This window comes from Nonomuraea sp. NPDC049378 (assembly GCF_055586745.1).
On record NZ_JBVJHP010000010.1, the window covers coordinates 1 to 57,671 of the forward strand.

General features: G+C 70.9%; 41 protein-coding genes (1 of these 41 running past the window's edge). 13 read left to right on the top strand and 28 right to left on the bottom strand.

Annotation, left to right across the window (positions count from 1 at the left end; translation table 11 throughout):
• Both ACZ6SA_RS22145 and ACZ6SA_RS22150 read left to right on the top strand, forming a co-directional pair.
• Nucleotides 1–199: hypothetical protein (locus tag ACZ6SA_RS22145; RefSeq protein ID WP_465830009.1), on the top strand; the 199-nt coding region annotated here is incomplete at its 5' end.
• A 72-nt stretch (nt 200–271) separates the two neighbouring features.
• The gene (locus ACZ6SA_RS22150) at nt 272–1,534 is read left to right on the top strand and encodes a cytochrome P450 (RefSeq protein ID WP_465830011.1); all 1,263 of its coding nucleotides are present in this window, start codon (nt 272–274) and stop codon (nt 1,532–1,534) included.
• Between the two features lie 188 nt (nt 1,535–1,722).
• Here ACZ6SA_RS22150 and ACZ6SA_RS22155 read toward each other — a convergent pair whose 3' ends face one another.
• The 4 genes from ACZ6SA_RS22155 to ACZ6SA_RS22170 form a co-directional block, all read right to left on the bottom strand.
• On the bottom strand, nt 1,723–2,499 hold the full coding sequence (locus ACZ6SA_RS22155) for an IclR family transcriptional regulator (RefSeq protein ID WP_443153884.1): 777 nt from the start codon (nt 2,497–2,499) through the stop codon (nt 1,723–1,725).
• A gap of 142 nt (nt 2,500–2,641) precedes the next feature.
• Nucleotides 2,642–3,592, bottom strand: coding sequence for a carbohydrate ABC transporter permease (locus tag ACZ6SA_RS22160; RefSeq protein ID WP_465830013.1), 951 nt, complete (start codon nt 3,590–3,592; stop codon nt 2,642–2,644).
• Nucleotides 3,582–4,334 (bottom strand): carbohydrate ABC transporter permease, encoded by a 753-nt coding sequence (locus tag ACZ6SA_RS22165; protein ID WP_443153952.1) that lies wholly within the window; start codon nt 4,332–4,334, stop codon nt 3,582–3,584. Before ACZ6SA_RS22165 ends, ACZ6SA_RS22160 begins: the two co-directional genes overlap by 11 nt.
• A 197-nt stretch (nt 4,335–4,531) precedes the next feature.
• Nucleotides 4,532–5,845: an ABC transporter substrate-binding protein gene (locus ACZ6SA_RS22170; protein WP_465830015.1), complete on the bottom strand. Its 1,314-nt coding sequence runs from the start codon at nt 5,843–5,845 to the stop codon at nt 4,532–4,534.
• 194 nt (nt 5,846–6,039) lie between these two features.
• Here ACZ6SA_RS22170 and ACZ6SA_RS22175 point away from each other — a divergent pair, with 194 nt between their 5' ends.
• The 6 genes from ACZ6SA_RS22175 to ACZ6SA_RS22200 all read left to right on the top strand — a co-directional run bounded on the left by ACZ6SA_RS22175 (nt 6,040) and on the right by ACZ6SA_RS22200 (nt 14,181).
• On the top strand, nt 6,040–7,008 hold the full coding sequence (locus ACZ6SA_RS22175; protein WP_465830362.1) for an SDR family NAD(P)-dependent oxidoreductase: 969 nt from the start codon (nt 6,040–6,042) through the stop codon (nt 7,006–7,008).
• Nucleotides 7,009–7,052: 44 nt separating this feature from the next.
• Nucleotides 7,053–8,153, top strand: a complete 1,101-nt coding sequence (locus ACZ6SA_RS22180; RefSeq protein ID WP_465830017.1) for a mandelate racemase/muconate lactonizing enzyme family protein — start codon at nt 7,053–7,055, stop codon at nt 8,151–8,153.
• Complete coding sequence (locus ACZ6SA_RS22185; RefSeq protein ID WP_465830019.1) at nt 8,150–9,025, top strand: RidA family protein; 876 nt, start codon at nt 8,150–8,152, stop codon at nt 9,023–9,025. The genes ACZ6SA_RS22180 and ACZ6SA_RS22185 overlap by 4 nt, the downstream gene beginning before the upstream one ends.
• A gap of 10 nt (nt 9,026–9,035) precedes the next feature.
• Nucleotides 9,036–9,794: a creatininase family protein gene (locus tag ACZ6SA_RS22190; protein WP_465830021.1), complete on the top strand. Its 759-nt coding sequence runs from the start codon at nt 9,036–9,038 to the stop codon at nt 9,792–9,794.
• Nucleotides 9,795–9,847: 53 nt separating this feature from the next.
• Nucleotides 9,848–10,708: an HAD-IIA family hydrolase gene (locus ACZ6SA_RS22195; RefSeq protein WP_347643570.1), complete on the top strand. Its 861-nt coding sequence runs from the start codon at nt 9,848–9,850 to the stop codon at nt 10,706–10,708.
• Between the two features lie 569 nt (nt 10,709–11,277).
• The gene (locus ACZ6SA_RS22200) at nt 11,278–14,181 is read left to right on the top strand and encodes an AfsR/SARP family transcriptional regulator (RefSeq protein WP_465830024.1); all 2,904 of its coding nucleotides are present in this window, start codon (nt 11,278–11,280) and stop codon (nt 14,179–14,181) included.
• Between the two features lie 95 nt (nt 14,182–14,276).
• On the opposite strand, the gene ACZ6SA_RS22205 is transcribed toward ACZ6SA_RS22200, so the two are convergent.
• The 5 genes from ACZ6SA_RS22205 to ACZ6SA_RS22225 form a co-directional block, all read right to left on the bottom strand.
• Nucleotides 14,277–14,444 (bottom strand): hypothetical protein, encoded by a 168-nt coding sequence (locus ACZ6SA_RS22205; RefSeq protein WP_465830026.1) that lies wholly within the window; start codon nt 14,442–14,444, stop codon nt 14,277–14,279.
• A gap of 160 nt (nt 14,445–14,604) precedes the next feature.
• The gene (purU, locus tag ACZ6SA_RS22210) at nt 14,605–15,450 is read right to left on the bottom strand and encodes a formyltetrahydrofolate deformylase (RefSeq protein ID WP_347643568.1); all 846 of its coding nucleotides are present in this window, start codon (nt 15,448–15,450) and stop codon (nt 14,605–14,607) included.
• A gap of 14 nt (nt 15,451–15,464) precedes the next feature.
• Nucleotides 15,465–15,860, bottom strand: coding sequence for a nuclear transport factor 2 family protein (locus ACZ6SA_RS22215; protein WP_347643567.1), 396 nt, complete (start codon nt 15,858–15,860; stop codon nt 15,465–15,467).
• Nucleotides 15,861–15,904: 44 nt separating this feature from the next.
• Nucleotides 15,905–16,078 (bottom strand): hypothetical protein, encoded by a 174-nt coding sequence (locus ACZ6SA_RS22220; protein WP_347643566.1) that lies wholly within the window; start codon nt 16,076–16,078, stop codon nt 15,905–15,907.
• 18 nt (nt 16,079–16,096) lie between these two features.
• Nucleotides 16,097–16,855, bottom strand: a complete 759-nt coding sequence (locus ACZ6SA_RS22225) for a thioesterase II family protein (RefSeq protein ID WP_347643565.1) — start codon at nt 16,853–16,855, stop codon at nt 16,097–16,099.
• Between the two features lie 174 nt (nt 16,856–17,029).
• On the opposite strand from ACZ6SA_RS22225, the gene asnB reads away from it, so the two are divergent.
• A complete protein-coding gene (asnB, locus tag ACZ6SA_RS22230) occupies nt 17,030–18,853 on the top strand; it encodes an asparagine synthase (glutamine-hydrolyzing) (protein ID WP_347643564.1) in 1,824 nt (607 codons plus the stop codon).
• A gap of 200 nt (nt 18,854–19,053) precedes the next feature.
• On the opposite strand, the gene ACZ6SA_RS22235 is transcribed toward asnB, so the two are convergent.
• The 12 genes from ACZ6SA_RS22235 to ACZ6SA_RS22290 all read right to left on the bottom strand — a co-directional run bounded on the left by ACZ6SA_RS22235 (nt 19,054) and on the right by ACZ6SA_RS22290 (nt 48,072).
• The gene (locus ACZ6SA_RS22235) at nt 19,054–20,244 is read right to left on the bottom strand and encodes a GntG family PLP-dependent aldolase (protein ID WP_347643563.1); all 1,191 of its coding nucleotides are present in this window, start codon (nt 20,242–20,244) and stop codon (nt 19,054–19,056) included.
• Between the two features lie 75 nt (nt 20,245–20,319).
• Nucleotides 20,320–20,520: an MbtH family protein gene (locus ACZ6SA_RS22240; RefSeq protein WP_347643562.1), complete on the bottom strand. Its 201-nt coding sequence runs from the start codon at nt 20,518–20,520 to the stop codon at nt 20,320–20,322.
• Between the two features lie 10 nt (nt 20,521–20,530).
• Entirely contained in the window at nt 20,531–22,054 is a 1,524-nt protein-coding gene (locus ACZ6SA_RS22245) for an argininosuccinate lyase (RefSeq protein WP_347643561.1), read from the bottom strand.
• On the bottom strand, nt 22,051–23,283 hold the full coding sequence (locus ACZ6SA_RS22250; RefSeq protein ID WP_465830031.1) for an ATP-grasp domain-containing protein: 1,233 nt from the start codon (nt 23,281–23,283) through the stop codon (nt 22,051–22,053). Before ACZ6SA_RS22250 ends, ACZ6SA_RS22245 begins: the two co-directional genes overlap by 4 nt.
• Nucleotides 23,280–24,314, bottom strand: a complete 1,035-nt coding sequence (locus ACZ6SA_RS22255) for a pyridoxal-phosphate dependent enzyme (protein WP_465830033.1) — start codon at nt 24,312–24,314, stop codon at nt 23,280–23,282. The genes ACZ6SA_RS22250 and ACZ6SA_RS22255 overlap by 4 nt, the downstream gene beginning before the upstream one ends.
• A gap of 6 nt (nt 24,315–24,320) precedes the next feature.
• A complete protein-coding gene (locus tag ACZ6SA_RS22260; RefSeq protein ID WP_465830035.1) occupies nt 24,321–25,253 on the bottom strand; it encodes a GHMP family kinase ATP-binding protein in 933 nt (310 codons plus the stop codon).
• The gene (locus ACZ6SA_RS22265; RefSeq protein WP_465830037.1) at nt 25,250–29,272 is read right to left on the bottom strand and encodes a non-ribosomal peptide synthetase; all 4,023 of its coding nucleotides are present in this window, start codon (nt 29,270–29,272) and stop codon (nt 25,250–25,252) included. Before ACZ6SA_RS22265 ends, ACZ6SA_RS22260 begins: the two co-directional genes overlap by 4 nt.
• Entirely contained in the window at nt 29,269–34,158 is a 4,890-nt protein-coding gene (locus ACZ6SA_RS22270; RefSeq protein ID WP_465830040.1) for an amino acid adenylation domain-containing protein, read from the bottom strand. Before ACZ6SA_RS22270 ends, ACZ6SA_RS22265 begins: the two co-directional genes overlap by 4 nt.
• Nucleotides 34,155–43,547 (bottom strand): non-ribosomal peptide synthetase, encoded by a 9,393-nt coding sequence (locus tag ACZ6SA_RS22275; RefSeq protein ID WP_465830042.1) that lies wholly within the window; start codon nt 43,545–43,547, stop codon nt 34,155–34,157. The genes ACZ6SA_RS22270 and ACZ6SA_RS22275 overlap by 4 nt, the downstream gene beginning before the upstream one ends.
• 5 nt (nt 43,548–43,552) lie before the next feature.
• Nucleotides 43,553–44,821 (bottom strand): methylaspartate mutase, encoded by a 1,269-nt coding sequence (locus tag ACZ6SA_RS22280; protein WP_465830044.1) that lies wholly within the window; start codon nt 44,819–44,821, stop codon nt 43,553–43,555.
• A complete protein-coding gene (locus ACZ6SA_RS22285; RefSeq protein WP_347643553.1) occupies nt 44,821–45,315 on the bottom strand; it encodes a cobalamin B12-binding domain-containing protein in 495 nt (164 codons plus the stop codon). Before ACZ6SA_RS22285 ends, ACZ6SA_RS22280 begins: the two co-directional genes overlap by 1 nt.
• A gap of 57 nt (nt 45,316–45,372) precedes the next feature.
• On the bottom strand, nt 45,373–48,072 hold the full coding sequence (locus ACZ6SA_RS22290) for a LuxR C-terminal-related transcriptional regulator (RefSeq protein ID WP_465830047.1): 2,700 nt from the start codon (nt 48,070–48,072) through the stop codon (nt 45,373–45,375).
• A gap of 215 nt (nt 48,073–48,287) precedes the next feature.
• On the opposite strand from ACZ6SA_RS22290, the gene ACZ6SA_RS22295 reads away from it, so the two are divergent.
• Both ACZ6SA_RS22295 and ACZ6SA_RS22300 read left to right on the top strand, forming a co-directional pair.
• Entirely contained in the window at nt 48,288–48,488 is a 201-nt protein-coding gene (locus ACZ6SA_RS22295) for a hypothetical protein (protein ID WP_347643551.1), read from the top strand.
• Nucleotides 48,489–48,600: 112 nt separating this feature from the next.
• The gene (locus ACZ6SA_RS22300; protein ID WP_347643550.1) at nt 48,601–49,941 is read left to right on the top strand and encodes an MFS transporter; all 1,341 of its coding nucleotides are present in this window, start codon (nt 48,601–48,603) and stop codon (nt 49,939–49,941) included.
• Between the two features lie 169 nt (nt 49,942–50,110).
• On the opposite strand, the gene ACZ6SA_RS22305 is transcribed toward ACZ6SA_RS22300, so the two are convergent.
• On the bottom strand, nt 50,111–50,983 hold the full coding sequence (locus ACZ6SA_RS22305; RefSeq protein WP_465830050.1) for a LysR family transcriptional regulator: 873 nt from the start codon (nt 50,981–50,983) through the stop codon (nt 50,111–50,113).
• Between the two features lie 133 nt (nt 50,984–51,116).
• Here ACZ6SA_RS22305 and ACZ6SA_RS22310 point away from each other — a divergent pair, with 133 nt between their 5' ends.
• On the top strand, nt 51,117–51,995 hold the full coding sequence (locus ACZ6SA_RS22310; protein WP_347643548.1) for an aldo/keto reductase family oxidoreductase: 879 nt from the start codon (nt 51,117–51,119) through the stop codon (nt 51,993–51,995).
• A gap of 34 nt (nt 51,996–52,029) precedes the next feature.
• Here ACZ6SA_RS22310 and ACZ6SA_RS22315 read toward each other — a convergent pair whose 3' ends face one another.
• From ACZ6SA_RS22315 to ACZ6SA_RS22335, 5 genes are all read right to left on the bottom strand, one after another.
• Entirely contained in the window at nt 52,030–53,142 is a 1,113-nt protein-coding gene (locus ACZ6SA_RS22315) for a winged helix DNA-binding domain-containing protein (protein WP_347643547.1), read from the bottom strand.
• A 204-nt stretch (nt 53,143–53,346) separates the two neighbouring features.
• Nucleotides 53,347–53,793, bottom strand: a complete 447-nt coding sequence (locus tag ACZ6SA_RS22320; RefSeq protein WP_347643546.1) for a ComF family protein — start codon at nt 53,791–53,793, stop codon at nt 53,347–53,349.
• A 311-nt stretch (nt 53,794–54,104) separates the two neighbouring features.
• Nucleotides 54,105–55,082 carry a DNA-processing protein DprA gene (dprA, locus tag ACZ6SA_RS22325; protein WP_347643545.1) on the bottom strand — a complete coding sequence of 326 codons (978 nt, stop codon included), beginning with the start codon at nt 55,080–55,082 and terminating at the stop codon, nt 54,105–54,107.
• A 221-nt stretch (nt 55,083–55,303) separates the two neighbouring features.
• A complete protein-coding gene (locus ACZ6SA_RS22330) occupies nt 55,304–55,633 on the bottom strand; it encodes a hypothetical protein (RefSeq protein ID WP_465830053.1) in 330 nt (109 codons plus the stop codon).
• Entirely contained in the window at nt 55,630–55,809 is a 180-nt protein-coding gene (locus tag ACZ6SA_RS22335) for a hypothetical protein (protein ID WP_347643543.1), read from the bottom strand. The genes ACZ6SA_RS22330 and ACZ6SA_RS22335 overlap by 4 nt, the downstream gene beginning before the upstream one ends.
• A 235-nt stretch (nt 55,810–56,044) precedes the next feature.
• Here ACZ6SA_RS22335 and ACZ6SA_RS22340 point away from each other — a divergent pair, with 235 nt between their 5' ends.
• Nucleotides 56,045–57,283, top strand: a complete 1,239-nt coding sequence (locus ACZ6SA_RS22340) for a helix-turn-helix transcriptional regulator (protein WP_465830055.1) — start codon at nt 56,045–56,047, stop codon at nt 57,281–57,283.
• A 142-nt stretch (nt 57,284–57,425) separates the two neighbouring features.
• On the opposite strand, the gene ACZ6SA_RS22345 is transcribed toward ACZ6SA_RS22340, so the two are convergent.
• A protein-coding gene (locus ACZ6SA_RS22345; protein WP_347643540.1) for a DUF4287 domain-containing protein crosses the window boundary here: on the bottom strand, nt 57,426–57,671 show its 3' portion. 42 nt of this gene lie beyond the right edge of the window; 246 of the gene's 288 nt are visible here — the last part of the coding sequence; the start codon falls outside the window, past its right edge; the stop codon is at nt 57,426–57,428.

Genomic DNA, 57,671 nt, shown 5'->3' on the forward strand with positions numbered 1-57,671 from the left:
GACAACCCTTCTACCAGGGGCTCTTCTACTTGTCGATCAAGCTCTTCCGCGCAGCATGCCCGCGACCTGCGGCTTCAGGTTGGAAAACACTCATTGGACGATCTGCGAGTTCCTACGCAACGAGTTGGGGCTTTCGCTGGACGAAATCAATCAGATCGGCAGGAACTCAGCGCGTTCTATCGCCGCTGAAGTGTCGTGATCCTGCATCAGTAATCCAGTGCGTTTCGTATAGCCGTCTGAGTCGATCGGTCACCGCCAAGGAGCCTTGACCATGGAACAAGCGGTCGGCCGGTCCGGCTCGGTGCTGAACGGGTGTCCGGTCGCAGGCATGCCCGCACCGGCCCTCCTGCCGACGGAGTTTGAGCACCCACTCCACCCGCCGCGAAGGCTGGCCACACTCAATCGCGAATTTCCGGTGAGTCGGTTGCTGTATCCAAGCGGCGAGGTGGGTTGGCTGGTCACACGGCATACCGACGTTCGTGCGGTGCTCGCGGACACGCGGACCTTCAGCTCGAAGAACCGCGCCAGGTTCTTCAATCCGACGAGTTCGAGGCCATCGGAGCACGCCGATCGAGTGTCGCCGGCGGGGGCGTTCATAAGTGAGGACCCTCCGGCCCATGGGTTCTATCGGGGCAGGTTGGCCGGGTACTTCACCATGCGACAGATGACGGCTCTCCAACCACGTATCCAGGAGATCGTCGATCAGCAGTTGCACGAAATGGTGCGTGGCCCGCGACCGGCTGATCTGGTTCAGGCGTTCGCGGCTCCGGTACCCTCGCTCGTGATCTGCGAGTTGATCGGCGTCGCTCCCACCGATCAAGCACTGTTCCAGCGGGTCGCGGCCACGGTGTTCAGTTTGACAGCGAATCCGGATGAGGCCGAGGCGGCGACCGACGAGCTTCGTGAGTTCATGCTTGAGCTGGTGCGGCACAAGCGAGCGAATCCTGATGGGGCGCTTCTGTCCAGGCTGGTCGCCGACGAGTCCGGCGCCCGGCCACTCACCGAACAGGAACTGGTCAATATTTGCCTGCTGCTCCTTGTCGCCGGTTATGAGTCCATGGTGAATACGCTGGCTCTGGGTGTGCTGACCCTCCTATGCAACCCGCTACAGCTCCGGCGGCTACACGCCGACATGTCCCTGGTTGACAATATGGTGGAGGAGCTTCTGCGGTTTCTGCCGATCACGCGGATCGGTCTCGTACGCGTCACGACCCGGGACACCACGCTGGGGGGACAGGAGATGAAAGCCGGAGAACCAGTGGTGGCCGCCATCGTGGCCGCCAACCGTGACCCGAATGTCTTTACCGACCCCGACTTCCTGGACATCACGCGCGACACCCGCCATCATGTCTCCTTCGGTCATGGCCCGCATTTGTGTATCGGTCAGCAACTGGCTCGAACCCAGCTACGCATATCTTTCCGTGCGCTGTTGGAGCGATTTCCGAATCTCGAACTCGCAGTACCGCTGGAACGGATTCGGTTCCGCATCGATCGAGAAATCTACGGCGTCCATGAACTGCCGGTCACCTGGTGAGCCGCCCGGTGACCCGGGAGGAGTCTCACCTCTGGGCCACACGGCGCCGGCGCACGAATTACGCGGAACATCGGCTGGTGAGGGTCCGCTCGCGGTGACCGTCGCGCTGGGTGGTGCGCTCTGGCCGCGCCGATCACGCTTTCCTGGCCGACGGGCCGGCCGGGCTGCGGTGGCGGTCGTTCGTCGGGCTATGGCAGCTTGCCAGAGCTCGGCAGGGAGTTCGTGTATCCCATCGATGAGGAGATTGCTCTGGCCGCGTCCATCAGAGGGCCGGTCGCGTCCTTCATGCGGCTTTCGTCGAACCAGGTCGACGGCCCGGAGACGCTCAGTGCTGCTACCTCCGACATGGAGATGGGAATGGGTGCGGCGACCGTGTGGACCCCTCGCATGGTTTCTTCGAACGCCCAGGCGTACCCGCGCCGGCGTGTTTCCTCGATTTGAGCGAGAAGCCCGTTCAACGTCGGAGGGGTTACGTGGGTGAATGCCGCGTCTCCCACGTCGAGCGTGAACTGGATGAGTTCTTCGCGTGACAGGCTTGCCAGTAAGACCCGGCCTGCCGCACCGGCCCACAGCGGGTACGGTCTGCCGACCTCGGCCTTCGCCTTGAGCCCGGACCGCGACTCGACCTGCTCCACGTAGACCCGCGAATGCCCTACGCGCACCGCGAGAGCTATGGTCTCGTCAAGGTCGTCCCGCAGCCGCATCATGTGCGGTAGCGCCTGGGAGCGGACGTCGATTCGGTCCAGGTACGACATGCCCAGGGTCAGGGTCTTCGGGCCGAGGCCATATCTGCGTGAGGCGGAATCCTGCCGGACGAGGCCGCTCTGCTCCAGCGCCTGCAGCAGTCGCTGGACGGTGCTCTTCGGCAGGTCAAGGAGAACGCCGATTTCGCGGGCGCTGGCGTCACGGCCGACCTCGGCGAGGGCGGACAGGATATCCGCAGCTTTGCGGACGGATTCGTTCATGTTACTCCCTCGCAGCAGGCTGCTGTGATTATGGCACCTCAGGCTTTGCGGGAGGCCACCGGCGTCGTACCGGTAGAGATCGGGGCGACCGCCGGCTTCACGCGGGCTTGCGGCCGTTCTCGGCGTCGTTCCGGTGCCTCGATCACTTCCCCGCCCCGAGGGTGATGCCCTCGATGATTCGGCGCCACAACCACAGGTAAAGAGCCAGCATGGGCAGGACGAGAATGCATACGCCGGCGAACAGCCCGCCGTAGTCGGCGCCCGAGAACTGCATGCTCGACAAGAAGTTGAGCAGCGCCAGGGAGACCGTGTACTTGTCCACGGTCTGCAGAAAGACAATGCCGAGCAGCGTCTCGTTCCACATCGAGATGATGTTCAGGATCAGGACGGTTATAAGGCCCGAGCGGGCCAGGGGCAACATGACCTGCCAGAATGACCTGAACGGGGAGGCCCCGTCGATCGCGGCAGCCTCCTCGATCTCACGCGGCAGAGTGCGCATGAATCCGGTCAGCAGGAACACGGTGAATGGCACGTGCGTCGCGGTGTAGATGATGAAGAGACCCAGGAGGCTGTTGACCAGGCCGACTTTCGACATCATCTCGAACAGCGGGATGACGGTCACCTGCGCCGGGATGCCGAGCCCGAGCGCGAAGAACACGCTGAGCGGCCCGGCGGAGCGGGTGCGGATGCGGCTGAGCACGTATGCGGCGGGGGCGGAGACCGCCAGGGTACAGAAAGAAGCTCCTAGCGCGAGCCCGGCCGTGTTGAGCGTGGCGCGGGCGAAGCCGCTCTCGTTCCACGCGTTCTTCCAGTTTTCCAGGTGGAGCGAGCTCGGAATCCCCCAGGGCGCCCTGAAGATGTCAGTGGTGTTCTTGACCGATGACAGGATCAAGAACGCGAAAACCAGCAGGTTGAAGGCGACGAAGGCCCAGACCAGAACGCGGCCGAGGGCGCGGAGCGGGTCGCCCCCCGCCGTTCTGACGAGCGGGGATCTTCCACGGGACGGGCGTCGGTCACGGCCCTCGCGTACAACGGCGGGATCGCTGCGCGGCTGCAACACCCCGGCCTGCGCACCCGGGTTCTCAAAATTCAATGGGATCCCTCCGGAGCAGGCGCCTCAGGACGACGATCAGGACGGTGAACAGCACCAGCATGAGAATGGCTGACGCTGATGCGTAACCGAAGAGGTACGACGGGCTCCTCCCGCCGAACGACTCGCCGTAGACGAAGAGCGCCGAATTCCACACGGCCGGCGGTGGCAGATCATTGGTCGTTCCGCCGAAGGCGTAGATGAATTCGAAGATCTTCAGCGAACTGATCGTCCAGAAGATGGCGGCAACCGATATCACGTCCCACGACAGCGGCAACGTGACGAATCGTAGCCGCTGATATGCGTTCGCCCCGGCCAGCAGCGCGTCCTCGTAGAAGTACCGCGGAATACGGTCAACGGCGGCCAGGATGATCGTGACGTAGAGACCGGTGGAGATCCAGACCGTGCCGATGAGGATCATCAAGAAGAGATTGTCGGCGTTCAGCCAGGGGATCGGTTCCGTCCCGAACACCTTGGACAGGATGGTGTTGACCGTACCGTTGTGCTCGAAGATGAACCCCCACACGATCGACAGGACGATGGCGGACACGATGTGGGGAAAGAAGAGCACCGAACGGATGAACGACCGCCCACGCATCTCGCGGACGATCATGGTCAGGACGAAGCTGACGGCGAAGATGGCGGCGCCGGCTCCGACCAGGATGATGAGGGTGTTGACCAGCGCGGTGCGGAAGGTGGGGTCGCCGAAAAGCGCGAAATAGTTGTCAAGGCCGTTCCACCGCATCTCGCTCACGCCGTCCCACCGGTGGAAGCTGATCCACAGCGCGGCGAGGGTCGGCCCGATGACGAAGGCCAGGTACAACACGAGCGCGGGAACGACGAAGGGCAGGTACAACCGTCGGCGCGACCGGTCGAAGGCCCCCGTGCTCCGGGGTGAGCCACGCCAGAGGCGCGGCCCACCCGCAGGAGGTGTCGCGAGCGTCATGAGTGGTGTCCCGCCCAGAAGTCGCGCTGACCGGTGGTGATCTGGGCGATGAACTCGTCCGGTGTGACTTTGCCGGTCATGAGCTTGAGATTCAGCGGCTGGAAGACCTTCTTGTCGAAGTCCGAGAAGTCTCCGAGAACTCCGTCAGTGATCTTGCTCAGGTTCTTCTCCTGCAGGAGGGCGTTGACGTCCGCCAGCTGCTTGGGCACCTCGACATCCGATCGGGGGGTGAGGTTGTTCGCCTCGCTGGAGATCTTGGACAGCCGCTCCTTGTGGAGGAAGTGGGCGATGAACTTCTGGGCCTCCTCGGCGTGGCCCGCCGCCTTCGGGACAGCGAATCCGATGACGCTCGCCGGCAATGAGTCGTCATTTCCGAGCGTCGGGAAGTTGAACGACCGGTACTCGAAACCGGGTGCCGCCAGCGTCTCGGTCTCGGTCGGAGCCCAGCTGCCCATGTAGAGGAAGTCCGCCTGGTTCTGCGCCCACTTCGTCTGGATGGCGGGGAACTTGCTGCTGTCGTACCCCGGTATGAAGTAACCCTGCTTCGCGAGGTCGGCGATGGCGGTGAGCGCGTTGCGGACGTCGGCGTTGTTCCAGCCGCTTGCCTGCTTGTCCGACACGAGCTTGTAGAAGCCACCTGTGCCGAGCGTTCGGGCCAGTGCCGTCGCCGTCCAGAACTCCGCGTACCCGGCGATGTCCCCGTCGAGGGCGATCGGGTTGCGGCCGGACGCCTTCGACTTGGCCAGGACGTCCGTGAATTCCTGCCACGTCTTCGGCGGGTTGCTCGCGACGTCGGGCAACGTCTTGGCGTTGTACCAGATCGAGTATCCGATCACCTCGTACGGGATCAGGAACTGGGCGCCGTTGGCCGCGGTCGTGAACTGGTCGTATTTTTTCGGGATCACCTGGCGGACGGTCTTGCCTTCGCCAGGTATCTCCATGTCGTGTACATCGCTCAGGTCCTTGAACTGATCATTTTTGACGATCGCGTTGCTGACCGTGAAGTACTGCTGATCGATGAGGTCGGGGACGTTGTCGGTGCGCAGCGCCGCCAGGAGTTTCGTGACATTGTCGCGCCCCTGCCACTCCACCTTCACCTTGATGCCGGACTCTTTCTCGAAGTCCGCGAGCGCCTTCGCCAGAACTTCGGCCTGCGGCTCTTTCTCCTGCCACATCGACCAGTAGGTGAATTCCTGAGCCGAGTCGTCCCCCGAGCCGTCGGCGGAACAGGCCGAACCGAACAGTCCTAGTGTGACGGCGAGCATGAGGGCGGCTGCTCTCTTGCGGCGGCGCCGGTGTCGCATCTGCATGGGCGCATCCTTTCAACGCGTCCCATTCAGCGGGACAGCGGACCGTTTCCCGAGGGGGTCGAAGCTAGGCGGTGCTTGCGGTGCGTGTCAACGGCCCCACCCAAGATGCCTGCGGAACGCCACCTCCTGTTCGCATTGCCGCCATTGATGGCAGCCCACGAAGCATGATTGACTCGATCTCCGTGCCACCTATAATGGTCCACCGTCCCATAAAATGGGACAAAGCAAATGAGGATCGAGGGTATCTCGTGGTGGAGTCTGGACCGCGACCGTCGGCCGGAATCGTTCCTTCTACAGCACCTGAGCACGCCGTTCCCGCTCACGACCTCGCCGGCCACACAGTCCTTGTCACCGGGGCGTCCGGCCCCGGAATCGGCTCCGGAGTGTGTGACGCGCTCCACGCGGCAGGGGCGCGACTCGTCATCAACGACCTGGTCGATGAGCACGTAGAGAGAACGGTGCGTCGCTACCCCGGCGCGGTGGGTGTGGCCGGGGACGTCTCGCGGCCGGACGACGTGGCGCGGATATTCGAGGAGGCGATCGACCGCGCCGGGCCGCTGACCGGACTCGTCAACAACGCCGGCGTCGGGCTCATCGCACCGATGCTCGACGCGACCCAAGCCGAGTTCGACCGCGTCGTCGACATCGACTTCCGGGGTGTCTGGCTGATGAGCCAGGCCTTCGCCCGGTCAGTGGTGGCGCACGGCCGGCCGGGCGCCATCGTCAACGTCTCGTCGGTCCACGCCGACAAGACGATCGGCCAGTACGCCATCTACGCCAGCGCCAAGGCCGCGGTGGAGGGGCTGACCCGCGCCTGCGCCGTCGAATTCGGATCGATCGGCGTGCGCTGCAACGCCATAGCGCCGGGATATGTCCCGATCAACCGGGATCTGGTGCCGCCCGGCTATCCCGCGCACGACGCCTCCTGGATCGCCGCGCACACCGGCAGCGAGCAGGTGCTCCAGAGGACGATCGAGCCGATCGACTGTGGCTGGGCAGTGCGGTTTCTCCTGTCGGAGCAGAGCCGGTGCGTCACGGGCCAGGTGATCACCATCGATGCCGGGCTCACCGCCCGGCTCTACAACGGCGAGATGAGTGCTCGCATCTATGCCGATCGAAAACGGCAGGCGGCGCTACGTGCGGAAGGCCCGGACGCGCGATGAACGATCCCATGCGGATTTCACGGATCCGCGCGACCGAGGTCGTCGTGCCCGCGCATCCCGGAGTCATCGAGTCGCCATCGCTTCACCGCCCGCTGCACAACAAGCCGTGGAAGGGCGCCGCGAGCTGGTCCGTCCAGTTCGACGAGATGCCCAAGGTCATCCTCGAACTCGAGCTGCGGGACGGGACGGTGGGCCTCGGCGAGTTGTACCGCGCGCACGACTGGGAGTCCGTGGACGCGCTGGCCACCGCGCTGGTGGGCCTGGATCTGCGGTCAGTGAGCATGCAGGACGTGCCGCTTCCTCGTGTCCACGAGTTCGACGGCTTCGAGATGGCCGTCTGGGATGCGTTCGCGCGATCCCTCGGCCTGAGGGTCGTCGACCTGCTCGGCGGACCGCTGCGCGACCGGGTCGCGGTGAGCGCGTGGTCGAGCCACCGCACAGTGGATGACGTCGGCGATCTGGTCCGCTCCTTCGCGTCCGCGGGCTTCACGACCGTCAAGTTCAAGTGCTCGCTCGAGGACGACGTCGTGGCGTGGTGCGGAGCCATCGCCGAGCGGGCACCCGCCATGTCCGTCGTCCTCGATCCCAACGGCCGCTTCGAACACCTCGCAGAAGCGCGCGCCATCGGGCTGGCGCTGGCCGAGATAGGCAATGTCGCCTGCCTTGAGGATCCGATCCCGCACTGGATGCTCGATGAGTGGTCACGGTTGCGATCCGTCGTCCCGATACCGCTGGCACGCCACCTGTCGCTCGCCTACCCGCAGTTTTCCGACCGCGGCAGTGAAGCCGTCGCGGTACTCCAGCGCGGCACCGCGGACATGTTCAACATCACCGCGGGGTTGAGCGATTTCCGTCGCCTCGACCACGCCCTGGACCTGTTCAACATGCCGACCTGGCATGGATCGCAGGTCGACCTCGGTATCGCGGAGGCCGCCTATCTCCACTCCTGCGCCGCCGCACGAACGTGCGTGCAGCCCAGCGACATCTTCGGACGCCTGATCCGGTCCCACGACCTGCTCCGCCAACCACTACGGATCGAGCCCCCTTACGCGTTTCTTCCAGACGGAATCGGTCTAGGCGTCGAGCTCGACGAGCAGGCCCGCGTCGAGTTCCGGACAGCCGAGAAGGAGTACCTGCCGCAGTGAGCCCGAAGAACCCATTCCCAGCAGATCCCGATCGCGGCGCGATCTGGACGATGCTCGTCGACCGCGACATCAGCGCGTACGTCCGCAACGAGTGGACCATGGTCGAGGCCGACTATGTCAGCTCGTCGGAATTCATGTCGATCGATGCCAGAAGGACGTCGAACCCCGATTCCTGGAGAGTCGGGCAGAATCTCGCGGCCTACCGTGACTCATGGTCGGCGGGCAGCGCGGAACTGGGCGCGGCCGTTCCGGCTGACACGTTGGAGGCCGGGTTGCGGGAGGCCACGACGCTGCGGGACATCGAGATTCACGAGGCGGACGCTGTCGCGCACAAGAAGTTCGACGGGACGATCCGCCGTCGCGACGGTGGACTGGTGCACCTCAACTGGCAGACCCTCTACCTCTGCCGGCGGGACGCCGATCGCTGGCGCATCAGGGGGTTCATCGGCCGGCTGCCGAACCCGATGGGGGACAGCTCCGTCGCGTCCCCCGCGAAGGACCTTCCTGCCCATGCCACCCAACATGCCACCGCCGGGCCCTACTCCCCGGTCCTGACCGTGCGGGCGGACCGACTGGTCGTGGTGTCCGGCCAGGCCGCGATCGTGCAGGACGGCTCGGTCGTCGGGGATGACATAGAAGAGCAGACGCATCTCACTCTCCAGAACTGCCGACGCCAGCTGGCGTTCGCCGGATGCACGCTCGCCGACGTCGTGAAGGTGAACGCCTATCTCACCGACATGGCGACCTGGGGACGTTTCAACTCGGTCTACCGGACGTACATGCCGGAACCCTGCCCCGTGCGCACAGTGGTCGGAGCGGCTCTGCTCGACGGGCTCCTCGTCGAAGTGGAGATGTGGGCGGTCGCACGATGAGAGCCGCCTCATGACGTACTGGGAACAGATGACCTCGGCCCGACTCGCCACGGTCGACAGGTCCCTGCCGGTCATACTCCCGCTCGGTGCGGTCGAGCAGCACGGACCACACCTCCCGCTGGCGACGGACCGTATCCTCGTCGACCACTTCTGTCGGGGGATCGACCGGCACCTCGGTGACGACGTGCTGATCCTGCCCACCGTCTCGGTCGGCTACTCCAAGCACCACGACGACTTTCCCGGCACCTTGTCCCTGACGCACGAAACGCTGCTGCGCCAGATCGTGCAGACCGCGGACTCAGCTCTGCGGCACGGCATGACCAGCCTGCTGATTCTCAACGCCCACGGTGGCAACGAAGGCATCGCCCAGGTCGCCCTGGAACAGCTCGGGCACAGCCGGCCCGAATGCAAGATCGTCCGGACGGCGTGGTGGCAGATAGCTTCCGAGGCCCTGCTCGCCATCAGTACGACCGGCCCGGGCGGTGTCGGTCACGCATGCGAACTCGAAACCTCGCTGCTGTTGGCCATCGCCCCCCACCTCGTTGACGAGTCCGCCATACCGCCGCGCGAGAACAAGAGCTGGTTCAGCTGGGACACCGCCGACATGCTCCGCTCGGGGAGCGCCATCATCTACCGCCGCTTCGCCGACGTCTCGTCCACGGGCGTGTTCGGCGACCCCCAGGCCGCCTCCGCGGAAAAGGGGCAGCAGATCAGCGAGATCGTCACGCAGCGCCTGGTTGACCTCGTCCGGTCCATGACGGTCCGGTGAGGGCAGACGTCATTCGTGCAGGACTTCCGGGCCCCACTGACGAGAGGAACCCCGTGCGAGGCGACAACGAGTGCAGGCGCGCTGGCCGGACCGTGCGCCCCGGCGCGCGCCGGGGCGCGTACCGGGCCGTGATCTGCGACCTCGACGGCACCGTGTATCGAGCGGGCCGGCCGCTGCCGGGAGCCGTCGAGAGCTTGGAGCGGATGCGCGCGGCGAACGTGCCCGTTCTCTTCGTCTCCAACAACCCCACCCGCTCCTCGGCATCGTACGCCGAACGGCTGCGGGCGCTGGGCGTGGCCGCAGCGCCGGAAGACGTGCTGACCTCTGGTGGCGTGGTCATAGATTGGCTCCTGGCCGAGGCGGCGGGCGCACGGGTCCTGCTGGTCGGCGAATCGAGCCTGCACGCCGAACTCGCCGGACACGGCATCGGTCTCGTCGACAGCGGCCGCGACGCGGATGTGGTCGTGGTTTCGTTCGACCGTACCTTCGACTATCGCAAGTGGATGGAGGCGTTCCGCGCGCTGCGGGCCGGAGCCCGGTTCGTCGCCACGAACCCCGACCCGACCTGTCCCGTCGACGATGGGGAGGTCCCCGACTGCGGGGGAATCATCGCCGCTCTCGAGGTGACCGTCGGACGCCGGGTCGAGGTCGTCGTGGGCAAGCCGTCGGCGATGATGGCGCACGCCGCACTCGATCGGCTGCGGGCCGCCGCTCATGAGGTGCTCGTCGTCGGGGACCGGCTCGAAACAGACGTTCGTCTGGGCACGCGCAACGGCCTGGACACAGCGCTCGTCCTGACTGGTGTGACCGATCCGGCCGACCTGCACACGGCACCCGACCAGCCGACCTTCGTCCTGGACGATCTCGCGGCGCTGCCGTCCCTGGTGGGGCTCACCGAACCGGAGGCCGGCTGAGCATCCTCAGCACCAGGCTTCCGGCCGGCACCGGCTTGCCGCCGAGGTATCCGACGAGCAGGTCGCGAACCATAACGGGGCCCGGAAGACTACGGGGACGCCCGCGTGCCCGTAATTCAGCGGTCTGGAAGAATCTTGGGTGAGCTGACATGGGTACGGCCGGGTCGGTGATTTAGTTCGTCACGGCCGTGCCTTTATGTCGATACAACACGCTGGTGGACGCGCACTGCCGTCGGCCGCAAAGAGTGTCAGAAGATCGCTTGCGTGCGGCATTCAGGAAAGTGCGGTGGCCGGAAATGGCGGCCAATTCCAGCCGCGCGACCGCCGCTAATCGACCCTTTTGGAAGGTAGAGGAATTGGGTCCTTGACGCGGCACCTGTCCCTATATACGTTGATCGCAACAACCTTCCATGCCGCCCCCGACGCCGCACCTCACCGGTGTCAGGCGGGCATGGAACGCGTGCTATTCAAGTTACTCAGAATGACTCGGGGGCCGCGCAGTGGCTGGGGGTTTTGGAACGCCGTTCCGGATCCTCGGGCCCATCGAACTCTGCAACGGCGACACCGTCGTGCCCATCGCACCCGGGCGGCAGCCGATCGTTCTCGGGGCGCTGCTGCTGGAAGCCAACCACATCGTCAGCACCGAGCATCTCATCGACGCCGTGTGGGACGAGGATCCTCCGTCGAGCGCGCGCAGCCAGGTGCAGATCTGCATTTCGGCACTGAGGCGGCTGCTCACGCTCTTGCCGGTCGAGGCCGAGATCGTCCGGCGCTCGCCCGGCTACCAGCTCAGCATCACGCCGGAGGATCTGGACTCGTACTGCTTCGAGAGCTTGGTGCACGAGGCCGGGAACCTGGCGCAGGCGGAGGACATCCTCGGGGCGGCCGAGATGTTGCGGGAGGCGCTGTCCCTGTGGCGGGGACCCGCGCTCAGCGGGGTCGCGAGCCAGGTGCTGGAGAGCAAGGCGCTGCGTCTGGACGAGTCCCGGCTCACCGCCCACGAGACCTGCATCAACCTCGAACTGGAGCTGGGCAGGCACCGCGAGCTGATCGGCGAGCTGACGGACCTGGTGCGGCGCAACGCGCTGCGCGAGCGGCTGCGCGGCCAGCTGATGCTTGCCCTGTACAGATCGGGACGGCAGGCGGAGGCCCTCGACGTCTACCGGGCCGGGCGTACACACCTCATCGAGGAACTGGGCCTGGAGCCGGGCGAGGAGCTGCGCCAGCTCGAATCGGCGATCCTGGCGGGCGACGAGTCGCTGCTGCTCGACCGGCCGGCTCACGCCACCGCCACCGCCGCGTCCGCGTCCGAACAGCCCGCGGTGCTCCTGTCGGTCACCCCGCACCAGCTCCCGACCGACATCCCGGACTTCACCGGGCATCGGTCCCTGATCGAGACGGCGGAGAACTTCTTACGCGGAGGCGATGCCGAGGCGGTCCGCATCGTCGTGATCAGCGGCAAGGCGGGGGTGGGCAAGAGTTCCCTGGCCGTGCACCTCGCTCACCGCCTGTCCGGCGAGTTTCCCAACGGGGAGCTCTACCGGGACTTACGGGGCAGCCAGCCTCAGACCGTGCCACCCGCCGACACGCTTGGCACGTTCCTGCGCTCGCTCGGGATCCCGGGCCCTGCCGTGCCGAGCAGCGTCGAGGAGCGTACCGCCACCTATCGCAGCATGCTGGCCAACACGCAGACGCTGGTGATGCTGGAAGACGTGGAGAGCGAGGCCCAGGTCGTCCCGCTGCTGCCGGGCAGCGCCGGATGCGCGGTGATCATCACCAGCCGTGCGCGGCTGACCGGGCTGCCCGGCGCGCTGCAGCTCCCCGTGGAGGTCATGGACCAGGAACAGTCACTAAAGCTGATCGGGAAGGTCATCGGCCCCGACCGGGTGGCGGCCGAGCCGGAAGCCGCCGCCGCGCTGACCCAGGTGGTGGGCGGCCTGCCGCTGGCGCTGAGGATCGTGGCGGCCCGGCTCGCCGCCCGCCCGCACTGGTCGCTGGCCTCGATGGTGGGCCGCCTGGCCGACGAGCGGCACCGGCTCGACGAGCTCGCTCACGGCGAGATGGTCGTCAGGAAGAGCCTTTCGCTCACGTACGAGAGCATGGACGAGCGCACCCGCAGGCTCCTGCGGCTGCTGAGCGTGGCGGAGTCCGTGACGATCCCCGCCTGGTTCGCCGGGGCCCTGCTCGACGACGACGTGTACCGCGCCATGGACCGGCTGGAGCAGCTCGTCGACGACCAGATGCTCGACGTGGCCGGGGTGGACGCGGGCGGCGATCCGCGCTACAAGTTCCACGGCCTCATCCGGGTGTTCACCCGGGAGCGGCTGCACGAGCACGAGGACGAGCCGACCAGGCTCACCGTACTCGGCCGGGTGACGGGCGCATGGTTGCACATCGCGGAGGAGGCGCACCGCCGCCTGCACGGGGGCGACTACACGCTCCTGCACGGCTCGGCCCCGCGCTGGACACTCCCGGGCCACCACCTCGACCGGCTGCTGGAGAGCCCGCTCGACTGGCTCGAACGCGAGCGGGGCAACCTGTGCGCCGCCGTGATGCAGGCCGCCGACCACGGCCTGGACGAGGCGTGCTGGGACCTGGCGGTCACCCTGGTGTCCCTCTTCGAGACCCGCAGCTATTTCGAGGACTGGCAGCACACGCACGAGAGGGCGTTGATCGCCACCAGGTCGGCGGGCAACGTGCGCGGCATGTCGGCGCTCATGTGCTCGCTCGGCTCCATGCATCTCAACCAGCGCCGCACCTCCCTGGCGCGCCCGCTGCTGGAGTCGGCGCTCGCCCAGTTCCGCGAACTCGGCGACGAGCACGGTACGGCCCTGGCCTCGCGGAACCTGGGCCTGCTCCACTACCGGCAGGGGGAGCTGGACAGGGCCGCGGAGCTGTACCGGCAGGCACTGGCCGGGTTCCGGCTCCACACGGACCTGGTCGGCGAGGCCCACGTCCTGGCGAACATGGCGCAGATCGAGCTGGACCTGCAGCAGTACGCCGCGGCGGAGGAACGGCTGAACCGGGCCCTGGAGATCGTCAGGGAGACCAGCAGCCGCCGGGTGGAGGCCCAGGTGCTGAACAAGCTCTGCAAGACGCACCTGCTGAGCGGCGACTACGAGCGGGCCGAGCAGGTCGAGGGCACCGTCCTGCGCATGGTGCGCGACATCGGCGACATCATCGGCGAGAGCTACGCCCTGCAGAACCTCGGCATCGTGTACGGCCGGCAGCGGAAGTTCGACACGAGCGAGCGCATGCTGCGGCAGGCGGTGGAGGTCCGGGAAGGGATCATGGACCATCTGGGCGCCTCGCAGATCCGGCTCGACCTGGCCGAGATCCTGACGGTCAAGGGTGACACCACCGAGGCGCTGGCGGTCGCGGAGAAGGCGCTGGCCATGTTCCAGGAACGGCAGGCCGAACAGTGGTCAAGGAGGGCCGACGAGATCGTCGCGGCCCTCCTTGACCGGGGGTGACCCGGCTGCCGGGGTCGGCTGCCGGATTCGGGCGGGTTCAGCCCACGGGGGCGGGAGTGGGCTGGTCCCACGGCGTGTCGTTCGTGGGGGTGGAGCTAGTCCCAGGGCGTGTCGTCGTTGGTGGGGGTGGGGCCGTCCCAGGGGGTGTCGCTGGTGGGGGTGGGTCCGTCCCAGGGGGTGTCGGCGTAGGCGATGGCGGTGGCGGGGCCGAGCAGGGTGGCGAGGGAGATCGTGGCGGTGATGACGATCTTCTTGATCTGCATGGCGGGGACCCCTTCACCTGGGCTTTCGGCTGGTTGCTGCGATGCCTCAGAAGGTATGGAAGGAGTCATTCGCGGCCCTATCGCGCGGCTTATCGCCGCCGGGTGCGTCCCGTGATGGCGCGACGATAGGTTCGTGACAGCAGCCTCGTGACGGCTTCGCCTACCTGAACACCACCACCCGGTTGCCGTTGAGAAGGAGCCGGTGCTGGATGTGCCACTGGACCGCCCGCGCCAGCGCCAGGCACTCGACGTCGCGCCCGGCGGCGGCCAGGCGGTCGGGACAGAAGGTGTGGTCGACGCGGACGACCTCCTGCTCGATGATGGGCCCCTCGTCCAGGTCGGCGGTCACGTAGTGCGCGGTCGCGCCGATCAGCTTCACCCCGCGGACGTGAGCCTGCCGGTACGGCCCGGCGCCCTTGAAGCTGGGCAGGAACGAGTGGTGGATGTTGATGGCCCTGCCGTCGAGCTGCTTGCACACGTCGTCGCCGAGGATCTGCATGTACCTGGCCAGAACGACCAGGTCGATCCGATGCTCCTCCACCAGCGCCAGCAGCCTGTCCTCCGCGTCCTGCCTGGTGTCCGGGGTCACGGGGACGTGCTCGAAGCGGATCCCGTGGGAGGTCACCAGGTCGGCCAGGTCGGGATGGTTCGACACCACGAGCGGGATGTCGGCGGGCAGCTCTCCGATGCGCCGGCGGAAGAGCAGGTCGTTGAGGCAGTGGCCGTACTTGGAGACCATGATGAGGAGGCGCGGCCTGGCGGAGGCGTCGGCGAGCCGCCATTGCATGCCCAGGCTCTCGGCCGTCGGGGCGAAGTCGGCCCGCAGCTCCGCGAGGTCGCCCGGCGCGCTGAAGTGCACGCGCATGAACAGCCGGCTCGAGGCGTTGTCCCCGTGCTGCTGGCTCTGCAGGATGTTGCCGCCGTGCCGCAGCAGGAATCCGGAGATCGCGTGAACCACGCCCGCGCGGTCGGGGCAGGCGAACGTGAGCACATACTCCTCCGACATGCCATCCTCCTAGGTCAGCCAGGGGCGATGAAGTAGAACGTCTGCTGGGCGGAGAAGAGGCCGCTGGCGGAGAGCGTGAAGACGTCGGCGAACTCCAACGGCCCCTCGCCGGGCTCGTCCGGCTCCCGCGTACGGCTTCCGACGACGGCGATGTGTTCCGTGGAGGCGATGACCGTGCTCACCGTGTGGTGGCAGCGCCCGACCCGCTTCTCCTGGAAGCGCTCCAGCTCGGTCCGGCCGCGCACGGTCAGGCCTGGCCTGCTCAGCACCACGTCCTTCTCGAAGAGCGAGGCGTAGGCGTCGACGTCGCCGGCGTCGAGGTACTCGTAGCTGAGCTGGGCGTGGTCCACGGCGATGGAGGCGAGGCCGGCGCTGCGGACGCATCCGGCCCGCGGATCATCGTGAGACATGGTTGCGGTTCCCTCTGTCTGCGGCGGGCGGGGCGGGCCGGCGGTCAGGAAGCTCCGTGCCGCTCCCGGACCATCAGCAGGAAGAGCTCGTCCTTCTGGTCCAGGGCGTGGATGCGGGAGAACATGCCGTCCAGGTCCCGCGGGCAGGACAGGCGGCGGTGGTGGCGGCTGCGGAAGGCGTCGCAGCGCTGCTCGATGACCTGGCCGTAGTCGTTCATGGGTGTCCCTTCTCGCCGCTAGCCGCGGCTGAACTGGAGCTGGCCGAGCAGCTCTCCCACGGACTCCAGCACCGTGGGCAGCTCCTCGTGGATGAAGAAGTGGTCGCCCGGCAGCACGCGCATGCTGAACGGCCCGCCGGTCAGGTCGCCCCAGGCGGCGACGTCCGCCACGGAAACGGCGGCGTCGGCGGCGCCGCACAGCGCGTCGATCGGCACCGGGATCGGCGTGCGGGGAGCCCAGGACTGTCCGGCCACCACGGCGAAGTCGGCTCGCAGGGTGGGCAGGGCGAGGTCGACCAGCTCGGGCGAGTCGAAGAACGCGGGCGGCGTGCCGCCGAGCCCGCGCAGGTGAGCCAGGAACTCCTGGTCGGGCAGCAGGTGGGCGGCGGCGGGCGGCCCCAGGTGCGGCGGCGGCGAGCCGGCCGCGATGATCCGCTCGGGCAGCGGCCAGCCCCGCTCCAGCAGGGCGCAGGCGACCTCGTACGCGATCCGCGCGCCCATGCTGTGCCCGAAGATCGCGAACGGCCGGTCAAGGTACGTGCGCACGCCCGCGAGGAGGTCGTCCACGAGAGCGCCCATGTCGTGGTGCGGCGGCTCGCTGAACCTGCTCCCCCTGCCGGGCAGCTGGAGCGGGATCACCGCGGCCCCGTGGATCTCCCGTGGCCATTCCTGGTACACGTTCGCGCTGCCACCCGCGTAGGGCAGGCAGAACAGGATGCGCTGCGCGTCGCCTACGGGCCGGGCCGTCCAGCGGCCGGGCCGGGTTCTGAGGGACATGGGTCCTCCTTGACTTCCCTGTGTCTCCAAGGTCCCCGCAACAGCCGCGGGACACAATCAGGGGAAATCCCCTGATGCGCGGACCCAGGGGGAAGTCCCGCAGGTCGCTTGCCCCGTCCGGGGTGTTCGGCATATCACCGATTTCAGGCCGCTCTCACGGAAAGGTGTTCGGCGATGTGTGGAATAGTCGGATGGGTCGACTGGCAACGTGACCTACGCGACCACCGCGACGTGCTGGCCGCGATGACCGAGACGCTGGCCTGCCGGGGCCCTGACGGTTCCGGCGTGTGGACCGCCCGTCACGTGGGGTTCGGGCACCGCAGGCTGGCCGTGCTCGACGTGGCGGGCGGCGCCCAGCCCGCGGTGGCGGAGGCGGTCGCGATGACCTACAACGGCGAGGTCTACAATTTCCGCGAATTGCGCGATGAATTACGGGCCAAGGGCCACCGCTTCACCACCACGTGTGACACGGAAGTGGTCTTGCGTGCCTATCTCGAATGGGGAGAGGATTTCGCCGGACGGCTGTCCGGAATATATGCGCTGGCCATCTGGGACGGGCGTACCGAAGAGCTGGTGCTGGTGCGGGACCGGCTCGGCGTGAAGCCGCTGTACTTCACCGGGACCCCGCACGGAGTGATCTTCGGCTCTGAGCCCAAGGCCCTGCTGGCCAACCCCGGCTTCGCGCCCGTCATCGACGCCGACGGGCTCGCCGAGCTCTTCGCCGCCGCGTCGGCGCCCACGCCCGGCCGCTCCCCCCTGCGCGGCCTGTCCGAGGTCCGCCCCGGAACGCTGGTACGGGTGAGCAGGCGGGGCACGCGCCACCGCACGTACTGGAGCCTGACCGCGCGGCCCCACGAGGACGGCGACGAGGCGACCGTGCGGCGCGTGCGCGAGCTCCTGAGCAGCGCGGTGGACGAGCAGCTCGTCTCCGACGTGCCGCTGTGCAGCCTGCTGTCGGGCGGCCTGGACTCCAGCGCGGTGACGGCCCTGGGCGCCCGGTCCTACCGGGGCGGCGCGTACGGCGACAAGCTGAGCAGCTACGCGGTCGACTTCCACGACAGCGGCAAACATTTCCAGGAGACCACGCTGCACCACAGCCTCGACGCGCCCTACGCCCGGGCGGTCGCCTCCCACGTCGGCACCAGCCACACCGAGGTGCTGCTCGACGTGCCCGACCTGCTGGCCTGGTCCGACGCCACGACCAGGGCGCGCGACCTGCCGGGGCTGGGCGACGCCGACATCTCCCTGCACCTGCTCTTCCGCAGGGTGGCCAGGGACTGCACGGTCGCGCTGTCGGGCGAGTCGGCCGACGAGGTGTTCGGCGGCTACCCGTGGTTCGCCAGGGAGGCGGCCGAGCCCACCGGGTTCTTCCCCTGGTACCGCGCCGCGCCGCTGGGCCTGGCGGGCCTGCTCGGGGCGGAGGCCGCGGCCTGGTGCCGGCCCGGCGCGTACCTGGCCGAGAGTTACGCGCAGGCGATGCGGGAGGTGCCGCGGCTCGGCGGGGAGAGCTCCGCCGAGCGGCGGCTGCGCGAGGTCGGCCACCTGTACCTCACGCGTTTCCTGCCTCTCCTGCTGACGCGCATGGACCGCATGAGCATGGCGGCGGGGCTGGAGGTCCGGGTGCCGTTCTGCGACCACCGGCTGGTGGACTACGTCTGGAACGTGCCGTGGCGGCTCAAGAACGCCGGCGGCATCGAGAAGGGGCTGCTGCGCCGCGCCGTGGCGGATCTGCTGCCCGCCGAGGTGCTCAACCGGCCCAAGAGCGCCTACCCCGCCATGCAGAACCCCGCCTACGTGGCATCGCTGCGCGCCCGGGTGCGCGACGCGGTCGCCGATCCGGCCGGTCCGCTGAAGGACCTGCTCGATCCGGGCGCGGTCAGGGCGCTGCTCGACCCCGGCGGCCCGCAGCCCGCCACCACCCTGGGCAGCGTCCGGGCGCTGGGGTTCCTGGTGCAGTTCGACCACTGGTTCCGTACGTACGGCGTGGCGTTCGCCTGAACGCCGGCGGCCCGGCTCGTCGTTCACGAGCCGGGCCCTCGTGCTCTTCAGTAGGGAAGTCTCCGCCCGGAGGGCGTGCGAAGATCGGGCTGCTGCTCGCGCAGGTGCTTGGAGGGGCGCTTGGGGAGCTGGATGCGCTTCATGGTCCGGTCCTTCCCTGGTTCCGGCGTTTCCTCTCACCTCCACGATGCGAAGTACCCTTATCGTCGCGGCATCATCCCGCTCTCATGGCGGGCCGGGAACTCGGCGCCACGGGGGCCCGGGGCCAGCAGGTCGGCGAAGATGGCGATGGCCCGGTCGATGGCCTCCCGCCCGACGTACGCGTGCGTCACCGCCCGGATGCGCCCGCGACCGAGCTCCTCCACCCGCACGCCCCGCCGGGCCGCGGCGGCGATGAACGACCTGGTGGTGTACCGGTCGTCGCGGATGCGGAAGAAGACCATGTTGGTCACCGGCGGGCCGGGGTCGAGGCGTACGCCGGGCAGCCTGGACAGCCCTCTGGCCAGCCGGGTCGCGTTCTCGTGGTCCTCGGCCAGCCTGTCGGTCATCTCGGTGAGCGCGATGATGCCGCACGCGGCGATCATTCCGGACTGGCGCATGCCGCCGCCGAGCATCTTGCGCATCCGCCGGGCGTGCGCGATCAGCTTGCGGTCGCCCACGAGCACGGATCCGATCGGCGCCGAGAGCCCCTTGGACAGGCACACCTGGATGGTGTCGGCGTAGTGCCCGATCTCGGCGGGCGTGACGCCGAGCGCCACCGCCGCGTTGAACAGCCGGGCCCCGTCCAGGTGCAGTCCGACGCCGTGACGGCGGGCGAGCTGGCCTACCTCGGCCAGGTAGTCGAGCTGGAGGGGCAGCCCGCCGCACCGGTTCTGCGGGGTCTCCAGGCTGATCACCGCGGGCGGCGCGATCTGCGGGTCGGAGCGGTCGACCGTGCAGGCCTCCTCGATGTCGGCCAGGTCGATCGTGCCGTCGCGCTGGTTGGGCAGTGCGTCGTAGACGATGCCGCCGCACAGTGAGGCGCCACCAGCCTCGTAGACGTAGATGTCCGACTCATGGCCGACGATGGCCTTGCCTCCGCGCGGGCAGTGCGCCAGCAGCGCCGTGAGGTTGGCCATGGTGCCGCTCGGCATGAGGCAGCCGGCCTCCTTGCCCAGCAGGTCGGCCGCCAGGGCCTCCAGCCGGGTCACCGTGGGGTCCTCGCCGTAGACGTCGTCGCCGAGCGGGGCGCGGGAGGCGGCCTCCAGCATGGCCGGGGTCGGCAGGGTGAAGGTGTCGCTCCTCAGCTCCACATGGCCGGAGGACTCGGGAGAGCCCGCGCCGCCGGCCGTGAGGATCGGCGCGGGGTCGTGCATCACGTCGTACGTAGGGTTGTGCAGCAGGCTTGTCATGGGATCTCCAGGGGAGCAGCGCGGCGGCGGAGGTGCCGGCCGCCCCGGACGTCCGGAGCGGCCGGCGGGGAAGGGCTAGCGGGCGGTGGCGGCCATGTGCTCGCGCAGGCTGCGCGGGCGCATGTCGGTCCAGATCTCGTCGATGTGTGCCAGGCAGTCGTCCTTGGGCCCGGCGAACCCCTGGGCCTGCCAGCCCTCGGGCGGCTGCCGGTCGGCCGGCCAGATCGAGTACTGGTGCTCGTCGTTGCGTACCACGGTGTACTGGCGCTCGGTCATGATGCTCTCCTCATGCGGTTTTCTGGTGGTTGGTGAGAATGTCGTGCACGGCCGCGTCGAGTTCGGCGGCGGCCTCGGCCCACCGCCTGCGACGGCGGGCCGCGCGGCGGCGCAGGTCGGTCAGGCGGGCGCCGACGTCGGGCAGGGCCGCTTCCAGCGCTCCCGGCCCCGGCCCGCCTCCGTAGTTCGCGGTGGCCGCGACGGCATCGGGGTCGAGCCCCGACCACACCGCCGGCCCGTACTGGGGCAGGCGCTGCCGGGCCACGTCCTCCAGCGGCCGGCCGGTCTCCAGCGCCTCGACCGCGATGGCGCCCACCCGGTGGTGCGCGCTGCGGAACGGCATGCCCGCGCTCACCAGGCGCTCGGCCAGGTGGGTGGCCACGGTCTGCCCCTCCACCGCGCTCTGCCGCATCCGCGCCGCGTCCGGCTCCGCGCCCTCCAGCACCAGCCGGAGCAGGACGACGGCGTCCGTCGCCGCCTCCAGCGTGGACCAGATGTGCGCGACCGCCTCGGTGCCCACGGCGATGGCGTTCGTGAAGCGGGAGGTGCACATGGCGCTGACCGCGGCCGTGAAGGCGCCGAGCGCCACGGTGGCGCGGCCCTGCACGTGTTCGAGCAGGAACGGGTTGCGCTTCTGCGGCATCATGGAGCTCGACCCCACCACGTCGTCGGCCAGGTGCAGCAGCCCGGACTCGACGCTGGACCAGTGCTGCACGTCGTGCGCGACGCGGCACAGCAGCACGCCCAGCACCGCCGCCGCCGACGTCAGCCGCAGCACGACGTCCCTGGAGGCGACCGCGTGCACGGAGTTGGCCAGCGGCTCGGAGAAGCCCAGCAGCCGGGTGGTGCGCCGCGGGTCGATCGGCAGGGACGTTCCGCCCACGGCCCCGGCGCCCAGGGGATTCTGCTCGATCTCCTCCCCCGCGTTCCACAGGTCCGCCATATCCCTGACCAAGGCGGCCGCCACGCCGACCAGGTAGTGGCCGTACGTGATGGGCACCGCGGGCTGGTGGTGGGTGTAGGCGGGCATCGTCACGGCGGCGTACCGGCGGCCGTCGCTCAGCAGCCGCCGGCCCAGCAGGTCGCACTCGGCCAGCAGCCGGTCGTACGGCTCGCGCAGCCGCAACCGGATCACCGTGGCGTTGAGGTCGTTGCGGGAGCGGCCGCTGTGCAGGATGCCGCCGACGTCGGGCCCGAGCGTGTCGATCAGGTACGACTCGTAGGCCAGGTAACGCCCGCGCGGCGCCGGGAGGTCGATCAGCGGCCCGAAGTGCGCCTTGCGCAGCCGCTCGATCCCTTCGAGCAGCCGCTGGGCCGCCTCGGGCGCGGCGATGCCCTGCTCGACCAGCATGACCAGGTGCGCCCGGTCCACCTGGCTGATGAGCTGCAGCTCGGCCGCGACGGGCTCGGCCGACGGCCGCAGGTGCCGGTCGAAGAGGATCTCCTGCGCGGCCGCGCACACGGGACGCTTCAGCCGGCCGGAGTCCCAGGACGTGGGAGAGGAAGCGGGGATCGACGTCGTCGGGCTACTCATGGTGACACTCCTTCGGGGAGCGGCCGGATGGCTGTCCTGAGACAGTCCAGGGCGGCGGCCGCGGCCGCGCTGCTCTCTTCGGCCCGGTCGGACACGGTGAGCACGTGTCCGATCCGGTCGCGGAAGTCGCGAGCCGGCCGCAACCGGTCGCCACGACCGCGATACAACGTGATCTCTTCCACGCCGGGCAACCGCGTGGCCGCGCCGAGCGTGTCAGGAGGGCCGTCCAGGACGGCCGGGAGGTCGCTGACCAGGAAGCGGATGCAGGCGTGCCGGTCGTGGACGGGGGTCAGCCTGACGCGCGCGCCGAGAGCGGCGGCCACCTGCGCGGTGACCAGGTCGAGCCCGCTGGCCCTGCGGACCATCTCGGGGATCATGCCGCCGGCCAGCCTGCAGTTGACCTCGATCACCCGCGGGCCGTCCTCGGTGAGCCTGAGCTCCACGTGTGCGGCGCCGAAGCCCAGGCCGAGCCCGCGCACCGCGTGCTCGGCGGTCTGCCGCATCCGGGCGGCCTCGGGGTACGGCAGTCCTGCGGGCAGGTCGTGACCGATCTCCACGAAGTACGGGGCGGGCCCGAGGTGCTTGGCGACGACGGCCACGGCGAAGCCGGCGAAGGTCTCCACCGAGAACTCCGGGCCTCGTACGTACTCCTCGACCAGCACCAGGGGCTCGACCGGCAGGCCGCGCTCGTTGGCGGTGACGGCGAGCAGGCTCTCGGCGTGGCCCGCCACGTCCTTGTCGTCGGAGCACTTCAGCACGCCCGTGCTGCCCGACCCGGCGGCCGGCTTGACGACCACGGGATAGCCGATGGCCCGCGCGGCCGTCACCGCCTCCCTCGCCGAGGCGGCGGCGGCGTGGCGCGGCGAGGGCACGCCGGCGGCCGCCATCGCGTCGCGCTGCCGCCCCTTGTGCCGGCAGGCGGTCACGGCGGCGGGGTCGGGGCCGGGCAGGCCGAGCTCGGCGGCCACCTGGGCGGCCGCCGGCACGTAGTACTCGGAGCTGGTGGTCACGCCGGCCAGGTCCGGCACGTCGCGCGCGGCGCGCAGCACCGCCTCGGCGTCGCCGGTGTCCACGCGGCGGGTCTCGATCCGGTGCTCGCGGGCGTAGCCGTAGCGGTCCGGGTCGGCGGCCAGCAGCAGCGGCCGGGCGCCGAGCTCGCGGGCACGCCGGGCGAACAGCGGGCCGGTCCCGGTGCTGTTGCTCTCGACGAGCAGCAGGGTCGCGGTCATGGCCGCACCCCGATCAGGTCGTGGAGCCGCCGCCGGTTCCAGTCGATACGCGACCAGCCGCCGAGCTCCTGTGCCGGATGGGCGACCTCGACCGGCTCGGGGGCCACGGGGGCGTCGAGCAGATCGATCGCGCGCAGCCACTCGTCGTCGTAGACGGTGTCCAGGTAGCGGTAACCCTCGTCGGGGAGCAGGGCGACCACCTGCGCGTCGGGGTTGCACCTGGCCCACCAGGAGGCGACCAGGAAAGCGGCGCCGCTGGTCGGGCCCATGAACAGGCAGTGCCTGCCGTAGAGCCGACGGGTGGCGTGGAAGGCCTCGGCCGGGCCCACCCAGTGGACCTCGTCGTAGCTCTCGTGCTGGACGTTGCCCGGCACCAGGCTGTTGCCGAGGCCGCGCAGGAGGCGGGGCCGGTCGGGCTGCCCGAAGATGATGCTGCCCGGCGTGTCCACTCCGACCAGGTGCAGGTCGGGCGACACGAGCCTGAGGAAGGAGCTGGTGCCGAGGGTCGAGCCGCCGGAGCCGACGGCCCCGACCAGGCAGTCGATGGGCCCGATGGCCTCGGAGAGCTGCTCGGCGACGACGGAGTAGGCCGCGGGGTTGTCCGGGTTGCCGTACTGGTTGGGGATGTAGTGGTCGGGATGCTCGTCACGCAGCTCGGCCAGCCGGTCCAGGCGGGCGCGCTGGTAGCCGCCCTCGGGGCTCGGGTCCTCGCAGATCTCCACGCGGGTGCCGAGCTGGTTCAGCCGCCGCCGCAACCCGGGGTCGATCGCGGGATCGCCCACGATCGTCAGGGCGTTGCCGCGCAGACGGCACACGATCGCCAATCCGAGCCCGAAGGTGCCCGAGGAGGTCTCCAGCACCGTGGTGCCCCAGTCCAGCTCGCCCCGCTCGGCGGCGCGATCGAGCATGTAACGGGCAGGCAGCAGCTTCATCAGCCCGAACGCGGCGACATGCAGGTTGTGCCCGATCCGGATGAGCCTCGGCAACTGCGTCGCTTCGACAATGGATCGGCTGGGCGCGACGGATCGCATGGTTGATCATCCCTTCGTGCTGAATCTCCAGGTTTCGGTGATGCCTAGGCAGCGCAGCCGCTCGCCGGCCCGCTCCACCCGGTCGGCGGTCGCCGGGCCGGATGCCGGGAACAGCAGCCCCGCGATGTCGCCGCTGTGGGCGACCTCGACGCCGGCCGCGCCGCACTCGCGGGCCACGCGGATGATGTCGTCGAGCTGGGGCACCCGCAGGTGCCGCTGGTTGAGCAGGGCGCTGGCGGTGGCGACCCTGCCGAGCAGGTAGGCGTCCCGGGTCCGCACGGCGCGCCGCAACATCCCGAGCATGGGCCGGAACGCCTCGATCTCCCATGAGGAGTAGCGCGCCGGCGGCATGTCCAGGGTGTTCACGCCCTGCCCATGGGAGCTGGTGCCGAAGCCGAGCACCTCCAGCGGCATCAGGTCCTGTCCGAGGTCCTCGATGACCACGCCCTCCCGGTGGGCGAAGAGCACCGCGCGCCTGCCGTACACGAGCGAGTCCGACGCCCGCTCCGCGCTGACAGCGATCTTGGCCACGGCGGCGGGCGGCAGCGCGCGGCCGGTGGCCACGACGACCGCCTGGATGGCGGCGGTGACGTCGGCGGTGGACGATCCGAACCCGCGCGACAGCGGGATGTCGCTGGTCAGGCTGAGCAGCCCGCCGGGCACCGGCCAGCCGAGCGCGGACAGGGTCAGCTCGGCGGCCCGGGTGGCCTTGGTCCGCCAGCCGGGCCGGACCGTCACGCCGTCGTCGCCGGTCGGCATGAACGTGGCATGGGTGCTGTAGAGCGGGCAGGGCAGCGTGACCAGGCCGCGCCGCAGCCGCTCCCCGTCGTGGAAGACGCCCTGGAGTATCTCGCCGTGGTGGGCGTTCACCCGGCTGCCTGCGGTGTCCGGCAGGGGGAGCAGGTCCTCCAGGAGCCGGGGCCCTTGGTCGACTCTCATCGGTGTTCCTTTCCGAGCAACGAGGCGGCGATGATCCGGGCGAGCGTCGCGGCGTGCGGCGGTTCGACGACGTTCCAGTGGTTGGCGGCGATCTCGGTGGCCTGGAAGCCGCCGCGCGTCCTGCTCTCCCAGCTCTCCGCGTGCACCTCCGGCCTGCCGTGCTCGGAGTGGCGCTCCGTCGTACGGATCAGGTGCAGGCCGGTGTCGAGCACGGCCCCGCACCGGTAGCGGGCGGCGGCGCGGCTGTTGGCCAGGTAGACGGCGGCCATGCGGGCGACGACCTCGCTCCTGGCCGCGTCCGGCACCAGCTCGCGGGTCCTGGCCTGGGACAGCAGCTCGCTCATCGCCTCCTCGGGCGACAGCCCGGCCAGCGCGGCGGGCTCGACGTCCAGCATGGTCCTGCCGAACAGGGACAGCGCGTCACCGGTCTCGACCTCCGGCGCCTGCTCCAACCGGTCCACGCCGAGCACCGAGGAGTCGATGACCCACAACCCCGCGACCTGCCGGCCCGCCTCCTCCAGCAGGCGCGCCATCTCGAAGGCCACCGATCCGCCGAAGGACCACCCGGCCAGCGCCACGGGCCCGTCAGGCAGCTCCCGCACGTAGCGGGCGGCGATGGCCTCCACCGTGTCCAGGGGCTGCTCGCCGCCTTCGTAACCGGGGGCCTGCAGGCCGTACACGGGCAGGCGCGGATCCAGCTCCTCGACCAGCGGCAGGTAGGGGAAGGGTGTGCCCGCGGTGGGCGGCACCAGGAACAGCGGCACACGATCCGGCTCCCCCGCCCGCATCCGGATGAGGCAGTCCGCGGCGGGCGGCGCCTGCAGCGCCTCGCACAGGCCGCGCACGGTCGGGTGGCGGAACAGCGACGCCAGGCCGACGTCGAGGCCGAGCTCGGAGCTCAGCCGGTCGACCAGGCTCACGGCGAGCAGCGAGTGGCCGCCGAGCTGGAAGAAGTCGTCGGTGACGCCGATGCCGAGCTGCCCCAGCGACTCCTCCCACGCGCGCAGGACCGCCAGCTCCAGCGCGTCGCGGGGGCGGGCGCCCGCCGTCGCCGCGGCCGGCTTCGCCTCGGGCGCGGGCAGGGCGGCCCGGTCGATCTTGCCGTTGGCGGTGAGCGGCAGCTCGTCGAGCACGCTCAGGTAGGCGGGCACCATGTACTCCGGCAGCCGGGCGCCCAGGTGCTCGCGCAGCGCCCGCTCGTCCACCCGCGCCTCGGGGCCGGCCGCCGCGTATCCGGCCAGCCCGTCCCGGCAGGGCACCACCACCGCCTCGGCCACCGCCGGATGGCTCAGCATCGCGGCCTCGATCTCGCCCAGCTCGATGCGGTATCCCCGGACCTTCACCTGGTGGTCACGGCGGCCCACGAACTCCAGGGTGCCGTCGGCCAGGTACCTGACCAGGTCGCCGCTGCGGTAGAGCCGCCCGGGGCCGAAGGGGTTGGGCACGTACCGGTCAGCGGTCAACCCCGGGCGGCCCACGAAGCCGCGTGCCACGCCGACACCGCCGGCCAGCAGCTCGCCGGTCACGCCGATCGGTACGGGCCGCAGGTCCTCGTCCACGATGTAGATCTCGGTGTTCCAGATGGGTCGCCCGACGGACACGGGGGTGCTGGTGGCCTCGGCGGCGGGCAGCAGGTTGATGACGTTGGCCACGGAGGTCTCGGTGTGGCCGTACTCGTTGGAGACCACGACGCCGGGGGCGTTCGAACGCCAGAAGGCCAGCGCCTCGGCGGTGAGCTGCTCGCCGCCCACCACGAGGTAGCTCGCCGCCGCGGCGGCGTCCGGATCGTCCTGGAGGCAGCGCTGCAGCGGCTCCAGGTGGGCGGGGGTGAGCTTGACGAAGCTGAAGCGGCGCCCGCTGGACAGGGCGTCGGCCAGCCCGGCGATCGGATGCTCGTCCTCCGGGATCAGGGTGACCGTCGTGCCGCACATCAGCGGCAGGAACAGGCCCGTCACGGTGAGGTCGAAGGAGAGCGAGGAGTGCACGGGAGCGCCGTCGCCCCGGTCGGCCTCGTACGCCTGCCGGCACCAGCTCAAATAGTGCACCACGCCGCGATGGCTGATCATCACGCCCTTGGGCCTGCCGGTGGATCCGGAGGTGTAGATGATGTAGGCCAGGTTGTCGGGGTGCACCGGCGACTCGGGCGGCAGCTCGGCGCTCTCGTCGGGCCGCTCGTCCAGGAAGAGCTCCCGCCCCTCGTAGCCAGGCAGCCGGCCGCCGTAGCCGGAGGTGGTGAGCAGGACCGGGGCCCCGGCCTCCGCCAGGACCCAGCCCAGCCTCTCCTCCGGGTAGGCGGGGTCGAGCGGGACATAGTGGCCGCCCGTCTTGAGCACCGCCAGCAGCGCGGGCAGCAGCAGCGGCGAACGGTCGCACAACACGCCGACCGGCGTCTCCAGGCCCACGCCCGCCTCGCGCAGCCGGTGGGCCAGGGCGTTGGCGCGCTGGTCCAGCTCGCGGTAGGTGAGCTCGTCCGCGCCGCACCGCACGGCCACGGCCTGCGGCGTGCGGGCCGCCTGCGCCGAGATCAGCTCGTGCAGGCACGCCACCGGGTACGGGGCCGCCGTGGCGTTCCACTCCCGCAGCAGCAGCGAGCGCTCCTCGCCGGCGAGCAGCTCCAGCTCGCTGAGCCGGGCCCGCGGCCGGGCCGCGACCTGCGACAGGAGCTGCGCGATGTGGCTGCCGAGCCGCTCGACGCGGCCCCGGTCGAACAGCGCGGTCGCGTACTCGATCAGGCCGCTGACGGAGCCGTCCTCGGCCTGCTCCATCCCGATCGTCAGGTCGAACTTGGCGCTGACCGACGGCGGCGTCAGCTCGGAGACCGACAGCCGCCCCATGGGCGTGCGATCCGGGCCGGCCTCGCCGGTGACGAACATGACATTGGTGAACGGGGTCCGCGACAGGTCGCGCGTCACGCCCAGCTCGTCCACGAGCTGCTCGAAGGGCAGGTCCTGATGCGCGAAGTCGGCCAGCACACCCTGCCGCACCCGCTCCAGCAGGTCGGCGAAGGCCGGGTCGCCGGACAGGTCCGCCCGCAGCACCAGGGTGTTGACGAAGAACCCGACCACGTCCTCGGTCTCGCTGCGGTCGCGGCCGGCCACGGGGGTGCCGACGGCGAGGTCGCGTTGCCCGCAGTGCACGGCGAGCACGGCCAGGACAGCGGTGAGCAACGTCGTGAACGGCGTCGCGCCCTGCTGCCTGCCCATCGCCAGCACGGCCTGGGCGACGGGGGCGGGCACGGTGAAGGCGACCGCGTCACCGCTCGTGTCGCGCCGGGCCGGCCGCGGCCGGTCGGTGGGCAGCTCCATCGGCTCCAGCCCGGCCAGCCGGGTGCGCCAGTAGCCGGCCTGCCCGTCCAGGGCCGCGCCCGCCGGCCGCCCGCGCTGCCAGTGCGCGAAGTCCGCGTAGCGGATCCTGGGCGGGGGCAGCGGGCTGTCCTGGCCGGCCAGCAGCGCGGGATAGATCTCCGCCAGCTCCCTGCGCAGGATGCTCAGCGACCAGCCGTCGCAGGCGATGTGGTGCACGGCCAGCACGAGCACGTGCTCCTCGGGTGCCAGGCGCAGCAGCAGGGCGCGCAGCACCGGCCCGCGTTCCAGGTCGAACGGCTCGGACAGGTGCTCGGCCACCAGCTGGTCGAGCCGCCCGGCCGCGTCCGTCAGCGGCAGGGGCACCGGGCCCGGCGGATCGACGATCTGGTGCGGGCCCTCCTGGCCGCCGGCGTAGCGGGTGCGCAGTGTCTCGTGCCTGGCGACGAACTCCTCCAGGGCACGGCGCAGCACGTCGTGGTCGAGAGGGCCCTCCAGGCGCAGCATGAGCGGCACGGTGTACTCGACACCGCCGGGCTGCAGGCGGTCGAGGAACCACAGGCGCCGCTGGCCGTACGAGAGCGGGATCGGGACGTCGTCCGGGCAGGGCGGGATGGTGGTCGTACGGCTTCTGCCGCCGCGCAGGCGCCGCGCCAGCAGGGCACTTCTGAGGTCCGCGGAGCTGGGGCCGTTCGGCGGCGTGGTGGTGACGGTCATGACGAGACCTCTCGTTCGAGCGAGGCGAGCAGTTCGTGGTCGGACAGCCCGGCCAGTTCGTCCTCGATGGCGCGTTGCACCTCGGCGGCCTGCTCGGCGATCGAGGTGGCGGCGAAGAAGCCGTGCATGGGGAGGTCGACGCCGAAGTTGTCCTGCAGCCGCATGCGGAGCCGGGCGACGAGCAGGCTGTGGCCGCCGAGCTGGAAGAAGTCGTCGAAGGCGTCGCGCACGGGCCGGCCGAGCAGCTCGTGCCACACGTCGGCGATGATCTCCTCCGCGGGTCCCTCGGGCGGGCGGGACGGCCGCGCGGGCTCGCCCGGCGCCGCGGTGGCCGAGTCGTCGCCGCCATCCCGCGCGATGCCGCCGAGCGGGGCGTACGGGCTGCTCAGCGCCGTCGCGAGCAGTTCGCGGAAGCCGTTGGCGAAGCTCGCCACGGTGTCCTCGTCCAGCAGGATCGGGGAGTACTCGATGACGCCGGCCAGCCCGTCGGCGGTGCGGGTCAGCCCCATCGCCAGCTCGTACCGGGCGGTCAGGATGCGTTCGGGCAGGCGGCGTACGTCCAGACCGGGCAGCGTCCATTCCTGGGCCGGAGCGGTGTCGAGGGTGAAGTGCACGGGCGACAGGGGCGGCCTGGCCGGATCGCGGTCGGTGACCAGCTCGCTCACGACCCGCTCGAACGGCAGTGCCCGGTGTGCCAGCGCGGCCGTCACCCGCCGCTTGGCCTGCCGTACGACCTCGGCGAACGTGGGGTCGCGCGACAGGTCGGCGCGGATCACCAGGGTGTTCACGAACATGCCGACGAGGTGCTGGATCTCGACGTTGTCACGGTTGGACACGGGCGTGGTGACGGCCAGGTCGCCCTGACCGGACAGCCGGGCCAGCGCCGCCTGGAAGGCCGCCAGCAGCACCACGAACGGTGTGGTCGCGTTCGCCCTGGCGAAGGAGTCGACCTGGGTCGCCAGCGCCTCGGGAAGGGTGAAGGCGTGACAGGCGCCCGCGGGCCGCCGCACCGCGGGCCGCTCCCGGTCCACGGGCAGCTCCAGCGGTGGCAGCCCCGCCAGCTCGGCGCGCCAGAAGGCCAGGTGCTCGTCCTCGCCGGTGAAGTGGTCGCGCTGCCAGGCGGCCACGTCCGCGTACTGGACCTTCAGCTCCGGCAGGTCGGCGGGCGCGCCGTGCGCGGCCTCGGCGTAGCGGCCGGCCAGCTCCTGCCTGAGCAGGTCGATGGAGGCGCCGTCGGCGCCCGCGTGATGCATGGTGATCAGGAGCAGGTGGTCGTCGGCGGCCAGCCGGACCAGCCTGGCCCGCAGGAGCGGGTCCTGGCCGAGGTCGAACGGCGCCGCGGCCGCGGCGGCGACGATCTCCTCGGCCGCGGCGGCGGGGTCGGCGGCGGCGGTCACGTCGTCGACGGGCAGGGCGACCTCGCCCGGCGGGGCGATCTCCTGGACCAGCACGCCCTGCTCCGACAGGCGCAGCCGGGTACGCAGGGACTCGTGCCGGCCGATCACGGCGGTCAGCGCCGCGCGCAGCGCCTCGACCTCCAGCGGACCGCGCAGCGACAACTCCACCGGCAGGTGGTAGTCGGGCACGCCGGGGAACATCTGGTCCAGGAACCACATGCGCTCCTGCCCGAACGACGCCCGCGGCGGCCGGTCGCGTGGCACGACGGCGATGTGGTCGCCGGCCAGGCCGTCCTCGGTGGCGAGGCGGGCCGCGAGCCCTGCCACGGTCGGGGCGTCGAACAGCGCCCGCACCTCCACGGCGGTGCCCAGCTCGGCGTTGACCCGGTTCATCGCCTGGACGGCGAGGAGGCTGTGGCCGCCCAGGGTGAAGAAGTCGGCGTGCACGCCGGGCACCGCCACCCCGAGCACGTCCGACCACACCTCGGCGACGAGCTTCTCCAGCCCGCTGCGCGGCGCCTGGTCGGCCTCCGGCGCGGCGGAGACGGCCGGCGAGGGCAGCGCCTTGCGGTCCACCTTGCGGTTCGGGGTGAGCGGGAAGTCGGGCAGCGTCATGTAGACGGTCGGGACCATGTAGTCGGGCAGCTTGCGTGCCAGGTGGGCGCGCAGGTCCGCGGGGTCCGGCTCGCGGCCCGCGGCGGTGAGGTAGGCGACCAGGCGGCGGTCACCCGGGGCGAACTCGTGCGCGACGACGACGGCCTGCGCCACGTCCGGGTGCTCGGCCAGCCTGGCGTCGATCTCGCTGGTCTCGATGCGGAAGCCGCGTACCTTCACCTGATGGTCGTTCCTGCCCAGGAACTCCAGGTCGCCGTCCGGCAGCCGGCGGACCAGGTCGCCGGTGCGGTAGAGCCGGGTCCCTGGCGGGCCGTAGGGGTCGGGGACGAACCGGTCGGCGGACAGGCCGGGCCGGCCGTGGTAGCCGCGGGCCACGCCGTCCCCCGCGATGTACAGCTCGCCCGGTACGCCGGTGGGCACCTGCCGCAGGTCGGCGTCCAGCACCAGGCAGCGGGTGTTGGCGATGGGGGTGCCGATCGGCAGGGCCGCGGCGCCGCGGGTCAGGTCCCGCCCCGCGATCGGGCGCACGGTGGACCAGATGGTGGTCTCCGTGGGGCCGTACATGTTCCACACGCCGCGCGCGGCGGCGGTGAGCGGGCCGGCCACGTCGGGGGTCAGCGCCTCGCCGCCGACCAGCACCGTCAGCCCCTCCAGTTCGGGGCAGTCGCCGAGCAGCCGCCACGTGGCCGGCGTCGCCTGCATGATCGTCGCCCCGCTGGAGGTGATCAGCGCGCGCAGCCGGTCGCCGTCGAGCGCGGTGTAGCGGTCGGCGATCACCACCTTCCCGCCGGTGACGAGCGGCAGGAACAGCTCCAGCGCGGCGATGTCGAACGACGGCGTGGTCACCGCCAGCAGCACGTCGTCCCCGGTGATCCCGGGCCGCTCGGCCATCGTGGCCAGGAAGTTGCTCAGCGCCCCGTGCGGTACGGCGACGCCCTTGGGCCGGCCGGTGGAGCCGCTGGTGAAGATGACGTACGCGAGGTCGTGCGGGTGCCTGTCCAGCTCGGGCGGCGTGTCCGGCATGGACGCGATCGCGGCGGCGTGCTCGGCCGCCACATGGATCTCGGCGGCGCCACCGGGCAACTGCGGCAGCAGCTCGCGCTGGGTGAGGATCATCGCGGGCGCGGCGTCCTGCAGGATGAGCGCGACGCGGTCGGCGGGCTCGCCCGGGTTGAGCGGCACGTACGCGGCTCCCGCCCGCTGCACCGCGAGCAGGGTGACGGGCAGGTCGAGCCCGCGTTCCAGGAAGACCGCCACCAGGTCGCCGCGGCCCACGCCGGCGCGCCGGAGGTGGTGGGCCAGCCGGTTGGCGGCCTGTTCCAGCTCGGCGTAGGTGAGCCTGGCGTCACCGTACTGGACGGCCTGCCTGTCGCCGTGCCCGGCCGCCTGGCGCGACACCATCTCGGGCAGCGGCACGCGCTGGTACGCGCGTACGGTGTCGTTCCAGCCCTCCAGCTCGCGCAGCTCGTCGTCGGGCAGCAGCCGCAACGAGCTCAGCGGCAGGTCGGGCGCGTCGGCCGCGGACTCCAGCAGCCGTACGGCCCGGCTCGCCAGCCGGTCCGCGGTGGCCGCGTCGAACAGGGCGGTGGCGTATTCGAGGGTCAGGACGAGGTCGTCGCCCCGGTCGCGGAAGAAGAACGACAGGTCGAACTTGGCCACGTCGTTGGCCACGGCCAGCTCCTCCACCCGCAGCCCGGGCAGCCGCCAGCCCTCACCGGTGCCCCGGCCGAGCTGGACGAACACCTGAGCCAGCGGGTTGCGGGCGGTGTCGCGCTCGGTGACCAGCTCGCGTACGAGCCGTTCGAAGGGCAGGTCCTGATGGGCGAACGCGTCAAGGACGGTGGCCCGCTCGCGGGAGAGCGCGCCGGCGAAGGACGGGTCGCCGGACAGGTCGCCGCCCAGCGCCAGGGTGTTGACGAAGCAGCCGACGACCTCCTCCAGCTCGGGCCGGTCCCGACCGGCGATGGAGGTGGCCAGGATGAACCTGTCCTGTCCGCTGTGCGCCCGAAGGAGTGTCCTGACCGCGGTGAGCAGCAGCATGTAGAGGCTGGCGCCGCACCGGTCGGCCAGCTCGCGCAGCCTGGCGGTCAGGTCGGGCGGCACCGTGACCCGGGTCTCGGCGCCGTCGTGGCGGAAGGTCGCCGCTCTGGGGCGGTCGGTGGGCAGCTCCAGCACGTGCGGCTGGCCGGCGAGGGCCGAACGCCAGTGGTTCAGCTCGGCGCGCAGCCGGTCGCCGCTCAGCCGCTCGCGCTGCCAGACGGAGAAGTCCCGGTAGCGGGTCCCCGGCTCGGGGCGGGAACGGCCGGCGTACCCGGCGGCCAGGTCCTCGGCCAGGATCTCGGTGGACCAGCCGTCGGTCACGATGTGGTGCAGGACCAGCACCAGGACGTGCTCCTCGGCGCCGCGCCGGAAGAGCGCCGCCCGGCACAGCGGGCCGCTGGTGAGGTCGAACGGGGTCCGGCATTCCGCCAGCACGCGCCGCTCCAGCTCATCCGGCGACAGGCCGCTCAGGTCGCGCTCGGTCAGCGGCATGGTCGTGCCGGAGCCGACCACCTGCACCGCGGCGGGCTCGCCCGGGGCGAACGTCGTGCGCAGCGCCTCGTGCCGTTCCAGCAGCCCGTCGAGGGCCCGCCGCAGCGCGGCCCGGTCGAGCGGGCCGGCGACGCGGAAGGCGTGGTAGACGTTGTACGTGTGGTCCTGGCCCTGGAGCTGGTCGATCAGCCAGAGCCGCTCCTGGGCGAACGACGTGGGCGCGGGTTCCGGGCCGTCGTGGCGCGGGATGACCGATGACGGGGCTGCCTGGGCGGCGCGCACCCGGTCGGCCAGCAGCTTGCGCCGGGCCGAGGCCGGGAGGTCCTTGGGCCTGATGCTCATCTCTCCTCCGTCTCCATCAGGTGGGCCAGGTCGTCATCGCTCAGGTCGTCGAGCTCGGCCAGCAGCACCCGCTCGACCGCGTCGGCGGCATCGGCCAGGGTGGCCGCCTCGAACAGCAGGCTGAGCGGCAGATCCGCGTCCAGCTCTGCCCGCATGCGGGAGATGGCCCTGGTCGCCAGGAGCGAGTGGCCGCCGAGATCGAAGAAGTTGTCGTCGGCGCCGACCCTCGGCAGGCCGAGCAGGTCGGCCCAGATGCCCGCGACCAGCTCGGCGACCGGGCCGTCGGGCGCGCGGTAGGCGCTCGCGGCGCTTTCGCCCTCCTCCGGAGCCGGCAACGCCTTGCGATCGATCTTGCCGCTCGTCGTGGTGGGCATCTCCGGCAGCAGCGACAGCGCGGCGGGCACCAGGTAACTCGGCAGCCGTTCCTTCAGCCGCTCCCTGAGCAGGGCGGGCGTCAGGTCGCTGCCCGGCTTCGGCACCGCGTATCCGGCCAGCCGCTTGTCCCCCGGGCTCGGCTCCCAGACGGTCACCGCGGCCTCGCGTACCCCGGGCAGTTCGAGCATGGCCTGCTCGACCTCGCCCGGCTCGACCCTGATCCCGCGGATCTTGACCTGGTCGTCCTGCCGTCCGAGGAAGACGATCTCGCCGTTCGGGCGCAGCAGCCCGCGGTCCCCGGTGCGGTAGAGCCGCTGTCCGGGCCGGAACGGGTCGGGCCCGAAGGCGCCGGCGGTCTTGGCGGCGTCATTGAGGTAGCCGCGGGCCAGCGCGTCGCCGCCGATGTAGAGGTCGCCTGGCACCCCGATCGGGGCCGGGTTCAGCTCGGGGTCCAGCACGTACACCTGGTTGTTGGCGATCGGCGTGCCGACGCTGACGGAGGTGTGGGCGCGGACGTCGGCCGGCAGGCAACGGTGGGCGGTGGAGTCGATGGAGACCTCCGTGGCGCCCCACTGGTTGTTCAGCGTCGGGCCGTCGTCGCCGAAGCGGTCGAGGAACAACCGCAGCAGCTCGGGCTTCAGCGCCTCGCCGCTGGAGATGACGTGCCTGAGCGCGTCCAGCCGGGACAGCCGCTCGCCGTCCAGGGCCTCCAGGAACAGCGTGAGCATGCTGGGGACGAACTGCAGCACGCTCACCCGGTGCCTGGCGGCGTACTCGGCGATCTCCGCCGGGTCGCGGTGCAGGCCCGGCGGGATGAGCGCCACCCTGCCGCCCACCAGCAGCGGCCACAGGCACTCCACTGCGGCGTCGTCGAAGACCAGGGTGGTCTTCTGCAGCACGGCCTCGCCCGGACGCAGGCGGTAGGTGTCCTGCATCCAGCGCATCCGGTTGACCCAGCCGCCGTGCGTGCTGGCCACGCCCTTGGGGCGGCCCGTCGAACCGGAGGTGTAGTAGATCGAGACGAGGTTGTCCGGGCTGAGCTCCACCTCGGGCGGCGTGGCCGGAGCGTCCGCGGGCGCGTCGTGCACGGCGACGAACGTGACCGGTCCTGGGTCCGCCGGCGCGCGGCCCGCGTCCACCAGGCAGACGGGGGCGGCGGCGTCGGCCAGGATGCCCATCATCCTGGGCTCGGGGGCGTCGGTCTCGATCGGCACGTAGCAGCCGCCGGCCTTGAGTATCGCGAGCAGGCCCACGATCAGCCCCACCGAGCGGTCCAGCCGCAGGCCGACCGCCGTGTCCGGGCCGACGCCCAGGGAACGGAGGTGATGGGCGAGCCTGTTGGCCCGTGACTCCAGCTCGGCGTAGGACAGGCGGTCGTCGGCGTACTCGACGGCGATCGCGCCGGGGGTCCTGGCCGCCTGGCGCTCGATCAGCTCGTGCATGCACTCGCCCGCCGGGTAGTGGACCTTGGTGTCGTTCAGCGCGTGCACGAGCTCGCCCCGCTCCCCCGAGGTCAGCAGGGGGATGAGCCCGACGGGCAGGCCGGGCCGCGCCGCCGCCTCGGTGAGGAGGGTGACGTAGTGGCGGGCGAGCCGGTCGATGGTGGCCGCGTCGAAGAGCGCCGTGGGGTATTCGACGGTGCCTTCGAGCGAGCCGTCGGGGGTTTCGCGTACCGCCATGAACAGGTCGTACTTGCTGGTGCTGGTGTGCGCCGGGATACGCGCGACCGACAGCCCGCGCAGGTGCCAGGACTCCGTGTCCGCGGTCTGGAGCGCGAAGACGTGCTGGACGAGGGGGGTGCGGGTGAGGTCGCGTTGCGGGTGGAGTTCTTCGACGATGCGGTCGAAGGGCAGGTGCTGGTGTTCGTAGGCGGCCAGCGCGCTGTCGCGGACGCGGTCGATGAGGTGGTCGAAGGTGGGGTCGCCGGTGTGGTCGGCGCGCAGGACGAGGGTGTTGACGAAGAAGCCGATCAGGTGGTCGAGGTCGGGGTGGTCGCGTCCGGCCACGGGGGTGCCGACGGCGAAGTCGTGCTGGCCGGTGTAGCGGTGGATGAGGGTCTGGAAGCCGGCCATGAGGACCATGAACAGGCTGGCGTTGTGACCGCGGGCCAGGGCGTGCAGGCTGCGGGTGGTGGCGGCGGGGATGCGGAAGTCGCGGCGGTGCCCGCGGATGTCGCGGCTGGCCGGGCGGGGCCGGTCGGCCGGCAGTTCCAGGGTGTGCGGCATCCCGGCCAGCCGCTCACGCCAGTAGGCCAGCTCGTGGTCGAGCGCGCCCTGCTCCACCTGGGTGCGCTGCCAGGCCGCCACGTCACCGAACTGCACCGGCGACTCCGCCACGTCCTCGTGGCCGGTGGCCAGGTAGCCGGCCGCGATCTCCTCGGCCAGGATGCCGACCGAGCGGCCGTCGGCCAGGATGTGGTGCAGGACGAGCAGCAGCACGTGTTCCTCCTCGCCCACCCGGCCCAGCACGGCGCGGAAGACCGGACCGGTGGCCAGGTCGATCGGCCGCCGCGCGTGCTCGGCCAGAAACGCCTCCACGTCGCCCACCGGCACCACGGGCAGCTCGAAGGCGCCCGGCGGATCCACCACCTGCACCGGCACGCCGTCCTGCTCGACGATCCGCGTCCGCAGCGCCTCGTGGCGGCGCGTCACGGCCTCGATGGCGACGCGCAGCGCCTCGTGCTGGAGCGGGCCGCCGACGCGCAGCGCCATCGGGATCACGTACTCGGCCGTGTCGGGGGCGAGCCGGTCGGTGAACCACAGCCCGGCCTGGTTGTACGTGAGCGGCGCCGGGGTTCCGGCCGGCCGCCGGGGGATGGCCGAGGAACCGGTACGGGCCGCCTGCTCCACGACCGGAGCCAGCTCGGCGATCGTGGGATGCTCGAAGATCGCCCGAACCGGAAGGTCGGCCTCCATCCGCTGCCGCAGCACGGACAGCACCTTGGTGGCCAGCAGGGAGTGGCCGCCGAGGTCGAAGAAGTCGTCGTGCACGCCGAGCCCGCCGGCGCCGAGCACCTCGGACCAGATCTCGGCCAGCGCGGTCTCGACCGGTGTGCGCGGCGGGACGTACTCGGCGGCATCGCCCTCCCACGACGGCGCGGGCAGGGCGGCGCGGTGCACCTTGCCGTTCGGATCCAGCGGGAACTCCGGCAACGCCACGAACGCCGCAGGAACCATGTACTCCGGCAGAGCCACCCGGCAGAACTCCCGCAACTCCGCACGACCAGGCACCTCCGCACCCGGCTCCGCCACCACATACGCCACCAGCCGCTTGTCCCCCGGCGTGTCCTCACGCGCCAGCACCAACGCCGCATGCACCGACCCATGAGCCACCAGCCGAGCCTCCACCTCCCCCGGCTCGATCCGATGCCCGCGAATCTTCACCTGATGATCCGCCCGACCGACGAACTCCAACTCCCCACCCGGCGACAACCGCGCCAGATCACCCGTCCGATACAACCGGCCAGGACCGAACGGATTCGGCACGAACCGTTCCGCGGTCAGGCCGGGGCGGCCCCGGTAACCGCGGGCCAGGCCGGGCCCGCCGATGTACAGCTCGCCGGGGACGCCCACCGGCTGCCGGTTCAGCGCGGCGTCCAGCACGTACACCTGCGTGTTGGAGATCGGCCCGCCGATCGGGATGGCGGACTCGGTGTCGGCGCGCGTGATGCCGCTCTTCACGCAGCTGAACGTGGTGCACTCGGTCGGGCCGTAGCCGTTGCTGACCTTGACCCGGGTGCCGTCGAGCACGGCTCTGACGTGCGCGGGCGAGAGCACGTCACCGCCCGCGACGAGGTGCCTGAGCTCCGCCAGCGCCTCCAGCCGGGTCTCCACCAGCAGGTGGAACAGGCCGGCCGTCAGCCACAACACCGTGACGCGGTGCCGCCGGATGGCCGCTTCGAGCCCGTCCGCGGTCGGCTGCCCCACGGGGTAGATCGCCAGTGTGGCGCCGTTGCACAGCGCTCCCCACAACTCGAAGGTGGAGGCGTCGAACGACAGCGGAGCGAGCAGCATGAACACCTGGTCGGGCCCGAACTCGACGTAGTCCGCCCGGTGCACCAGGCGCACGATGCCCCGGTGGGTGACCTGCACGCCCTTGGGCCGGCCCGTCGAGCCGGAGGTGTACATGATGTAGGCGAGGTTGTCGGGCCGCACGCGCACGTCGGGCGGCTGCGCGGGCTGCTCGCACAACATCTCGCGCACGTCCTCCCAGATCAGCCTGCGGACGCCCGAGGGCGCCTGGAGTCGCTGCGCGAGATGGCGCTCGGCCAGCAGGATGGGCGCCTGCGTGTCGGCCAGCATGTGCGCGATGCGCTCGGCGGGATAGTCGGCGTCGAGCGGGACGTAGCAGCCGCCGGCGCGCAGGATGCCGAGGAGCACGACCGGCACGTCGAGGCCCCTTTCGAGGCAGACCGCCACGGGCGTCTCCTGGCCGACGCCGCACTCGCGCAGGTGGTGCGCGAGCTGGTTCGCCTTCCAGTCCAGTTCGGCGTAGCCGATCCACTCGCCTTCGTACTCGGCGGCGACCGCGTCGGGCCGCTGCCGCGCCTGGTCGGCCACCAGGTCGGGCACGGTCAGCTCGCCGAGGTCCTGTGCGGTGTCGTTGACCAGGGCCTCGAGCTCCTGCCGCGCCGCCCGGTCCATGAGCTGCGCCCGGCTCGCCGGGGCGCCCGGGTCGGCGGCCAGCTGGCCGAGCAGCGTCACGAAGTGCTGGGCGAGCCGGTCGACGGTGGCCGCGTCGTACAACGCGGTGGGGTATTCGACGGTGCCTTCGAGTGAACCGTCCGGCCGCTCCTCCAGTGCCATGAACAGGTCGAACTTGCTCGTGCCCGTGTGCAGGGGCAGGCGGCGGGCCTGCAGCCCGGGAAGCTGCCAGGACTCCGTGGCCGCGGTCTGGAGCGCGAAGACGTGCTGGACGAGGGGGGTGCGGGTGAGGTCGCGTTGCGGGTGGAGTTCTTCGACGATGCGGTCGAAGGGCAGGTGCTGGTGTTCGTAGGCGGCCAGCGCGCCGTCGCGGACGCGGTCGATGAGGTGGTCGAAGGTGGGGTCGCCGGTGTGGTCGGCGCGCAGGACGAGGGTGTTGACGAAGAAGCCGATCAGGTGGTCGAGGTCGGGGTGGTCGCGTCCGGCCACGGGGGTGCCGACGGCGAAGTCGTGCTGGCCGGTGTAGCGGTGGATGAGGGTCTGGAAGCCGGCCATGAGGACCATGAACAGGCTGGCGTTGTGACCGCGCGCCAGGGCGTGCAGGCTGCGGGTGGTGGCGGCGGGGATGCGGAAGTCGCGGCGGTGCCCGCGGATGTCGCGGCTGGCCGGGCGGGGCCGGTCGGCCGGCAGTTCCAGGGTGTGCGGCATCCCGGCCAGCCGCTCACGCCAGTAGGCCAGCTCGTGGTCGAGCGCTCCCTCCTCCACCAGGGCGCGCTGCCAGGCCGCCACGTCACCGAACTGCACCGGCAACTCCGCCACGGGCCGGCCCGCGTAGAGCTGGTGGATCTCGTCGGCCAGCACGGAGATGGACCAGTCGTCGGCGACGATGTGGTGCAGGACGAGCAGCAGCACGTGCTCCTCCTCGCCCACCCGGCCCAGCACGGCGCGGAAGACCGGACCGGTGGCCAGGTCGATCGGCCGCCGCGCGTGCTCGGCCAGAAACGCCTCCACGTCGCCCACCGGCACCACGGGCAGCTCGAAGGCGCCCGGCGGATCCACCACCTGCACCGGCACGCCGTCGTGCTCCACCACGCGCGTGCGCAGCGCCTCGTGCCGCGCGACCACGGCCGCCAGCGCCCGGCCGAGACCGGGCACGTCCAGCGGCCCGCGCAGCTCCAAGGCGATGGGCACCACGTACTCGGCCGAGTCCGGTGCCATCCTGTCGGCGAACCACAGCCGCGTCTGCGCGGGGGAGAGCGGCGCGGAGGAGCCGTCGGGCCTGACCGGGATACGCTCGCCGGAGCCGGCCCTCGCCGTACGCACCACCTCGGCCAGCTCCGCCACGGTCGGAGCCTCGAACACCGAGCGCAGCGCGAGGCGCGTCCCCAGCCGCTCGCGCAGCCGGCCGACCACCTTCGAGGCCAGCAGGGAGTGGCCGCCGAGGTCGAAGAAGTTGTCGTGCACGCTGGCGACGCCGGCGCCGAGCACCTCGGACCAGATCTCGACGATCAGGGACTCGACCTCGTCGCGCGGGGCATCGCGCAGCTCGACCAGGCCGAGCGAGGTCTCGGGGGCGGGCAGGGCGGCGCGGTGCACCTTGCCGTTCGGATCCAGCGGGAACTCCGGCAACGCCACGAACGCCGCAGGAACCATGTACTCCGGCAGAGCCACCCGGCAGAACTCCCGCAACTCCGCACGACCAGGCACCTCCGCACCCGGCTCCGCCACCACATACGCCACCAGCCGCTTGTCCCCCGGCGTGTCCTCACGCGCCAGCACCAACGCCGCATGCACCGACCCATGAGCCACCAGCCGAGCCTCCACCTCCCCCGGCTCGATCCGATGCCCGCGAATCTTCACCTGATGATCCGCCCGACCGACGAACTCCAACTCCCCACCCGGCGACAACCGCGCCAGATCACCCGTCCGATACAACCGGCCAGGACCGAACGGATTCGGCACGAACCGCTGCTCGGTGAGCTCCGGACGCCCCCAGTAGCCGCGGGCCAGGCCGGGCCCGGCGAAGGCCACCTCGCCGACCGCGCCGGGCGGCACGAGCCGCATCCGCTCGTCCACCACGTACATGCGCATGTTGGGGTTCGGCCGGCCCAGCGGCACGATCTTGCGGTCGGGCGGGCCGTCGAGCACGTACGAGCAGCCGCCGACCGAGGTCTCCGTGGCCCCGTACTGGTTGAGCACCATGGTGTCCGGAGCCAGCCTCCACCACTCCTTGACCAGCCCGGCGTGCAGAGCCTCGCCGCCCACGAACAGCGCGCGCACCGAGGGCCCGGCCTCCCGGTCGGCCAGTTGCCGGTTCAGCACGGCCAGGTGCGAGGGGGTGAGCCGGACGAAACTGAAGTCCAGCCCGGCGGCCAGCGCGTCCCCCAGCTCGTCCAGCCCGTCGCCCTCCGGCAGCAGGACCACGTCGCTGCCGGAGATCAGCGGCAGGAACATCGACGGCACGGTGAAGTCGAAGCCGAAGGGCGAGTGCATCACGGTGCCGTGCCGGCCCGTCATGGGGAACCGCTCGGCGGCCCACATCAGGTAGTTGACGATCCCCCGGTGCTCGATCATGGTGCCCTTCGGCCGGCCCGTCGAGCCCGAGGTGTAGATCACGTACGCCAGGTCGTCCGGACCGGCGACCGGCTCCGGCCGGGCGCCGGCCTGCCGCGCGATCAGGTCGGCGTCCTGGTCCAGGCAGACGGCCTCGCACGCGGGCAGCCGGTGGCGCAGGTCCGCCGTGGTCAGGATGACGCGCATGGCGGTGTCGGCGATCGTGTACTCGATCCGCTCGTCGGGGTAGCCCACGTCGAGCGGCACGTAGCAGCCGCCCGCCTTCAGCACGGCCATCGTCGCGACGAACGTCTCCGGCGACCGGCCCAGGAAGATGCCCACCGGCGTCTCCCTGCCGACGCCCCGCTCGCGCAGGTGCCGGGCGAGCTGGTTGGCCCGCCGGTCCAGCTCGGCGTACCGAAGGGTCCTGTCGCCCTGCCGTACGGCCACCGCGTCGGGCGAGCGGTCGGCCTGCCGTTCCACCAGCTCGTGCAGGCACAGGTCCAGGGGGTAGTCGCGGCCGGTGTCGTTCCAGCGCACGACCAGCTCGTCGTGCCCCCGCTCGCCGAACAGGTCCAGCTCCGCCAGCGGGCGCGACGGGTCGGCGGCGACCTGGTCGAGCAGCAGCGCGTACTGGCCCGCCAGCCGGTCCGCCTCGGCGGGCTCGAACAGGTCCACGTCGTAGACCAGCAGCAGCCTGCCCCCGGCGGTCAGGTGCGCGGCCAGATCCACCTCGGTCGTCGTGGGAGGGGCGTCGATCCTGGTCGCGGAGAGTCCCCCGGCCGCCCAGTTCTGCTCGCCCGGCTCCGCGGTGACCACCTGTGCCTGCACCAGCGGCGGCCGTCCTGGGTCGCGGGCCGGCTGCAGCAGGTCGATCACGGCCTCGAACGGCAGGCGATGGCGCATGCAGGCGGCGAACTCGGCGGCGTACCGGCCGAGCAGTCCGCGCAGGCTCACCTCGTCGTCCGCGACGCACCGTACGGGTACCAGGTCGCTGAGCGGGCCGACCGCCTCCCCCGCGCTCTCGGACCTGCACCGCACGCCGAGCGCGAGGTCATCGGCCGCGCCCAGCCGGCGCAGCAGCAACTGCAGCGAGGCCGCCAGCACCAGCTCCACACCCGCACCCGCGGCCGGGCCGGCGGAGTCGCGCAGCCGATCCAGCGAGTCCGGTGCGACGGGCACGGCGGCGGCCGCCGCCCTGCCTCGCCGATGTGACGGGCGCGGCAGGGCGCAGGGCAGCTCCAGCGTCGGCAGGCCGACCAGCCGCTCGGTCCAGAACCGCGTGCGTTCCTGCGGCGTTCCGCCCTGTGCGGGCTCGACGGCCACCGGCGCGGGCTCGTCCAGGCGGCCACCCGACAGCAAGGTCCACAACTCGCCCATCAGCAGCTCGGCCGAACGGTCGTCGGCGACGATGGCCGAGGCCGTCAGCACGAGGAGGTGGTCACGGGCGCCGAGTTTGATCAGGCGCACCCGCATGAGCGGCGCTCGGTCGAGCTGGAAGGGCTCCAGGGTCTGCGCGGCCACGAGCTGTTCCAGCCCCGTGTCGGGGGGCGGCTCGACGATCGCGACGTCCGCCGCGACGGCGGGCTCGGTCACGGCGACGGGGCCGGATTCGCCCGCGGTCAGCCGGGTGCGCAGGACGTCGTGCCGGGCGAGCAGCGCCTGCGCCGCTCTGCGTACCTGCTGGAGCTCTAGGTCACCGCGGACGCGGAGCGCGCGGCAGGCCGTCACCTGCACGTCTCCAGGCCGCAGTTCGTCCAGGAACCAGAGCCGGCGCTGCGCCGCGGTGACGAGGGACGGGGTCGGGCTGGTGTACAACGTATTCACCTGGCTCTCGAAGAGAAGTTCGCCTGCGGGGCCGGGTCGAGCCTGCGCCGGTGGAACGACAGGTCGGCCAGGAAACGGCGGGAGCCGATGCGCCCGCCGCCCAGGCCTGCGGGAATGGGCATGGCGCCCGTGTCGCTCCACTGGAGCCCGTCGGCGCCGATCACGGTCCGCGTCCGGTTGCGGTTGTCGGGGTGCAGGCAGTACGGAACGTCCAGCAGCCCGCGCTCGAAGGCGGCCGGCAGGGCCTGCGTGAGTGAGGGGGCCAGGCCGCGTACCTCGTCCACGAGCACCTTGGCCTGGTGATAGATCTCCGAGTCCGCGTCGGCGGACGGGGTCGAGGCGGGCCCGGCCTGCTCCCGAGCCGCGTCGTGGGCCAGGCGCAGCGCCGCCGTGTTCTCCTCGATGGAGGGGATCCGATGCGCCTCGGCGACGGTCTTCACGATGAGCCGTTCGGTCCCGGTGGCCGCGGCCAGCCGGGCGCTTTCCCTGATGAGCTGCTGCGCGCCGGTGACGCTCTCGGGGAAGAGCCCCATGAACGTGTAGAGCACCACGTGCCAGTCGACGCCGGTCAGATGCTCGGCGCACAACCGCCGCAGCGCCGTCAGGGCCTGGGCGTCCTGCCGTTGGTGGGTCTGCTGGGCGTAGCTCGCCGACACGCTCGGCACGCCGTGCTCCTGGAAGAACAGGCATTCCAGGACGGAGAGCGCGACCAGCAGGCTCGGCGGGCAGAGCTGGCCCAGCATGCAGCCGCCGAACGATTCGAGATGGCACGACACGCCCCGCTCGCGCTGCTCGGCCAGCAGCCGGGCGGCCTTGGACCACGCGACGGCGGACTCGCGCAGCGGCATCCTGCTGTAGGGCAGGCAGTAGGAGACCGGCCCCCCTTCCGAGGCGTCCACGCCGGCGTCGAGCATGGCGCGGAAGATCTGCTCGGGGAACGGGGAGCCGTGCCGCACCTGGACCGGGAAACCGGCGCCGATGACGCCGTCGAGCATGCGCGCGGTGGTCTCCGCCCCGTGCGCGACCAGCGGGTAGCCGTTGAGCCGCAGGCCCGACTCGACCGCCATCTCGGCCCGGTCGTGCTCCCCCTGGCGCGTGTAGCTGTCCAGCGTGACGGTGCCGATCGCCGTCACGCCCGCCGACCGTACGGCCAGCAGCCCTCGTCGCATGAGAGCCGGATCGTCGAAGCCCATCCTCGGCTGCACGATCAGCGTCCCGGCCTTCCTGACCAGGGCGACGAACTCGGTGAACAGCGAGCGCACCATCACGTCACCTGCTGCACATGCGAGCCGATGTAGCGGCGGAACGCCTCGATCGCGTGGGCGGAGTCTCCCGCGCCGACGTGGAACACCGCGTCGAACCCCAGCTCCAGCAGCTCCTGCTCGAACTGGCTGTTCGCCTCGCCCTCGACGCCGAGCTTGCCCCCGATGACGACGTTGAGCCCGGCGAGCCCGGGGTCGGCGCGCAGGGCGGTGATGAGCCGGGCCCCGTCGATGTGGCCATGGCCGTTGACGCTGCTGATGACCACGCAGTCGGGGCGCTCCGCGTGGCACTGCCGCAGCAGCAGGTCCGTGGGAACGCAGGCGCCGAGATTGACGACCTCGTGTCCCATCTCCTCCAGGAGGATCTGTAGGGCGACCAGGTTCCACATGTGCGAATCGGAGGGAACACTGGACACCAGGAATTTGCGGGTCCGGGACACCAGAGGGCCGAATGCGTCCCGCTGGCCGAGGTCTTCGAATATCTCTACGCTCGTCATTTCCGGTCGCTCCTCGTCAGTGGTCAAGAGGCCGATGAGACCAGGTTCTCCGGGTATTCAGCCCGGCAACAGCCGGGGAATCCCCTCGTCCTGCCGGGTCAGGGAATTCCCCTGATCAATGGCCGGGTCGCCGAAATGCGACCGGGTGAACAATGTCGCCAGGGCGGCGCGCGAGGGAATGTCCAGTTTTCTGTAGACGCGGGACAGGTGCCCTTCCACGGTTTTCTCGCTCACGCCCAGGCGGCGGGCCACCTGGCCGTTGGTGACGCCGCTGCTGACGAGCTCGGCGATCTCCAGCTCGCGGCAGGTGAGCAGGTCCATCGTGGTGCCGTCGGGCGTACGGGAACGCTCCTCCGCCTGGCCGCGTACCGACTCGGCCAGGGCGCGGACGTGCGCGGCCGAGCCGGAAGCCCCCTCCCGGTCCATCAGGTCGGCCGCCGCCGCCGCTCTGGCCGCGGCCTTGGCCGGCTGGCCGGCGGCCAGCAGCGCCGTCGCCGAGGCGACCATGCTGAGGCCGATCCGCCCGGCCAGCCCCGTCGCGTCCGCCTCCTTCTCCAGGAGCTCTCCCCAGTGCGCGAGCTGGTCGGTCAGCCCCAGCGCCCTGCCCGCCGTGATCACGGCCAGGTAGAAGTCCGCCCGGTACAGCGCCGGCAGCGCGGACAGCCGCGGGCCGCCTGCGTGCCGGAGGAACTCCCCCGCGTCCCGCTCCGGCGCCTCCCCCGCGCCCAGGCGTGCGGCGGAAAGGTGCGCGGCCGCCAGCCGGTCGGGCGTCGCGGCCAGCGCGCGCCCGGCCCAGCGTGCCGCGGCCGGCAGGTCACCGCCCCGCCGCGCGGTCGCCGACCGCTCGATCAACGCGTGCGCCCGCAGGTAGGCGTGATCCTCGCCGGCCAGTACGGCCACCGCCTCGTCCAGCGCCGCGGCCGACTCGGCCGGACGGCTCAGGTACCCCGCCGCGCTTCCCGCCACCGTGAGCAGCAGGCCGAGCGGCACGGCACGGCCGGCGGCGCGAGCGAGGGCGGCGGCCCTGCGGCTGTGGCGCAGCGCGTCCGCGTGCCGCTCCAGGCGCAGCTCCGCCCAGCACAGCCAGGCGACCAGATCGAGCCGGCCGGCGAGCTCGGCGTCCGGCGTCTGGTCGACCAGCCGGATCGCGGTACGCAGATCGTTCGACGTGCCGCCCTCGCCCATGAGGGCCTCGCACACGGCGTGCACGGCCGAGCAGAGGGCGCGGGTGACCCGGCAACCGTGCGCGGCGAGGTGGCCGAGCTGCTGCCGCAGCCGGCAGAGGTCGAGCCCGGGCTCCACGTCCGAGAGCTGCGTGATCGCCAGCCACAGCGCCGTCTCGGCCCGATCTCCCGGCTCCTCGGCGACGTCCAGCGCCTCGAACAGCAGCGCTCCCGCCTCGGCCGTCCGCCCGAGCAGGCGGCCCGCGTACGCCGCCATCCGCAACGCCCGCACGCGGTCCGGCGAGCCGGCCTCGAGCGAGGTGTCGGACGCCTCCAGGGAGAGCCGGTAGGCCCGGCGGAGGTGGCCGGCCTCGAGGGTCGCGGCGGCCCGGTCGAGCAGAAGGCCGGGGCCCTGGCCGGGGGCGTGCTGGACGGCCAGGTCGAGCCAGTGGGCCGCGAGCGCGGGACGTACCGCAAGCACGGCGCGGCCCGCGGCGGCGAACTCCCGCGACAACGACGGCCCGTCCTCGCCGGCGGCCCATTCCAGGTGTCCGGCGTACTCCTGGGCCGGAGCCCCGCGGGCCTTGAGCGCGTCCAGCGCGCGCCGGTGCGCGGTGATCCGCCAGGCGTGCCCGGTGGTCTCCAGCGTCGCCTTCCAGGTCAGCGGGTGGCGGAAGGCGTAGTTCCGCTCCGAGTGGCGTACCACGTCCGCGCTGACCAGCTCGTCCAGCCCCAGCAGGACGCGTTCGCCGTCGATGCCGCAGATGGCCGTGACCAGCCCGAGGTTGAACCGCTCGCCGGCCACGGCGGCGGCACGCGCGACGAGTTGCGCCGTCGCACCGAGCTCCGCCAGGTCGCGGGTCAGCTCGGCGGCGACGCCCGGCGGCAGGAGGGGCTGCCGCCAGTCTCCGCCCGGCGGGACGAGATCGAGTCCACGTCCCTTGGCCAGCGCGGCGAGATACAGCGGGTTGCCCTCGCAGAATCGGTTGACGGGCCTGACCCGTACGTCGTCGGCGTCGGCGCGAAGGAGGCGGGCCGCGGTCGCGTCGCAGGCGGGCGCGAGGGAGAGACGGGTGTCCTCGCGGTCCAGGCCGGCCAGCACCGAGGCGAGCAGCGCGGGCGCCTGTCGCGGCCGGTAGGAGACGCAGACGAGCAGCGGGCCGGAGGGACGGTGCCTGGTCAGGAAGCACAGAGCGCGCAGCGATGCCTCGTCGGCGGCGTGCGCGTCGTCCAGGACGACCAGCAGGGGGCCGCCGCCGGCGCGCTGTCCGAGCCGGTCGCGCATGAGCCTGCCGACGGCGTGGGGGTCGTGGGGGTCGCACTCGTCCAGGCCGAGGTCCTCACCGAGGCACTCGCAGGCGTCCTGCAGCAGCGCGTACGGGCCGCGCGGTACGGATCGCGCGCTGGCCAGCACCGCGGTCCCGCCATGGGAGCGCACGTGTTCGGCCAGCAGGCCGAGCAGATGGGACTTGCCGAGTCCGGGATCGCCGGCCACCTCGGCGAACCGGCTCGCGCCCGTGGACGCGTGCTGCCACGCGTGCTCCAGAGCGTCCCACGCCGGCGGTCTCGGCGGTTCGTCGTCTCTCGTCCTCATCTCCATCCTTGGCCTCCCTCTGCCGGCGACGCGCCCACGGCGATAGGACTCATGCCTCTTATGTTGGGAAGTTGGCCATCATGGCCCCATCGTGGCGCTATCACGGGAACCGCCCGGCGGCGATAAGCCGCGCGATAGGGCCGCGAATGACGCCTTCCATACCTTCTGAGGCATCGCAGCAACCAGCCGAAAGCCCAGGTGAAGGGGTCCCCGCCATGCAGATCAAGAAGATCGTCATCACCGCCACGATCTCCCTCGCCACCCTGCTCGGCCCCGCCACCGCCATCGCCTACGCCGACACCCCCTGGGACGGACCCACCCCCACCACCGACACCCCCTGGGACCAGCCCACCCCCACCAACGACACCCCCTGGGACGGCCCCACCCCCACCAACGACGACACGCCCTGGGACTAGCATCGGCTGAACCCGCAGGTAGAAGGGGCGGACCACCACGGTCCGCCCTTTTTCGTGCCAAGATCGCAAAATTGTATTTGCAAAAATGTCTTTGCGAATCTATCGTGAAGACATGACAGCGGACTCAGCCACCACAGCGCCCCTCACCGCCCGCGCCGCAGCCGGCCGCTACGCCCTCATCAGCTTCCTCGCCTGGCTGCCTGCCGGCCTGATGGGAGCGCCCATGGTCCTGCTGATGCTCCAGCGCGGCATGGACGTCGCCACCGTCGGCCTCGTCATGGCGATCCACTCCATCGCGGTCGTCTCCCTGGAGTTGCCCACCGGCGGGCTGGCCGACGTCATCGGCCGCCGCACGACGATCGCGGCCTCCGCCGTCTTCGCCCTGGCGAGCCTGCTCCTGATGGGCCTGGCCACCGGCTTCGGGCTCTTCGCCGTCGCCTTCGTGCTCAAGGCGGTCTCCCGCGCCCTGGCCAGCGGCCCCGCCCAGGCGTGGTACGTCGACACCATGCACACCATCGACGGCCCCGACGCCAACCTCAAGCCCGGCCTGGCCCGCGGCGCGTCCATGTCATCCATCGCGCTGTGCGGCGGCACGCTCGTCGGCGGCATCGTTCCGCTGGCGCTGCCCTCGTCCTGGTCGTTCGGCCCGCTCGTCCCGCTGTCGGTGCCCATGCTGCTGGCCGCCGCGGCCGCCGCCGTGCAGTTCGTCGTCACCCTCGTGGCCATGCCCGAGCCGCCGCGCCGCCGCGCCTCGTTCGCACACGTGCTGCGCGGCGTGCCGGTCGCGATCACCGGCGGGCTGCGCAGCGGGCTGCGCGAGCGCGCCATCACCAGGCTGCTGCTCGTCGCGGGCGGCGTGGGAGTCGTGCTCACCTCCATCGAGATCTTCACCCCGAGCCGGCTGCAGGACCTCACCGGGCAGCCGGAGAGCGCGGGCATGATCTACGCCGTGGTCGGCGCCATCGGCTACGCGGGCAGCGCCCTCGGCAGCGCGCTGGCCCCCCTGGCCGCCCGGGTGGCGCGCGGCTCGCGACGGGGAGCCGTCATCGGCACCTGCGTCACCGCGGCGGCCCTGTCGATCCTCGCCGCCTCCACCCCGCTCGGCGGCACCCTGGGCATCGTGCTCGCCGGGCTCGGCTACGTCACCCTCTACCTGGGGTGCGGCATCAGCGAACTGCTCCGCGGCGAGATGCTGCACCGGCGTGCCACCTCGGCGGAGCGCACCACGCTCCTGTCGGTCGACTCGCTGCTCCTGCAGGCCGGCGGCGCCGTGGCGGCGGCGGGCCTGGGCTGGGTCGCGATGCACCTGGGCCTGGCCACCGCCTGGTGGATCACCGCCGCCACCATCCTGGCCACGGTCGTGCTGTTCCCCCGCACCAAGCCCTCCCGCCGGGCGCCCGCCTCCCCCGCGACGCCGCAGGCCGCGCCCGAGCCGGTCGGCGCGCAGGCATAGTTCCCGTACGTCGAGGGTGGTGGCGCGGACCTGGTCCGCGCGAGTCGAAGGCGGTGGCGCGGGCCACCGCCTTCGGCGTGCGTGGGAGGGTCACGCGAGATCGAGCCCAGCGGCCCACAGTGCCCGGAACCTGCGCCCGGAACCTGCGCCCGGAACCTGGCAAAGGTTGTCAAGGGTGCGCTCTGCCGCCCTCTTTCAGGCGTCCGGCCGTTTCCACGAGTTCGGCCAGTGCCGTGGATCGCACCCCGGCGGGCCAGGCGAGCAGGGTCGTGACCGGAGGAGCGTCGAGAACGGGGACCGCGGCGTGTTCCGGCCGCTGCCAGGCGCGGCTGGACGCGGGAATGACCAGGAGCGTTCGCCCGAGAGCGACGAGTTGGGCCAGCTGGCTCTGGCTGTGGACCTCTGGTCCTGGGCCGGGCGGATAGGTGTCGTCATGGCGTGGCCAGCGGGCGATCGGCAGGTCGGGGACATCGCTGACCTCGGCCATGGTCAGGCTGGAGCGCCGGGCGAGCGGATGCGACGCCGGCACGATGGCGACCTGGTCTTCCGTCAGGATCTCAGCGCTGTCGAGGCCGGTCATCACGTCGAAAGGAGCGTGCATGATCGCCACGTCGGCACGACCGTCGCGCAGGAGTCTCCGCTGCTCACCGATCTCGCACAACACCACGTCGATGTCCACGGCACCGGGCCGTGCGGCGTAGGAGTCGAGAAGCTCTTTCAGCAACTCGTGGGAGGCGCCTGCCTTCGTGGTGAGCACCAGGGAGGACTGCGCCGATGCGGCGCGGCGGGTGCGGCGTACGGCTGCGGCGACGGCATCGAGTGCCGCTCGGGCTTCCACCAGCATGGTCTCACCTGCGGTGGTGAGCGAGACGCCCCCGCGGCCCCGGTCCAGCAGCACGACCCCCAGGCGGCGCTCCAGCTGCTGGATGGCGCGGGACAGCGGCGGCTGGGCCATGTTCAGGCGCTCCGCGGCACGGCCGAAGTGCAGCTCTTCGGCCACCGCCACGAAATACCGAAGTTCGCGAGTTTCCAGCCCGTCCACCAACGCAGGATACCGGTGGGGTATCAGGCCTGATCGAACCGGTCTTGGACGGCGTCGCCTCCTCACCAGCACCATGTGGTGCCGGGAAACGCCCGGACGGCGAGCGTCTCCCCCTCCTACGAAAGGCCAGAACGTGAGCACGACCTCTGACTCCCTACCCGGCGGCACCTGGACCCTGGGCGACCTGACCGTCACCCGATTCGGCTACGGCGCCATGCAGCTCGCCGGGCCCGGGGTGATGGGCCCGCCCGCGGATCGCGACGAGGCCCTCGCCGTCCTCCGCGAGGCCGTCGACCTCGGCATCACCCACATCGACACCGCCGACGCCTACGGCCCCCGCGTCACCAACGAGCTCATCCGCGAAGCGCTGCACCCGTACCCCGGCTCGCTGCACGTGGTCACGAAGGTCGGCGCGACCCGTGACGAGCAGGGCGGATGGCCGCCGGCTCGTGAGCCCGACCAGCTGCGCCGCGCGATCGACGCGAACCTCGACGGCCTCGGGCTCGACACGCTGGACCTGGTCCACCTGCGCCTCGGCAACGCCGAGGGGCCCCAGGCGGGCTCGCTTTCCCGCGCCCTCGAAACGCTCGTCGAGCTGCGGCAGCAGGGCCTGATCCGGCACCTCGGCGTGAGCAACGCGACAGCGGAACAGGTCGCCGAAGCCCAGGCGATCGCGCCGATCGTGAGCGTGCAGAACATGTACAATCTCGCCTTCCGCCACGACGACGAGCTCATCGACCGGCTCGCCGCCGAGAAGATCGCGTACGTACCCTTCTTCCCGCTCGGCGGCTTCAGCCCGCTCCAGTCCGAGGCGCTTTCCGCAGTGGCGGCCCGACTGAACGCCACACCGATCTCCGTCGCGCTGGCGTGGCTGCTGCAGCGCTCGCCGAACATCCTGCTGATCCCGGGGACCTCCTCCGTGCGGCACCTGCGGGAGAACGCCATCGGCGCCGGACTCGCGCTCAGCGATGAGGACGTCGCCGAACTGGAAAAGATCAACGACCAGGCCTGAAGGCCCTTGGCCACCCCGTCGGCGTAACGCCGGGTCACGGCCAGCGCACCTCCGGGGTGCGTTCCACGAACCGCGTGTACTGCTCGAACGCCCGCTCAACCTCCGCCCGTTCGCTTCTGTGGAGTGGTACGAGCGGCTGCACGGCGATCCGCACCCGGCTCTTCGTGAGGGTGCGTTTCCAGGTGGCCACGACCCGGCCGGCGCGTACCACCGTGGACTGGAAGACACCGTTGTTCCCGGGGATGATGGCTGCCTTGTGCTCGTCGGCGACCATGAGTGAGCGGTCTTTGTAGCCCAGCAGGTATTCGTCGAACCCGGGCAGCACGAGCACCTCGTCGTCTCCGGCTGGGAGAGGGGCGGTGTCGAGGAGCGCGGCGTCGAGGTGCGTCTCCACCCCGTGGACGGTAACCCTGGCCAGCGCTTCTCCGGCCACGGCGATGCCGCGTTTGGCGTCGGCCGCGGTCAGGCCGGTCCATCCCGCGAAGTCGTGCCGGGTGGCCGGCCCGCGGCCGCGGAAGTAGCGCAGGGCGATGGTGCCCAGCGCCTCGTCGCGCTCCGGCCGGTGCGGGTCGGGAACCCACTCGTCGAGCAGGACGAAGCTCTGCTCGTTGCCGATGTTGGGGGCGATGCACAGCAGGCCCCGCTGGCTGGCGTACCACAGCAGGTGGTAGCCGCGCTGCCCACCGGTGTCGATGCCCTTGTCGGCCAGCACGGCCAGGCACTCCGACCGGCTCAGCCGCCCGCCGCCGGCCAGGGCCGCGCCCAGCACCTCCATGGCCTGAACGGCGGTCTCCTCCGAGAGACCGAGGTATTCGCGCCGCCTCGCCGCGCCGTTCAGCACCCGGACGCCCATGAGCTCGACCATCCAGCGGGCGTCGCGGGACGGGACGAAATGGATGGTGCCGCGCATCGGCCACGTGCGCAGCGCCTCACGCCGCTCCAGAGCGGCGGTGACGTCGGCGGCGGTGAGTCCGGGCAGGCGCACGCCGAACGACCACAGACCGCTGGCCAGGTCTTGCGCCTGCATCGCCCCGAGCCAGCTCACCACCTCGGCCACGCTCGTCGCCCGCCTGGCATCGCCGGGCGACGCTCGGAGCAGCAGGCTGGACATCCGCAGGCGGAGCACCTGCTGGGGGGAGAGTTCCACCGCTCAACCGTATCCTCCGCCACCGACAATCCCGCCGATGTGACCGCCTGCCGTCCCGCCCGGAAGGGGGCGTGCGGGCGGGACCTACGGGCCGGCGACCTGAACCCCTGGGCGTACGCCAGGCCACCCGTGGCCCCGCCGGCCGGGCTCGACCCCCCGACCGGCGGGGCGGGCCGGCCGCTCTCCCCGCGGCTTCGCCGGCGTTCAGCGCCACTGAGCGCGAGCCAGAGTGAGCCCGTACACGTGCACCGCGCCGCTCGCCTTGAGCCGCATGGCCACCGCGTTGAGGCTACTGCCGGCGGTGAAGACGTCGTCGTAGACCATGACGCGTCGGCCTCGCACGCGGGCCGGGTCCGGCACATGTAGCGCGGCGTACAGCTCATGCGACGCGATCTGACGCTCAATAAGCGAGGTCGTGTCTCGCATGCGGGGAGTGGCTCGCGTCTTCTCGATGAGCGGCGGATCCAGCACGAATGGGAGATTCTCATCGTCTTCGAGGATCGCCCGTTCGATGACGTACCCAGTGTGATCATTGCCTTTGCGTGCCTGGTGTGGCCCAAGATAGGCGGGCATCGGGATGATGGCGTCCACCTCGTCGACGAGTTCGGGGTGGGTGTAGAGGTGGCCCAAGATGATCCGTGCGAAGATCATCCCCCAGCCGTATGCCCCGCGCTTCAGTCGGAGAACCCCCTGCTCCAGGGTGCCGGCCTTGACCCCGACGACGGCCGTCCACTCGAAAGCACGTTGTGGGTCGCTGCAGAGCCTGTTGGAGCAGGTGAGCTCGCCACTCCGCAACGCTTGGCGGCAGATCCGGCAGTTGGGTTCGTTCGGCGGCTGCAAGCTCTCCGATGCGCACTCGTGGCAGATGCGGACGTGCCCCGCTTGCAAGTAGGGGCATTCGCCGCAACTGCCGAACCCGGCGGGGGGTGGGCCGTCGCCGTAGGCCAACCGCCCTGGTTTGGTCACCACAGCGCCCCGGGCGACGGCTCCTCCAGGTTCAGATCTTCGAAGTCGAGGGTCAGTTGAGCGCGGGACTCGTTGACCGCTTGGATGCGATCCGGGCTGGACAGGCTCTTCACGACATCGTCCACGTCCTCCACCATGAGCGCCCCGCGCGTCTTGACATACTCCTGTGCCCACGGTTGAGCCTCGGTGAGGCTACGTAGCAGGAACACCCTTTTGCCATGCTCCAGCGCCAGCCGCGCCTGCATCTTCGCCCCGGACGTGCTCGCGGCTTCGATCACCACCGTGCCTTGCGCGATGCCGGACATGGTGACATTGCGGCGGGGAAAGGTATAGGTCGCGCCGTTGGCTTCCGGCCAGAACTGGGAGACCACGGCCCCGTTCTCGGCGATCCGGTCGGCCAGGGCGCGGTTCTCGGCCGGGTAGCAGCGCAGGATGCCTGTCCCCACGACCGCGATCGTCCTGCCGCCGGTATCGAGCGCCGCAGTATGCGCCGCGGTGTCAACGCCTCGGGCGAGGCCGGACACGACGGTGACCTGACGTTCGGTGAGCAGGGCGGACATCCGGCGTGCCCGGCGTAGTCCATCATCGCTCGCCTGGCGGGTGCCGACGACGGCCACGCTGCGCAGGTCCTCTTCGCGCAGCTCGCCCCGGACGAACAGGAACGGTGGGAGATTGAAGATCAACCGGAGGGTGGCGGGGTACTCCTTGTCCAGGACAGTGACGAGTCGAGCCCCGCTGTCGGCCGCGAGTTCGGCCTGCTTGACGGCAGAGTCGACGTAACGATTGAGCTCCTGGGCGCTGTTGGCGATGAGGGCTCTGGCTTTGGTCGCCTCAGGGGAGGACTCGATGATGTCGCCCGACCACAGGCGCGCCAAGCCGTTGGGACGTTGAGCCTCTCGCGCGATGAGGTACCAGCTAACGCCTTTGACCATGCATATCGCGAGCAGTCGTGACTGCTCTTCAGTGATCCGCATCCTACTCTCCAAACAAATGTTCGAATGCGTGTCTTATGGTACTGCAGATGCCCATGCCGCTCGAAGATATGTCCATATTGCCAGGTAGTACTAGATGTCCCACGAGCTGCATCGATGGTCGACATGGCGGCGAGTGTGATCGATATCCGCCCGTAGCTTGAGTAGCGCAAAGGCACTGAGCTCTTACGGTGAGTATACGAAAGACGTGTTCGGATGGCGGCTCATCGGGCCTGGCCGGCGAGCAGACGGCGCCACCACTCTTGCGCTTCCCCACGGCGCCACCACTCAGCCGTCCAGGACACGGGCGGCACGCCCTGGCGGGGAAGGGTCCGGCGGCGGATCTGGTAGACGCCGCCGCAGGCGACCAGCTCGTAGGCGGTCATCTGGCAAGAGCAGGTGTACGCGACGACCCGGCCGGGCCCGAGACCCTGCTCGATCCACCGCAGCGCCGTACACCCGGAGCGCGGCACGGCCGGATACGGTGAAATCCCCGGGCAGTCCTCGTCCGTGAGGACCTCAGGCGGAGCGAGAACGACGGCGAACGCGGTCACCGCGTTGTCCGTACGATCCGGCACTTCCGCTCGGCGATGCCCTCCTGGTCCGCGATGGCCTGGCACAACCCCACCAGGTCGTCGGCGTCAACCGTCCGGTGCGCGCCCGCGTCCTCGACGGCCCGGGGGAACGGTCGCTCGCGGGTCGCCCAGAACCGCCCGGCGTCGCTGCGCATGATGCGCCACCCGGCGAACACCGGACTTGCGACGGCTACAGCCCTATCGTGTGTCATGGGTCAGGACCACCATCCTGATCAAGGGGTCCGTACGGCGGTTCCAGCGCCTACGGACCCCGGCTTCGATCACGTCACCTCCGATTACAACAGCGAGTAATTCTTTGATCACAGGTGTGATCGGGGGACACTAAGGGCGGTCAGAACGTCCCCAAGGTCTGACAGCGAGGTGCTCACGATGGTGACCGAACTTCCGGCATGGGCCGTACGGCTGCGCGCCGAGCGCCGCAACCGGTTCTGGAGCCAGAAGGACATGGCCCGACGCCTGGCCGAGGCGGCTGACGACGACGTACGCGCTCGGCTCCCTTCCCGGGAGAGCATCGTGCGCCGGATCAAGGCGTACGAGGCCGGGCACAACCAGCCCGACGACCCCTACCGCCTCCTGTACGCCCGCGCCTTCGACCTCACCGAGGACGAGTTGTTCGAGCACAACCATGGAACCCTCGGGTTCGCCGGTGACGACGAGTGGGACGCTCTGGAACTGGCTCGCCGCGCCGCCGCCACCGAGGTCGGGCGGGAGACACTCGAACGGCTGGAACTGGCGGTCGATGACCTGGCCGTGGCCTACCCCGAGACTCCGCCCCGCGAGTTGCTGGTGCGGGTGCGCCGTCACCTCTACTACGTCTCCCAACTCCTGGACTCCAAGAAGACGCTCACCGAGCATCGGCGGCTCCTGGTGGCCGGCGGCTGGCTCTCTCTCCTCGCCGCGACCTGCCTCATCGACCTGCGCTGGTTTCCGGCCGCCGCCGCGCGGCTTCGGACGGCTGCCCAGCTCGCCAAGGAAACAGAGCATCGCGAGATCGCCGCCTGGTGTCTGGAGACGGAGGCGTGGCAGGTCCTCACAGAAGGCGACTTCGGTCGAGCCCTGACCTTTGCCCTGGCAGCGCAACGAGTCGCGCCCAGCGGAAGTTCGGCGTACATCCAGGCGACCGCGCAGGAGGGCCGGGCTTGTGCACGCCTCGGCGAGGCCCGGGAGACCCACGAGACGCTGAACCGGGTGATGCGGCTCGTCGCGCCTCTGCATGTCCCAGACCGGCCCGAACACCACTTCCGGTACGATCCCGCCAAGTCCGACGCCTATATCGCGACCACCTTGTGCTGGCTCGGTGATCCATCGGCCGAGCCGTACTCCCGAGGAGTGCTCGCCCGGCTGGAGTCGACGACAGACGGCCCGCCACGGCCACGCAGGGCGGTGGCCGCGCGGCTCGACCTGGCGCTCGCGCTCCTGGCCGCCGACCAGCCCGACGAGGCTGGACACCTGACTCTCACCGCGATGACCAGCGGACTCCTCGTTCCGTCCAACTACTGGCGGGCAGCCGAGGTGGTCAGAGGTTTGGAAACAAGACGCGCACCCGAGGCCGCCGAACTGCGCGAGGCATACCGCGAGCTCTGCGCCCCTGCCGCCCAGCCTTCATGACAATTGCTCGCGATTTCCCCGTGACCGCCATCTGGCCCGAGGGCGCCGCGAGAGAAGGTCACGTGACCCTGCCGTCCTTCGACCAGACTCTCGTGCGATCTAGTCCTTCTTCAGGTTGGCCGGCTGGTCAGGGGCTGGCTGGTCAGGGCCGGTTGTCCTTGCCGTCGAGCCACAGCGTGTCGGACTCGTCGCGATGGGAGCCCGAGCTGCCGACGTGTTTGGCGTCGATCTGCGGACCCTTCTTGATCACGTGCACCAGGGCCATCGCGTGTCCACGTCCGAGGCCGTAGTCCTCCTTGAGCCAGTCGATGATCGCACCGGCTTTCACGGACGGGTCGTCGAAGCCGCGCCCCTTCGCCAGGGCGATGAACTCCCGTGGCGTCAGCCC

Excerpts from the sequence above, each read along its gene's own strand:
- ACZ6SA_RS22150 (WP_465830011.1), top strand. The coding sequence starts at position 272 with ATGGAACAAGCGGTCGGCCGGTCCGGCTCGGTGCTGAACGGGTGTCCG.
- ACZ6SA_RS22155 (WP_443153884.1), bottom strand. The coding sequence starts at position 2,499 with ATGAACGAATCCGTCCGCAAAGCTGCGGATATCCTGTCCGCCCTCGCC.
- ACZ6SA_RS22165 (WP_443153952.1), bottom strand. The coding sequence starts at position 4,334 with ATGCGGTGGAACGGCCTTGACAACTATTTCGCGCTTTTCGGCGACCCC.
- ACZ6SA_RS22170 (WP_465830015.1), bottom strand. The coding sequence starts at position 5,845 with ATGCAGATGCGACACCGGCGCCGCCGCAAGAGAGCAGCCGCCCTCATG.
- ACZ6SA_RS22175 (WP_465830362.1), top strand. The coding sequence starts at position 6,040 with ATGGTCCACCGTCCCATAAAATGGGACAAAGCAAATGAGGATCGAGGG.
- ACZ6SA_RS22190 (WP_465830021.1), top strand. The coding sequence starts at position 9,036 with ATGACGTACTGGGAACAGATGACCTCGGCCCGACTCGCCACGGTCGAC.
- ACZ6SA_RS22205 (WP_465830026.1), bottom strand. The coding sequence starts at position 14,444 with ATGCAGATCAAGAAGATCGTCATCACCGCCACGATCTCCCTCGCCACC.
- purU (WP_347643568.1), bottom strand. The coding sequence starts at position 15,450 with ATGTCGGAGGAGTATGTGCTCACGTTCGCCTGCCCCGACCGCGCGGGC.
- ACZ6SA_RS22215 (WP_347643567.1), bottom strand. The coding sequence starts at position 15,860 with ATGTCTCACGATGATCCGCGGGCCGGATGCGTCCGCAGCGCCGGCCTC.
- ACZ6SA_RS22220 (WP_347643566.1), bottom strand. The coding sequence starts at position 16,078 with ATGAACGACTACGGCCAGGTCATCGAGCAGCGCTGCGACGCCTTCCGC.
- ACZ6SA_RS22225 (WP_347643565.1), bottom strand. The coding sequence starts at position 16,855 with ATGTCCCTCAGAACCCGGCCCGGCCGCTGGACGGCCCGGCCCGTAGGC.
- asnB (WP_347643564.1), top strand. The coding sequence starts at position 17,030 with ATGTGTGGAATAGTCGGATGGGTCGACTGGCAACGTGACCTACGCGAC.
- ACZ6SA_RS22235 (WP_347643563.1), bottom strand. The coding sequence starts at position 20,244 with ATGACAAGCCTGCTGCACAACCCTACGTACGACGTGATGCACGACCCC.
- ACZ6SA_RS22240 (WP_347643562.1), bottom strand. The coding sequence starts at position 20,520 with ATGACCGAGCGCCAGTACACCGTGGTACGCAACGACGAGCACCAGTAC.
- ACZ6SA_RS22245 (WP_347643561.1), bottom strand. The coding sequence starts at position 22,054 with ATGAGTAGCCCGACGACGTCGATCCCCGCTTCCTCTCCCACGTCCTGG.
- ACZ6SA_RS22250 (WP_465830031.1), bottom strand. The coding sequence starts at position 23,283 with ATGACCGCGACCCTGCTGCTCGTCGAGAGCAACAGCACCGGGACCGGC.
- ACZ6SA_RS22255 (WP_465830033.1), bottom strand. The coding sequence starts at position 24,314 with ATGCGATCCGTCGCGCCCAGCCGATCCATTGTCGAAGCGACGCAGTTG.
- ACZ6SA_RS22260 (WP_465830035.1), bottom strand. The coding sequence starts at position 25,253 with ATGAGAGTCGACCAAGGGCCCCGGCTCCTGGAGGACCTGCTCCCCCTG.
- ACZ6SA_RS22265 (WP_465830037.1), bottom strand. The coding sequence starts at position 29,272 with ATGACCGTCACCACCACGCCGCCGAACGGCCCCAGCTCCGCGGACCTC.
- ACZ6SA_RS22270 (WP_465830040.1), bottom strand. The coding sequence starts at position 34,158 with ATGAGCATCAGGCCCAAGGACCTCCCGGCCTCGGCCCGGCGCAAGCTG.
- ACZ6SA_RS22280 (WP_465830044.1), bottom strand. The coding sequence starts at position 44,821 with ATGGTGCGCTCGCTGTTCACCGAGTTCGTCGCCCTGGTCAGGAAGGCC.
- ACZ6SA_RS22285 (WP_347643553.1), bottom strand. The coding sequence starts at position 45,315 with ATGACGAGCGTAGAGATATTCGAAGACCTCGGCCAGCGGGACGCATTC.
- ACZ6SA_RS22290 (WP_465830047.1), bottom strand. The coding sequence starts at position 48,072 with ATGAGGACGAGAGACGACGAACCGCCGAGACCGCCGGCGTGGGACGCT.
- ACZ6SA_RS22295 (WP_347643551.1), top strand. The coding sequence starts at position 48,288 with ATGCAGATCAAGAAGATCGTCATCACCGCCACGATCTCCCTCGCCACC.
- ACZ6SA_RS22300 (WP_347643550.1), top strand. The coding sequence starts at position 48,601 with ATGACAGCGGACTCAGCCACCACAGCGCCCCTCACCGCCCGCGCCGCA.
- ACZ6SA_RS22320 (WP_347643546.1), bottom strand. The coding sequence starts at position 53,793 with ATGATCTTCGCACGGATCATCTTGGGCCACCTCTACACCCACCCCGAA.
- dprA (WP_347643545.1), bottom strand. The coding sequence starts at position 55,082 with ATGCGGATCACTGAAGAGCAGTCACGACTGCTCGCGATATGCATGGTC.
- ACZ6SA_RS22335 (WP_347643543.1), bottom strand. The coding sequence starts at position 55,809 with ATGCGCAGCGACGCCGGGCGGTTCTGGGCGACCCGCGAGCGACCGTTC.
- ACZ6SA_RS22340 (WP_465830055.1), top strand. The coding sequence starts at position 56,045 with ATGGTGACCGAACTTCCGGCATGGGCCGTACGGCTGCGCGCCGAGCGC.